General features: G+C 64.7%; 50 protein-coding genes and 1 tRNA gene (2 of these 51 cut by a window edge). 24 read left to right on the top strand and 27 right to left on the bottom strand.

Annotated features, from left to right (window positions below; genetic code table 11):
- The 6 genes in view from EAH68_RS00495 to EAH68_RS00470 are tightly spaced (at most 12 nt apart) and all read left to right on the top strand, a layout consistent with a single transcriptional unit that may run on beyond the window.
- Positions 1–64: the 3' portion of a DAK2 domain-containing protein gene (locus EAH68_RS00495; protein WP_126119358.1), read on the top strand. 1,373 nt of this gene lie to the left of the window's left edge; 64 of the gene's 1,437 nt are visible here — the last part of the coding sequence; the start codon falls outside the window, past its left edge; it ends in the stop codon at positions 62–64.
- Between the two features lie 2 nt (positions 65–66).
- Positions 67–2,163, top strand: a complete 2,097-nt coding sequence (locus EAH68_RS00490; protein ID WP_126119357.1) for an ATP-dependent DNA helicase RecG — start codon at positions 67–69, stop codon at positions 2,161–2,163.
- A gap of 10 nt (positions 2,164–2,173) precedes the next feature.
- A complete protein-coding gene (locus EAH68_RS00485) occupies positions 2,174–2,383 on the top strand; it encodes an acyl-CoA carboxylase biotin carboxyl carrier protein subunit (protein WP_126119356.1) in 210 nt (69 codons plus the stop codon).
- Positions 2,380–2,955, top strand: coding sequence for a 16S rRNA (guanine(966)-N(2))-methyltransferase RsmD (rsmD, locus tag EAH68_RS00480; RefSeq protein WP_126119355.1), 576 nt, complete (start codon positions 2,380–2,382; stop codon positions 2,953–2,955). Before EAH68_RS00485 ends, rsmD begins: the two co-directional genes overlap by 4 nt.
- Positions 2,952–3,437, top strand: a complete 486-nt coding sequence (gene coaD, locus EAH68_RS00475) for a pantetheine-phosphate adenylyltransferase (RefSeq protein WP_126119354.1) — start codon at positions 2,952–2,954, stop codon at positions 3,435–3,437. Before rsmD ends, coaD begins: the two co-directional genes overlap by 4 nt.
- Positions 3,438–3,449: 12 nt before the next feature.
- A complete protein-coding gene (locus EAH68_RS00470) occupies positions 3,450–4,193 on the top strand; it encodes a sulfite exporter TauE/SafE family protein (protein WP_126119506.1) in 744 nt (247 codons plus the stop codon).
- 1,310 nt (positions 4,194–5,503) lie between these two features.
- On the opposite strand, the gene EAH68_RS00460 is transcribed toward EAH68_RS00470, so the two are convergent.
- Positions 5,504–6,265 (bottom strand): SDR family oxidoreductase, encoded by a 762-nt coding sequence (locus EAH68_RS00460; protein WP_241228220.1) that lies wholly within the window; start codon positions 6,263–6,265, stop codon positions 5,504–5,506.
- Here EAH68_RS00460 and EAH68_RS00455 point away from each other — a divergent pair.
- Both EAH68_RS00455 and EAH68_RS00450 read left to right on the top strand, forming a co-directional pair.
- Positions 6,240–6,914 carry a TIM barrel protein gene (locus EAH68_RS00455; protein ID WP_126119353.1) on the top strand — a complete coding sequence of 225 codons (675 nt, stop codon included), beginning with the start codon at positions 6,240–6,242 and terminating at the stop codon, positions 6,912–6,914. The two genes, EAH68_RS00460 and EAH68_RS00455, sit on opposite strands and share 26 nt — an antisense overlap.
- Positions 6,911–7,441, top strand: coding sequence for an NUDIX hydrolase (locus EAH68_RS00450; protein WP_206436323.1), 531 nt, complete (start codon positions 6,911–6,913; stop codon positions 7,439–7,441). The genes EAH68_RS00455 and EAH68_RS00450 overlap by 4 nt, the downstream gene beginning before the upstream one ends.
- A 1-nt stretch (position 7,442) precedes the next feature.
- Here EAH68_RS00450 and EAH68_RS00445 read toward each other — a convergent pair whose 3' ends face one another.
- From EAH68_RS00445 to EAH68_RS00425, 5 genes are read right to left on the bottom strand one after another with little or no spacing between them, the layout of a single operon-like run.
- Positions 7,443–8,207, bottom strand: a complete 765-nt coding sequence (locus EAH68_RS00445; RefSeq protein WP_126119352.1) for an amino acid ABC transporter ATP-binding protein — start codon at positions 8,205–8,207, stop codon at positions 7,443–7,445.
- The gene (locus tag EAH68_RS00440) at positions 8,208–9,110 is read right to left on the bottom strand and encodes an amino acid ABC transporter permease (RefSeq protein ID WP_126119351.1); all 903 of its coding nucleotides are present in this window, start codon (positions 9,108–9,110) and stop codon (positions 8,208–8,210) included.
- Positions 9,107–10,003, bottom strand: coding sequence for an ABC transporter substrate-binding protein (locus tag EAH68_RS00435; protein ID WP_126119350.1), 897 nt, complete (start codon positions 10,001–10,003; stop codon positions 9,107–9,109). The genes EAH68_RS00440 and EAH68_RS00435 overlap by 4 nt, the downstream gene beginning before the upstream one ends.
- Entirely contained in the window at positions 10,000–10,947 is a 948-nt protein-coding gene (locus EAH68_RS00430; RefSeq protein ID WP_439647598.1) for a DUF368 domain-containing protein, read from the bottom strand. The genes EAH68_RS00435 and EAH68_RS00430 overlap by 4 nt, the downstream gene beginning before the upstream one ends.
- A 40-nt stretch (positions 10,948–10,987) precedes the next feature.
- A complete protein-coding gene (locus tag EAH68_RS00425; RefSeq protein WP_126119348.1) occupies positions 10,988–11,281 on the bottom strand; it encodes a hypothetical protein in 294 nt (97 codons plus the stop codon).
- 52 nt (positions 11,282–11,333) lie between these two features.
- Between EAH68_RS00425 and EAH68_RS00420 the strand changes: the two genes are divergently transcribed.
- Positions 11,334–13,358, top strand: a complete 2,025-nt coding sequence (locus EAH68_RS00420) for a glycoside hydrolase family 3 protein (RefSeq protein WP_126119347.1) — start codon at positions 11,334–11,336, stop codon at positions 13,356–13,358.
- A gap of 39 nt (positions 13,359–13,397) precedes the next feature.
- On the opposite strand, the gene EAH68_RS00415 is transcribed toward EAH68_RS00420, so the two are convergent.
- Together EAH68_RS00415 and EAH68_RS00410 are read right to left on the bottom strand one after the other, a co-directional pair.
- Positions 13,398–13,874, bottom strand: coding sequence for a hypothetical protein (locus tag EAH68_RS00415; protein ID WP_126119346.1), 477 nt, complete (start codon positions 13,872–13,874; stop codon positions 13,398–13,400).
- Positions 13,875–14,153: 279 nt separating this feature from the next.
- Positions 14,154–14,227, bottom strand: a tRNA-Leu gene (locus EAH68_RS00410).
- Between the two features lie 96 nt (positions 14,228–14,323).
- Here EAH68_RS00410 and polA point away from each other — a divergent pair.
- Both polA and EAH68_RS00400 read left to right on the top strand, forming a co-directional pair.
- Complete coding sequence (gene polA, locus EAH68_RS00405; protein ID WP_126119503.1) at positions 14,324–16,945, top strand: DNA polymerase I; 2,622 nt, start codon at positions 14,324–14,326, stop codon at positions 16,943–16,945.
- A gap of 83 nt (positions 16,946–17,028) precedes the next feature.
- Complete coding sequence (locus tag EAH68_RS00400; protein WP_126119345.1) at positions 17,029–17,580, top strand: GNAT family protein; 552 nt, start codon at positions 17,029–17,031, stop codon at positions 17,578–17,580.
- Here the strand turns inward: EAH68_RS00400 and EAH68_RS00395 are convergent.
- Positions 17,521–18,273, bottom strand: coding sequence for a class I SAM-dependent methyltransferase (locus EAH68_RS00395; protein ID WP_126119344.1), 753 nt, complete (start codon positions 18,271–18,273; stop codon positions 17,521–17,523). The genes EAH68_RS00400 and EAH68_RS00395 overlap by 60 nt on opposite strands.
- 204 nt (positions 18,274–18,477) lie before the next feature.
- On the opposite strand from EAH68_RS00395, the gene rpsA reads away from it, so the two are divergent.
- The gene (gene rpsA, locus EAH68_RS00390) at positions 18,478–19,938 is read left to right on the top strand and encodes a 30S ribosomal protein S1 (RefSeq protein WP_126119343.1); all 1,461 of its coding nucleotides are present in this window, start codon (positions 18,478–18,480) and stop codon (positions 19,936–19,938) included.
- A gap of 407 nt (positions 19,939–20,345) precedes the next feature.
- Here the strand turns inward: rpsA and EAH68_RS00385 are convergent, their stop codons facing one another.
- A complete protein-coding gene (locus EAH68_RS00385) occupies positions 20,346–21,686 on the bottom strand; it encodes a glycoside hydrolase family 183 protein (protein WP_241228219.1) in 1,341 nt (446 codons plus the stop codon).
- Positions 21,687–22,020: 334 nt separating this feature from the next.
- Here EAH68_RS00385 and EAH68_RS00380 point away from each other — a divergent pair, with 334 nt between their 5' ends.
- Positions 22,021–23,997 carry a glucose PTS transporter subunit IIA gene (locus EAH68_RS00380; RefSeq protein WP_126119342.1) on the top strand — a complete coding sequence of 659 codons (1,977 nt, stop codon included), beginning with the start codon at positions 22,021–22,023 and terminating at the stop codon, positions 23,995–23,997.
- On the opposite strand, the gene EAH68_RS00375 is transcribed toward EAH68_RS00380, so the two are convergent.
- The gene (locus EAH68_RS00375) at positions 23,994–24,689 is read right to left on the bottom strand and encodes a hypothetical protein (RefSeq protein WP_126119341.1); all 696 of its coding nucleotides are present in this window, start codon (positions 24,687–24,689) and stop codon (positions 23,994–23,996) included. The genes EAH68_RS00380 and EAH68_RS00375 overlap by 4 nt on opposite strands.
- A gap of 44 nt (positions 24,690–24,733) precedes the next feature.
- On the opposite strand from EAH68_RS00375, the gene coaE reads away from it, so the two are divergent.
- The gene (gene coaE / locus EAH68_RS00370) at positions 24,734–25,339 is read left to right on the top strand and encodes a dephospho-CoA kinase (RefSeq protein ID WP_126119340.1); all 606 of its coding nucleotides are present in this window, start codon (positions 24,734–24,736) and stop codon (positions 25,337–25,339) included.
- A 46-nt stretch (positions 25,340–25,385) separates the two neighbouring features.
- On the opposite strand, the gene EAH68_RS00365 is transcribed toward coaE, so the two are convergent.
- Both EAH68_RS00365 and cmtR read right to left on the bottom strand, forming a co-directional pair.
- Positions 25,386–27,296: a heavy metal translocating P-type ATPase gene (locus EAH68_RS00365; protein ID WP_206436322.1), complete on the bottom strand. Its 1,911-nt coding sequence runs from the start codon at positions 27,294–27,296 to the stop codon at positions 25,386–25,388.
- A 2-nt stretch (positions 27,297–27,298) separates the two neighbouring features.
- Complete coding sequence (cmtR, locus tag EAH68_RS00360) at positions 27,299–27,658, bottom strand: Cd(II)/Pb(II)-sensing metalloregulatory transcriptional regulator CmtR (RefSeq protein WP_126119339.1); 360 nt, start codon at positions 27,656–27,658, stop codon at positions 27,299–27,301.
- A 155-nt stretch (positions 27,659–27,813) separates the two neighbouring features.
- Here cmtR and EAH68_RS00355 point away from each other — a divergent pair, with 155 nt between their 5' ends.
- The 3 genes from EAH68_RS00355 to EAH68_RS00345 all read left to right on the top strand — a co-directional run bounded on the left by EAH68_RS00355 (position 27,814) and on the right by EAH68_RS00345 (position 31,683).
- A complete protein-coding gene (locus tag EAH68_RS00355; protein ID WP_241228218.1) occupies positions 27,814–28,782 on the top strand; it encodes an LLM class flavin-dependent oxidoreductase in 969 nt (322 codons plus the stop codon).
- Positions 28,783–28,967: 185 nt separating this feature from the next.
- Positions 28,968–30,989 carry a potassium transporter Kup gene (locus tag EAH68_RS00350; RefSeq protein WP_241228217.1) on the top strand — a complete coding sequence of 674 codons (2,022 nt, stop codon included), beginning with the start codon at positions 28,968–28,970 and terminating at the stop codon, positions 30,987–30,989.
- Between the two features lie 292 nt (positions 30,990–31,281).
- On the top strand, positions 31,282–31,683 hold the full coding sequence (locus EAH68_RS00345; protein ID WP_126119337.1) for a spore germination protein GerW family protein: 402 nt from the start codon (positions 31,282–31,284) through the stop codon (positions 31,681–31,683).
- A gap of 316 nt (positions 31,684–31,999) precedes the next feature.
- Here the strand turns inward: EAH68_RS00345 and uriH are convergent, their stop codons facing one another.
- The 7 genes from uriH to EAH68_RS00310 form a co-directional block, all read right to left on the bottom strand.
- Entirely contained in the window at positions 32,000–32,938 is a 939-nt protein-coding gene (gene uriH / locus EAH68_RS00340; RefSeq protein ID WP_126119336.1) for a uridine-preferring nucleoside hydrolase UriH, read from the bottom strand.
- A 27-nt stretch (positions 32,939–32,965) separates the two neighbouring features.
- Positions 32,966–34,417, bottom strand: coding sequence for a uridine transporter UriT (gene uriT / locus EAH68_RS00335; RefSeq protein ID WP_126119335.1), 1,452 nt, complete (start codon positions 34,415–34,417; stop codon positions 32,966–32,968).
- 27 nt (positions 34,418–34,444) lie between these two features.
- Positions 34,445–35,353 (bottom strand): ribokinase RbsK1, encoded by a 909-nt coding sequence (rbsK1, locus tag EAH68_RS00330; protein ID WP_126119334.1) that lies wholly within the window; start codon positions 35,351–35,353, stop codon positions 34,445–34,447.
- Positions 35,350–36,357 carry a transcriptional regulator UriR gene (uriR, locus tag EAH68_RS00325; RefSeq protein ID WP_126119333.1) on the bottom strand — a complete coding sequence of 336 codons (1,008 nt, stop codon included), beginning with the start codon at positions 36,355–36,357 and terminating at the stop codon, positions 35,350–35,352. Before uriR ends, rbsK1 begins: the two co-directional genes overlap by 4 nt.
- 138 nt (positions 36,358–36,495) lie before the next feature.
- Positions 36,496–36,768, bottom strand: coding sequence for a DUF1801 domain-containing protein (locus EAH68_RS00320; RefSeq protein ID WP_126119332.1), 273 nt, complete (start codon positions 36,766–36,768; stop codon positions 36,496–36,498).
- Positions 36,769–36,974: 206 nt separating this feature from the next.
- Complete coding sequence (locus EAH68_RS00315; protein ID WP_126119331.1) at positions 36,975–38,480, bottom strand: sugar porter family MFS transporter; 1,506 nt, start codon at positions 38,478–38,480, stop codon at positions 36,975–36,977.
- Positions 38,481–38,606: 126 nt separating this feature from the next.
- Positions 38,607–39,872 carry a YbiU family protein gene (locus tag EAH68_RS00310; RefSeq protein WP_126119330.1) on the bottom strand — a complete coding sequence of 422 codons (1,266 nt, stop codon included), beginning with the start codon at positions 39,870–39,872 and terminating at the stop codon, positions 38,607–38,609.
- Positions 39,873–40,287: 415 nt separating this feature from the next.
- Between EAH68_RS00310 and EAH68_RS00305 the strand changes: the two genes are divergently transcribed.
- Both EAH68_RS00305 and EAH68_RS00300 read left to right on the top strand, forming a co-directional pair.
- Positions 40,288–41,193, top strand: coding sequence for an ROK family protein (locus EAH68_RS00305; RefSeq protein ID WP_241228216.1), 906 nt, complete (start codon positions 40,288–40,290; stop codon positions 41,191–41,193).
- Positions 41,194–41,254: 61 nt separating this feature from the next.
- Positions 41,255–42,385, top strand: coding sequence for a Gfo/Idh/MocA family protein (locus tag EAH68_RS00300; RefSeq protein ID WP_126119328.1), 1,131 nt, complete (start codon positions 41,255–41,257; stop codon positions 42,383–42,385).
- Positions 42,386–42,402: 17 nt separating this feature from the next.
- Here EAH68_RS00300 and ppgK read toward each other — a convergent pair whose 3' ends face one another.
- Positions 42,403–43,155, bottom strand: coding sequence for a polyphosphate--glucose phosphotransferase (gene ppgK / locus EAH68_RS00295; RefSeq protein WP_126119327.1), 753 nt, complete (start codon positions 43,153–43,155; stop codon positions 42,403–42,405).
- A gap of 356 nt (positions 43,156–43,511) precedes the next feature.
- Complete coding sequence (locus tag EAH68_RS00290; RefSeq protein ID WP_126119326.1) at positions 43,512–44,360, bottom strand: YdcF family protein; 849 nt, start codon at positions 44,358–44,360, stop codon at positions 43,512–43,514.
- Between the two features lie 73 nt (positions 44,361–44,433).
- Between EAH68_RS00290 and EAH68_RS00285 the strand changes: the two genes are divergently transcribed.
- The 3 genes from EAH68_RS00285 (at position 44,434) to EAH68_RS00275 (ending at position 46,026) form a co-directional block, all read left to right on the top strand.
- Entirely contained in the window at positions 44,434–44,796 is a 363-nt protein-coding gene (locus EAH68_RS00285; protein WP_126119325.1) for a DUF4259 domain-containing protein, read from the top strand.
- 20 nt (positions 44,797–44,816) lie between these two features.
- Positions 44,817–45,425: a sugar O-acetyltransferase gene (locus EAH68_RS00280; protein WP_126119324.1), complete on the top strand. Its 609-nt coding sequence runs from the start codon at positions 44,817–44,819 to the stop codon at positions 45,423–45,425.
- A gap of 118 nt (positions 45,426–45,543) precedes the next feature.
- Complete coding sequence (locus tag EAH68_RS00275; RefSeq protein ID WP_126119323.1) at positions 45,544–46,026, top strand: heme-binding beta-barrel domain-containing protein; 483 nt, start codon at positions 45,544–45,546, stop codon at positions 46,024–46,026.
- 6 nt (positions 46,027–46,032) lie between these two features.
- Here EAH68_RS00275 and EAH68_RS00270 read toward each other — a convergent pair whose 3' ends face one another.
- The gene (locus EAH68_RS00270; RefSeq protein ID WP_126119322.1) at positions 46,033–46,623 is read right to left on the bottom strand and encodes a hypothetical protein; all 591 of its coding nucleotides are present in this window, start codon (positions 46,621–46,623) and stop codon (positions 46,033–46,035) included.
- A 200-nt stretch (positions 46,624–46,823) separates the two neighbouring features.
- Between EAH68_RS00270 and EAH68_RS00265 the strand changes: the two genes are divergently transcribed.
- Entirely contained in the window at positions 46,824–47,957 is a 1,134-nt protein-coding gene (locus EAH68_RS00265; RefSeq protein ID WP_164546357.1) for an LppP/LprE family lipoprotein, read from the top strand.
- 385 nt (positions 47,958–48,342) lie between these two features.
- A complete protein-coding gene (locus EAH68_RS00260) occupies positions 48,343–53,727 on the top strand; it encodes a PDDEXK-like endonuclease domain-containing protein (protein ID WP_126119320.1) in 5,385 nt (1,794 codons plus the stop codon).
- A 73-nt stretch (positions 53,728–53,800) separates the two neighbouring features.
- Here EAH68_RS00260 and EAH68_RS00255 read toward each other — a convergent pair whose 3' ends face one another.
- From EAH68_RS00255 to EAH68_RS00240, 4 genes are all read right to left on the bottom strand, one after another.
- Positions 53,801–55,660 carry a heavy metal translocating P-type ATPase gene (locus tag EAH68_RS00255; protein WP_126119319.1) on the bottom strand — a complete coding sequence of 620 codons (1,860 nt, stop codon included), beginning with the start codon at positions 55,658–55,660 and terminating at the stop codon, positions 53,801–53,803.
- A gap of 158 nt (positions 55,661–55,818) precedes the next feature.
- The gene (locus EAH68_RS00250; protein ID WP_126119318.1) at positions 55,819–56,055 is read right to left on the bottom strand and encodes a heavy-metal-associated domain-containing protein; all 237 of its coding nucleotides are present in this window, start codon (positions 56,053–56,055) and stop codon (positions 55,819–55,821) included.
- A gap of 114 nt (positions 56,056–56,169) precedes the next feature.
- The gene (locus EAH68_RS00245; RefSeq protein WP_126119317.1) at positions 56,170–56,910 is read right to left on the bottom strand and encodes a Crp/Fnr family transcriptional regulator; all 741 of its coding nucleotides are present in this window, start codon (positions 56,908–56,910) and stop codon (positions 56,170–56,172) included.
- A gap of 10 nt (positions 56,911–56,920) precedes the next feature.
- On the bottom strand, positions 56,921–57,671 hold the final stretch of the coding sequence (locus EAH68_RS00240; protein ID WP_126119316.1) for a heavy metal translocating P-type ATPase. Its footprint extends 1,376 nt past the window's final position; only the last 751 of its 2,127 coding nucleotides appear in the window; the start codon falls outside the window, past its right edge — the gene reads right to left on this strand; the stop codon is at positions 56,921–56,923.

Here is a 57,671-nt window from a genome sequence, read left to right as displayed (position 1 = left end):
CGTCGACGTTATGGCCTACCCCGCCGACGGGCTGGGGCATCTGCTGGAGATCGGGGTCGAGTAGCCGTGCTGGGCTGGACCGACGACCGGCTGCTGGCCGATGTTCTCCCGAAGAAGGAGGCCACGGCCCTGACCAAGGCCTTCGGCTACACCACCTGCCAGGACCTGCTCGAACACACTCCGCGCGCCTGGTCCCGCCACGGTTCCGGCGTGCTCGCCGAGGACGCCCAGGAGGGCGACATGATCACCTGCGTCGGTGAGATCATGGGCGTGCGCCACTTCAACACCCGCGACGGCAAGGGTGTCATCCGCGTGGCCATCAACGACGGCCGCACCGTCTTCACCGCCTCCTTCTTCAACTCCTCCTACGTGGGCCGGGTCCTGCGCGAGGGATCCAGGGCGATGTTCGCCGGAAAACTCAAGTTCTACCGGGGTGAGCCGCAGCTGCAGCACCCCGATTTCCTCATCCTGCCGCGGCCGGGGGAGCGGGCCGCCGGCAGCGCCTCCCTGAAGACGCTCTCCCTCTACGGCGATCCCGATGAGCTGCTGCGCGGCCTCGACCACGTGCCCATCTATCCGGCGACCAGCCGGGTGGCCTCCTGGCGGATCATGGCCGCCATCCGCCACATCCTGACCACCCTGCCCCCGGTACCGGAACCGCTCGGGGAGGTGCCCGCCGGTCTGATCAGCTTCGACGAGGCTGTCCGCGGCATCCACTTCCCCGGCCCCGAGGGCCCGGAACCGCACCTGGAGCGGCTCAAATACAACGAGGCGCTCACCCTCGGTCTGGTCATGGCGCTGCGCCGGCTGGAGACGCTGCGTCGCCACGCACCCGCACTCGCCCCGGTGGCGGAGGGCCACCGTGCCCGCCTGCTCGGGGACCTGCCCTATGAACTGACCGCGGGGCAGCGTACCGTCATCGGCGAGATCGCCGGGGACCTCAGCCAGGGTGAGCCGATGAGTCGGCTGCTGCAGGGCGAGGTCGGCTCCGGAAAGACGGTCGTCTCCCTGGTGGCGATGCTCCAGGCCGTTGATGCGGGCCGCCAGTGCGCCATGCTCGCCCCCACCGAAGTGCTCGCGGTCCAGCACGCCCGTACGCTGACGGCCCTGCTCGCCGACGCCGGGGTGCCGGTCTCGGTGGTGCCGCTGACCGGTTCCATGCCGGTGGCCGTCAAACGCCAGGCACTGCTCGACATCGTCTCCGGGCAGGCGGACATCGTGGTGGGCACCCACGCGATCATCGAGGACACCGTCGAGTTCTTCGACCTCGGCCTCGTCGTCGTCGATGAGCAGCACCGCTTCGGTGTGGAGCAGCGCGCCCGCCTGCGTGCGAAGGGGAGGGAGGGGCAGACCCCGCACCTGCTGGTCATGACGGCCACCCCCATCCCACGCACCATCGCCATGACTGTTTTCGGCGACCTGGAGGTCTCCACGCTGCGGGAGTTGCCCGGGGGCCGCAAACCCATCACCTCCTATGTCATCCCCGAGTCGAAGCCGGACGGCATACGGTGGGCCATCAACCGCATCGGCCGGGAGGTGGAGGCCGGCCGGCAGGCCTACGTGGTGTGCCCGCGTATCGACGGCGACGGCGGCGTCCACCAGGTCTATGAGCTCCTCGGCCACGGCCCCTTCCGCCACTTCGTCGTCGGTTACCTCCACGGCCGGATGAGCAGCGAGGACAAGGACCACATCATGGGCCGCTTCGCCGCCGGGGAGATCCAGATCCTCGTGGCCACCACCGTCATCGAGGTCGGCGTCGACGTGCCCAACGCCACCGTCATGCTCATCCGCGAGGCCGAGAACTTCGGTGTCTCCCAGCTCCACCAGCTCCGCGGCCGGGTGGGGCGTGGCGGGCACGCCTCGACGTGCATCTTCCACACCCTCCACGACAACGACGGCCGGATCGCCGGCGTGGCCGCCACCACCGACGGCTTTCAGCTGGCGGAACTCGACCTCATCCACCGCCAGGAGGGTGACGTGCTGGGCACCAGTCAGTCGGGTACAGCGCGCACCGTCAAGCTGCTCAACCTCATCGAGGACTACGCCCTCATCGAACGCGCCACCCACGACGCCACGGAGCTGGTTGCCCGGCATCCGCTGCTCGCCCAGCGCGTCGTCCTGGAGATCGACCGTACTGACCGGGAGTTCCTGGAGAAGAGTTAGGGTGTAGGGCATGGATATCTGTGCCCCTTTCGCCGGCATCGTGCGCTACCACGTCGCAGCCGGCGACACCGTCGCCACCGGTGACGCCCTGGCCACCGTCGAGGCCGTCAAGCTCGAGGCCCCGGTGCTCGCCCCCGGTCCCGGCACCGTCGGCAAGCTGGCCCGGGAGGACTTCTCCGATGTTCTCGGCGGCCAGCTGCTGCTGGAGGTCAACGAATGACCCGCATCATCTCCGGTGAGGCCCGCGGGCGGAGGATCAAGGTCCCGCCCGCCGGCACCCGCCCCACCTCCGACCGGGCCCGCGAGGGACTGTTCTCCTCCCTGCAGGTGCGTTTCGGCTTCATCGACGCCCGCGTCCTCGACCTTTTCGCCGGCTCCGGGGCCCTCGGCCTCGAGGCTGCCTCGCGTGGCGCGGCGGAGGTCGTGCTCGTGGAGAATGACCGCGCGGCGGTGGAGATCATCCGGCATAACGCGGGTGTGGTCAAGCACCCGGCCGTGCGGATCGAGGAGATGAAGGCGTCGACCTACCTGGCGAACGCCCCGCGCGACTACTTCGACATGGTGCTCGCCGACCCGCCCTATGAACTCGCCGACGAATCCGTCCGCGAGATGCTCGAGGCCCTCGCCCCCGCGCTTGTCGACGGTGCCGCCGTCGTCGTCGAGCGCCACAGCTCCTCGCCCGAGACCGACTGGCCGGAAGGCTACGAGCCCACCACCCAGAAACTGAAGAAGCGCACCTACGGCATGGCGCGCATGGACATGGCCGTCTACCACCGAAAGGACCCCCAGTGAGAGCAGTCTGCCCCGGTTCGTTCGATCCCGTGACCATGGGTCACCTGGACATTTTCCGCCGGGCCGCGGCCCACTTCGAGGAACTCACCGTCCTGGTCACCGGCAACCCGAACAAGCGGACGGGCCTGTTCACCATCGACGAACGCATGGAACTGATCAGGTCAGTGACCCGGGACATCCCCAACGTCCGGGTCGACTGGTGGGGTGGGCTGCTCGTGGAGTACACCACCAAGCACGGGATCACCGCCCTGGTCAAGGGCCTGCGCACCGCGCTGGACTACGAGTATGAACTGCCCATGGCGCAGATGAACCGCCGGCTGACCGGCGTGGACACCTTCTTCCTGCTCACCGACGAGAAATACGGCTACATCTCCTCCTCCCTGCTCAAGGAGGTGGCCAAATACGGCGGCGATGTCCGCGGCCTGCTTCCCGACGCCGTCGTCGAGGCAGTCGAAGCGAAATATCGTAGCACCAACGGGTAATCTGTTCGGGTGATCGCCGAACTTCTCCTCATCTTCCTCATCGTCGCGGTGGGCTCCGCCATGCAGCGCATCTCCGGCATGGGGCTCGGCCTCATCGCCGGCCCCGTGCTCGCCGTGATCATGGGGCCTGTCGAGGGCATCCTCGTGGTCAATGTGCTGGCCTTCTTCAACGCGGCCGCCACGACGGCCACCGTCCGCGAATACGTCGACTGGCGCAAATTCGCCATCATCGGTTCGGTGCTCATCGTCGGCTCCGTCCCCGCGGCCCTGCTGGTGCGCGAGGTCTCCGGCTCCCTCCTGCAGGCCCTCGTCGGCGCGCTGCTGCTCATCGCCCTGGCGGTGACCACCTTCGGAAAGAGTCTCATTCCGCGTGCCGAGGGCACCGCCCCAGCTGTCGTGGCCGGTATCGCGGGTGGTTTCATGAACACCCTCGCCGGTATCGCCGGGCCGGCGATCACCGTCTACGCGCAGGCCTCCCGCTGGCAGCAGCAGTCCTTCGCCGCCACCCTGCAGCCGATCTTCATGGTGGCCGGTGCACTGTCGTTCATCACGAAGATCCTCTCCGGCGCGGGTTCACTGACCGACACCAACTGGCTGATCTGGCCGGTCGGCCTCCTCGGCATGGCCCTCGGCCTGTGGATCGGCGTCCGACTCAGCGAGAAGGTCAGCCGACCACGGGCACGCAACATCGCCCTCGTCCTGGCCACCGCCGGTGGCGTCACCGCCCTGGTCCGGGGTGTCTCGGGTCTTCTCTGACAGCTCATCCCGCGCCTGCTTCCTGGCCTGGGCCCGTGCGCGGGCCCGCTCATTTCGGGCGTCGCGGCGCTGCACGAAGGTCTGCACCCAGCGGCGCGAATCCGGGCTCAGCGGCCCCTCGGGCTCGTCCTCCAGCCACTGGCCATGGGGCAGCAGCCAGATCACATGTCCGGTGACGGTGTCCAGGACGTAGCGGAGGTGCCCGCTGGTCTTGAGGTTGTGGTGGTGGCGGCACAGCTTGGCCAGGTTGTCCGCCTCCGTTCGGCCCCCGTCGGCGTGGTTGCGGATGTGGTCGTTGTCGCAGAACTCGGCCGGCACCGTACAACCGGGATAGCGGCAGACGCCGTCGCGGCCCTCGATCAGGGCCTCCAGCCGCTCCGGGGTGCGGTAGGCGTCGGTGGAGAATTCTGCGACCCCATCGAGGTCCCGGACGGTGGCGGATTTCGTCAGCCACTCCTGCGCACGGACGGGGTTGAGCCAACCGGCGCGGGGGAAGTAGACGGGGGCGTCCGGGACATCGTGGGCCCGGTAGAGGTTCAGGTTCACCTTGATGCCCTTGTCCTCACCGGTGACCAGCAGCGCGTGGGCAGCGGCGAAGCCGATCTTCCGCTCGCGGGCCAGGGCGCGGACACGGGCGTCGATGGCCGCGGCGGTGGGGGCGTCGAAACGCGCGAAGAGGTCAGCGGTGCCGTCATCGTTGATCCGCATCGAGTAGGTGGCGCTGGGCAGCTCCGGCTCCTCCTCGTCCGTGGCGATGGACGCGTCGAGCTCGTCAAGCAGGGCCTTGATCCGCTTGGCGATGGCCCGCGCCGTGGGCAGCGGCTGGCCGGGGCGGGTGGCAGTGAGGTAGCTGGTCAGCCGCTCATCCAGCTCGTGGAAGTACCCGCGGTCGGCCATCGCCAGGGCGGAGTCGATCGCCCGGAGACGGTGCATGTCCAGCAGATGCAGCTGCTGCTGGTGGGCGCGTAGCGAGGGCAGTTCATCGAGGGTGGTCATGGCCATGAGATTGCGTTCGATCTCGCGACGGCTGAGGCCGGTGCTGCGGACGAGAGCGGCGTAGTTGACGTCGCAGTCGACCTCCGCGTTGACGTGGTTGGCGAGCCTCCGCCAGAGGTTGAATACGGCGCGGTTGGCCTCGATGGTGGCCACGGCGTAGGGGTCGTCGGGGTCGTTGATGGAGTGGAGTGGGTCGATCGGGCTCACGTCCTCACGTGGCTTGCAGGAGTTCGATCTGACGTTCGACATTCACGCTAGACCACGACCCCGACATGACACCCCCTTCCGGGGGATTTGGGCCCGCTGAACTGCAGTTATCCTCGCCCCAGGTAGGGCATGCCCGCAGCCGTCACCGTCACCTGATCCACACTGACATCCGCCGGCATCGCGGCCACCGCGACGAGCAGACGGGCGGCCTCGGCGGCGTCGAACATCGGCTCGGCACCGGTGAAGGAACCCAGCAGTGCGGTGCGCACGTTCCCGATGTCCAGCTCGGTCGCCGTGATGCCGTAGGGGCGCCCGTCGAGGGAGGTCGACACCGTCAGGCTGGCCACCGCCGCCTTCGAGGCGGCGTAGGCACCGACCCCGGCGCGCGGGGAGTGGGCGGCGATGGAACCGTTGTTGATGATCCGTCCGCCCCCGTGCGCCGCCATCCAGGCGAAGGCCTGCCGGCTGCACAGGAAGGTGCCGGTGATGTTGGTGTCGAGGGTCGCGCGCCACTCGGCAGGGGAGATGGTGTGGATCTCACCGGTGGGGCCGGGGATGCCGGCGTTGTTGACCAGCAGATTGAGGCGTCCGTAGTGGCCGGTGATCTCCTGGAAGGCGACCGCGACGCTCGCCTCGTCGGAGATGTCGCAGGGGACGACCAGCGCGTCGGCGAGTCCCTCGGCGGTCTCCTCGAGGGTGCGGCGGGTGCGCCCCAGAAGGGCCACGGCCCAGCCCTCCTCGGCGAGCGCGGTGGCGAAGGTCCGGCCGAGGCCCCCGCCGGCACCGGTGACCACGGCAACTTTCCTGTCCATCTTGTCCATGATCTCATCGTAGAGTGGGACCATGATCACCGCGATGAACTGCTCCATCGGCCGCTCCAGCCTCACCCAGGGGCTGGATGCGGCCGCCACCACCGATGTGGAACTGTGGTGGCCGTTCCCGGTCCCGGATCCCACGGACGCGGAGATCAACGCCGTGGTGGGGGAGCTGCGCAGCCGCGGGTTGAATCTGGTGGCGCTGAACATGTTCGGCGGTGACCTGGCAGCCGGGGACCGCGGGATCCTGCATGAGCAGGACATGCCGGCCGCGCACCTTGATGCGATCGAGCGTTTCCATGAGCTGACCGGGGTTGAGCGTTTCAACCTGCTCGTCGGCCGCGGCGGGGCGCAGCTGACGGGGCGGCAGGTGGAGCGCTTCGCGGCGGTGGCGGGGGACGTCGATAAGCGCTTCGGGGGAGTGGCGATGATCGAGCCGATCTCCGGTGCGCCGGATTATCCCGTCAGGACGCTTATCGACGCCGCCCCGCTCCTCAGCCACGGCGGCCTCCTGCTCGACCTCTACCACCTCGCCGTCAACGACGCCGTGGAGCTCGAGGGGGTGGTGCCCGAACATGTGCAGGTCGCCGATCTACCCGGGCGCGGGGCGCCGGGGACGGGGGAGCTGCCGCTGGAGCAGTGGGTGGCGCAGCTGCGCGCCAACGGCTACCGCGGGCACATCGCCGGGGAGTGGCTGCCGTGATCGAACTGTGGGACCTCTTCGACGCCGACCGCCTGCCCACGGGACGTACCGGAGTGCGTCAGGATGGCCAGGTGGACGGGCAGCTGCACGTGGTGGTGCACGTGTGCCTGTTCAACGGAGCGGGGCAGATGCTCATCCAGAAGCGGACGCTGAGCAAGAAGGACTGGCCGGGGCTGTGGGACTTCACCGTCGGCGGCAGCGTGCACGCCGGGGAGAACAGCCGGCAGGGCGCGATGCGGGAGGTACGCGAGGAACTGGGCCTGGACATCGACCTGGAGGGTGCCCGCCCGAGCTTCACCTTCAACTTCGAGTACGGCTTCGACGATTTCTACCTGCTGCACCGGGAGGTGGACCTGGCACAGCTGGCCGTGCCCAACGAGGAGGTCGATGAAGTGCGGTGGGCGGACCTCGATGAGGTGCTCCACCTGGTGCGCACGGGCCAGTTCCTCAACTACCGGGAATCGGCCGTGCGCTTCATCTTCGATTTCGTGGGCCACCGCAACATCTTCGACCCGCGGGGATTGTGAGTCAGAACAGCGAGGAGAGGAAGGCGCGGGTGCGGCCCTCCTGCGGGTTGTCCAGGACCTGCTCCGGGGAGCCGGCCTCGACGACCTTGCCGCCGTCCATGAAGACGACGGTGTCGGCGACCTCGCGGGCGAAACCCATCTCGTGGGTGACCACCATCATGGACATACCGTCCGCGGCGAGCTGGCGCATGACACGTAGCACCTCGCCGACCAGTTCCGGGTCAAGCGCGGAAGTGGGTTCGTCGAAGAGCATGAGCTTCGGTTCCATGGCCACGGCGCGGGCGATGGCCACGCGCTGCTGCTGGCCACCGGAGAGTTGCACCGGGTAGGCACCGGCCTTGTGCGCCAGGCCGACCTGCTCGAGCAGCTCCAGGGCACGCTTCTTCGCTGCAGCCGCAGACTGGCCCTTGACGTGGATCGGTGCCTCGATGATGTTCTCCAGGACCGTGCGGTGGGGGAAGAGGTTGAACTGCTGGAAGACCATGCCGATTCCCGAGCGTTGGCGGGCGGCCTCCTTCTCGGAGATCTCATGGAGGACACCGTTGCGCTCCCGGTAGCCGATGAGCTCGCCGTCGACGTAGAGGCGGCCCGCGGTGACCTTCTCCAGGTGATTCACACACCGCAGGAAAGTGGACTTTCCGGAGCCGGAGGGGCCGATGAGACAGGTCACCGTGCCCGTGGGCACCTGCAGGTCGATGCCTTTGAGCACCTCCAGCTGGCCGAAGGACTTGCACACCTGCTGGGCGTCGATCATCAGGTCGGTCACTTAGGACTCCTTCACGGTGATGTTGCCGGGGATGGTGCCCTCGGCGTCGGCGAGGGCGGCGAGCTGGCGGGCGGTCAGTTCGCGGCGTGCGCCCTTCTCGAAGTGCTTCTCCAGGTAGTACTGGCCGACCATGAGCAGGGAGGTCACGGCCAGGTACCAGGTGGCGGCGACCAGCAGCATGGGCACCGGGTCGAAGAGGGCGGCGGCGATGTCCATGGAACGGCCGTAGAGCTCGAGGGTGTAGGGGATGGCCACGACCAGCGACGTGGTCTTGAGCATGGAGATCAGCTCGTTGCCGGTCGGCGGGATGATGATGCGCATCGCCTGCGGCAGGACGGTACGCCGCATGGTCAGCGTCCAGCTCATGCCCAGTGCCTTGGAGGCCTCCATCTGGCCCTCGGGCACAGACGAGATGCCGGAACGGACGATCTCGGCCATGTAGGCGGCCTCGTTGAGCCCCAGGCCCAGCACGGCCAGGAGGAAGGCGTTGCGCAGCAGCGGTTCGAGTTCGATCTCGGTGAAGCCGACGTTGATGGACTGGTAGAGGGAGCCGAGCAGGCCCCAGAAGACCAGCTGCACGTAGACCGGGGTGCCGCGGAAGATCCACAGGTAGACCCAGGCCACGCCGCGCAGCACCGGGTTGGGGGACATCCGCATGACGGCCAGCGTCGCACCGAGCACCACACCGAGGATCATCGCCAGGACGGTCAGCGCCAGCGTGTGCAGGGCGGCGGTGGCGATGCGGGTATCGAGGAGGTAGGCGCGGTAGATGTCCCAGCCGTAGGCCTCGTTGTTCAGGGCGCCGATGACGAACCAGGCGGCCAGGCCCAGGACGATGGCGGCCAGAATCCAGCGGCCGGGATGGCGCAGGGGTTTCGCCTGGATGGGGGCGGGGGTGCTCATGCGTCAATCTCCTTCTCATTGATCATGGCCTGTTCCACCAGTCCGGTCTCCACGCCCCACTGGGCGAGGATGCGCTGGTAGTCGCCGGTGTCGATCAGGTGCTGCAGGGCGGTGGCCATCGCCGGGCCCAGTTCGGAATCCTTGGGTACGGCCCAGCCGTAGGGGGCGGCGGCGAACATGTCGCCGGTCAGCTCAAGACCCTCGTCGGAACGGGCGACGGCCCAGGCGGTGACGGGGGAGTCGGCGGACAGGGCGTCGGCACGCCCGAGCAGCGCGGAGAGCGCGGCGTTGTCGGAGGTGTCGTAGGACAGGATGGTGATGGGCTCCTTGCCCGCCTCCTCGCAGGCCTGCGATTTCGGTCGTACGTCATCGGTCTCGGAGACGGTGGTGCGCTGCACCGCGATGGTTAAACCGCAGGCGTTCTCCGGGTCGACGTCGGTGCCGGTGGGCCGGGCCCACTGGATGCCGGCGTAGAGGAAGTTGATGAAGTCAACCGACCGGCGGCGTTCCTCATTATCGGTGAATCCGGAGGTGCCCACGTCGAGGGTGCCTGCCTGCACGGCGGGGATGATCAGGGCGAAGTCCTGCTCGACGGGGCGGAACTCCAGGCCCATCACCGCGGCGGTGGCACGCGCAAGGTCCATCTCCATACCCACGATCGCGCCGTCGGAGTCCTTGAGTTCAAAGGGTGCGAAGGGCGGGTTGGTGCCGCCGCTGAGCACGCCGTCAGCGGCCACGGATTCCGGCACCATCGCGGCGATCTCCGGCACGGCCTCCGGGATGATGGGGGTCCAGCCCTCGGGGTGGACCTCCTCGACGTTGGTCACGCACGCGCTCATGCTCATCGACGCCGCCGCGATCACCGCCAGCGCACTCCACCGGCGTCTGCTCATGCCGGCACGGACTCCGCGACGACCGTGGACTCGCGGGCCCGGGAGGTGGTGGCGATGCGGTCGGCGATGATGAAGGCGGCGACGATGACCGCACCGATGACGGCCACGCCGACGACCGTCCACACGTTTTCACCCGGTGCCAGCAGCTCCGCGTCCTCGGACTGCCAGGGCCACAGGGCGCGCAGGGAACCGAGCATGAGGCCGGACATCAATGCCAGGGTCAGGGTGCGGTGGTTCTCCAGCACCCAGGTCAGGCCGCGGATGAACAGTGCGATGCCGACGAGGGCACCAGCCATGAACGTGAGGATGACAGCCCAGTCCCGGTCGGACAGGGAGGCCATGATCGGGTTGTACAGGCCGAAGGCCAGCAGCAGGAAGGAACCCGACAGGCCCGGCATAGCCAGGGCACACACGGCGACGGCCGCGGCCAGGAAGATGATCACCAGCGAGGGGTTCTCCTGCGGGGCAGAGGTGAAGCTGGTGCCCAGGAAGGCCAGCACCGCGCCCACGATGAACAACGGGACGGCCACCGGCAGGCGGCGGCGCAGGTCCTGCGGGTCCATCATGCCCACCGGCACGAGGATGGACACGGCGACCATGCCCAGGAACAGGCCGCGGGCCACCTCGGGGTAGCCCTCCACGAAGGTGACCAGCACCGTCGACATGGAGAACACGGCCGTGACCATGCCCACGCCCACGGCGATGAGGAACAACCAGTCCACCTGCGAGAACTGACGGCGCAGGAGCTGGTTGCCGGTGTTGAGTGCGCGCTCGTAGACACCGATGATCAGCGCGACGGTGCCGCCGGAGATACCCGGCACAAGCTCGGCCATGCCGATGAGGGCGCCGCGGATGAGATTGGCCACGACGTGCAGCGGGGTGCGCGGAGTCTTGGCTGGATAATGATGGGGGGTGGTCATGGCTTCTCGGCGCACGCCTTCCATGGTCAGGGGGCTCGAAATTTCAGCCCCTCAGTGTACGGGACTAACGTACATGCACCGAGACGGCCTGGATGACACCACCGATGACCGCCACGCCCACGAAACCGATGAGCCAGTCCCGGCCGAGCAGGATGGCGGCCTCGCGCTGCTGTTCCGGGGACGGGTTCGAGGAGAGGAGCTCCGCACCGGAGGAACCCGGACGCAGCTCAGCGGGCACCTCCTGCACCTTCGAGTTCACCTCGGGAGGAAGCAGGGAGGACGGGCCGGCCTGCGCAGCAGGTGCGAAACCCAGGATGAGGGTGGCGGCGGTGGTCAGGGAAATCAGTGTGCGGCGCATACGGCTGAATCCTACCGGGGCGGGGTGACCTCCGTGGCGATACGCTGGGGATATGACTGCCATCGTGCCCCTCCAGCCGGCCCTGGGCAGCCGGACCGGCCGCCTGATCACCCGGGACAACCTTGAGTTCCGCGACCTCAACGGCGACGGGGAACTCAACCCCTACGAGGACTGGCGGCTGAACCCCGGGGAACGCGCCGCCGACCTCGTCCAGCGCATGACCCCGGAGGAGAAGGCGGGCCTGATGATCATCGGCTCCCACCATCCCGGCTACTCCCGGTTCCTGCCCCATGCGGAGGAAGGGCGCGTCCTCAACCACAGGGATGTCTGGCGTGACGCCAACCCCATCACCTCCCAGCCCTATCCGGAGCCGGTCCTGGTGACCTCCTCCACAGACAACGCCGTCAACGTCCGCCACCAGCGCTTCCTCATCTGCCGCGACAACCTCGGGCCTGCGGACCTGGCCACCTGGACCAACACCGTCCAGGAGGTCGCGGAGAACTCCCGCCTGGGCATCCCCGCGGTATTCGCCTCCAACCCGCGCAACCACGTCGCCCTGGTCGCCCAGTTCGGCGTCAACGAATCCGCCGGTGTCTTCTCCGAATGGCCCAACGAACTCGGCCTCGCCGCCCTCGACGACGCGGACCTCATGGAGGTCTTCGGTGCGGAGATCGCGAAGGAATGGCGCGCCGGGGGACTGCACAAGCTCTACGGTTATATGGCTGACGTCGCCTCCGAGCCGCGCTGGTCGCGTTTCAACGGCACCTTCGGTGAGGATGTCGAGCTGGTCACGGCCTACATCGGCAACATCGTGCGCGGCATGCAGGGCCGGGAACTGTCCGCGACGTCGGTGGCCACCACCATCAAGCACTTCCCGGGTGGTGGCGTGCGTCTCGACGGCCACGACCCCCATTTCGAGTGGGGCCAGACCAACGAGTACCCCACCGAGGGGGCTCTGGAGAAGTACCACCTGCCGCCCTTCCAGGCGGCGTGCGTGGCCGGGGCCAGCTCGATCATGCCGTACTACGCCAGGCCGGTGAACACCTCCGCCATCCAGCTCGACGAACAGTTCTGGGCCGGGCCCACCACCCAGTTCGCGGAGGTCGCCTTCGCCTATAACGCTGTCTTCCTCGAGCGGCTGCTGCGCCGCCGCATGGGCCACCGCGGCTACGTCAACTCCGATTCCGGCGTCATCGACGCCATGGTCTGGGGCGTCGAGGAACTGAGCAAATCCGAGCGCTTCGCCGCGGCCGTCAAAGCCGGCACGGACATCTTCTCCGACATGGCCGACCCCACCGAGCTGATCAGAGCCATCGAGCAGGGGCTGCTTGCCGACGCCGACCTCAACCAGGCCTGCACCCGCCTGCTCACCGAGATCTTCGCGCTCGGTCTCTTCGAGAACCCCTACGTCGATGTTGAGGCTGCCGGAGAGATCATCGGCGGCGCCGAGGTCGCCGCGCTGGGGGAGAAGGCCCAGCGCCAGTCAGTCACCCTCCTGCGTTCCGACGGGCTGCTGCCCCTGGACCTGACCAGGCCGGTCAAGGTGCACCCGTTCGTCACCGGCCGCACCCTCATCGACGACGTGCAGGCCACACTCGTCGACTCCATCGGGCGCGTGTGGGCGGGCGCCGAGATCGTCGACGACCCCGCGGACGCCGAGATCGCCCTGGTCTGGGCCCGCCCCGAGATCGCGCTTTTCGAGGACGACCGCGAGGGCGTGGCCCTGTCCGTCGACCCCCGCGCCAACGGTGTCGACATCGACCGGGTCCGGGAGATCGAGCAGACCGTCCCCACCCTCCTGGTGGTCAACTTCACCAACCCCTGGCTGCTGGGTGAGATCGAGCCCGATGCAGCGGCCGTCATCGGCACCTTCGAGATCCACCCCGACCACCTGCTGCGCTCCCTGGCCGGTGAGGACGGCGGCCCGGCCGGCCGCCTGCCGATGAGCCTGCCGGCTGACGTCGCGGCCCTCGAGAACTCACCCCGTGACGTCCCCGGCAAATACTGCGGTGAGGACTACCCCTACCGCGACCGGGACGGCAACACCTATGCACAAGGTCACGGCCTGCAGTTCTGAACCCCCACCGGTGTGGTGGGGGCTTGGGTTGGATGGGGGTCAGCGCTGGAAGGCGACGGTCACGTAGACGTGGTTGCCCTGGGTCCGGGCGTGGACGCCGTACTTGCCGTTCCGGAAGCCGTCCAGGGGGCCGGAGCCCTTGAAGTCCCGGACCATGTTCCGGTACTTGTTCCGTTCCACCTTGTAGAAGCGGTAGTGGACGCCGCCCCAGTTGGAGTTGTGGACCTGGGTGCCGTCAACGCTTGACCAGCGCCACTCGTTTTCCCTGGGCAGGTGAGCATCCCGGGCTTGGTTGTTGAGGCTGTCACGGTGGTTGTTGGTGGTGCGCCGTGCCCAGTCGACGGCAGCATCGCGAAGCTCGCGCTCCGCATGGGCGTTGTTGTCGGGTTCGCCGATCCAGGAGGAGAGCCTCTCAAGATCGCTGATGCTGGACTGTGCGGAGGCGACGCCCATTCCGGAGAAGGTCAGGGCGGCGCTGGAGGCGAGGACCGCGAAGGTGCGCGTGAACTTCTTCATGGCAATCATATTAATACTTCGGCATGTGTCGCAGGTCACGAAAAAGGTTCTTATCGGAATCGATTTCCCCAGGGACCCGGGGATATGTTGTGGGATAGGTCCCGACCGATAGCTCCCGAAACATATCTCGCGGGTGACTGGGCCAGTCCGGCAGTACGCATCCCGGGAGATACGTGTCCGGACCGTCCATGACGGGACCTAACCTACGGCCCAGCCAGGGCCAGGGAGACGAAAATCCCGCGCCACCACGGGAGCGGTGTCGCGGGATCCTGCACAGAGTGCCCCCGGTGGGACTCGAACCCACACTGCACGGGTTTTGAATCCGTTGCCTCTGCCAATTGGGCTACGGGGGCAGCAAGGGAAGATCTTAGTGCACGGGCCTGCCGGTGGTGCAATGGGCCTGGCTACACTTGGACAGCGTGACTGAGACGACCGAGAACAACCGCCTTCTGCTCATTGACGGGCACTCGATGGCCTTCCGTGCCTTCTATGCCCTGCCTGCCGAGAACTTCTCCACCACAGGTGGTCAGCACACCAATGCGGTGTACGGATTCCTGTCGATGCTGGCGAACATCCTCGCCGAGGAGAAGCCGGGGCATGTGGCCGTCGCCTTCGATGTGGGGCGCAAGACCTTCCGCACGGAGATGTTCCCCGAGTACAAGGCGCAGCGTGAGGCCTCGCCACCGGAGTTCAAGGGGCAGGTGGACATCCTGCAGGAGGTCCTGGGCACGCTCGGTATCCAGACGTTGAGCAAGGCGAACTATGAGGCCGACGATATCCTCGCCACGCTGGCCACCGCCGCGGAGCCCCTGGGCTATGAGACGCTGATCATCACCGGCGACCGGGATTACCTCCAGCTGGTCAATGAGAACGTCACGGTGCTCTACCCGATGCGCGGGGTGTCCAACCTGCACCGCTTCACCCCGGCGGCTGTGGAGGAGAAGTACGGGCTGACCCCGGAGCAGTACCCGGATTTCGCGGCCCTGCGCGGCGACCCGTCCGATAACCTGCCCAACATCCCCGGTGTGGGCGAGAAGACCGCCACGAAGTGGATCCTGCAGTACGGCACCCTGGACAACCTTCTCGAGCATGCCGATGAGATCAAGGGCAGGGCCGGCGAGAACTTCCGCGAGCGCCTCGAGCAGGTACGTCTCAACCGTCGTCTCACGCACATGCTCACCGACATGGAGCTGCCGGTCGGCCCGGACCAGCTGACACTCAGGCCGGCGGATGTCGCGGAGGTGGCAAAGCGTTTCGACGACCTCGAGTTCGGCGCCAACCTGCGCGAGCGTGTCCTGGCCGCCGTACCGACCGAAGGCACCGTCGAGGCCGGCGTCGAGCTTGCCGACGTCGTCGTCGACGACACCCCGCTCGCCACCTGGCTCTCCGAGCGTCAAGGCCAGGGACTTGCCCTGTACGTGAAGGGCGTGGGCACGCCGAACCAGGGGGAGGTGACGGCGGTGGCGGTTGTCGATAAGCAGCGCCACGCCGTCAGCGCCGAACTCGCCGAGCTCGCGCCCGCGGACGAAAAGGTCCTGGCGGACTGGCTGGCCTCCGATTCCCCGAAGTACCTGCACGAGTCGAAGGCGGCCTTCCACATGTTCGCCGGCCGCAGCATGGAGCTGAACGGCGTCGTCCACGACACCGCCATCGCCGCCTACCTGCTGCGCCCCGGCCAGCGCACCTACGACCTCAGGGACATCTACCAGCGCCACCTGCAGCGCCAGCTCGCCGAACCAGAGGACCAGCTCTCCCTGCTCGGCGACACCTCGCTCGTCGACTCGGCGGCCGCCATCCTCGAACTGGCTGAGGAGCTGACCCGCCAGCTCCAGGAGATCCAGGCCTTCGAGCTCTACCACGACATGGAGATCCCGCTCGCCGGCATTCTCGCCCGCATGGAGGCCACGGGTATCGCGGTGGACGTCGCCACACTCGAGGAACAGCTGGCCACCTTCGTCGAGCAGGTCGCCGAGGAGGAGTCCGCCGCACGCGAGCTTGCCGACGACCCCGCCCTCAACCTGTCCAGCCCCAAACAGCTGCAGGTCGTCCTCTTCGAGACCTTCGGCATGCCCAAGACGAAGAAGACGAAGACCGGCTGGTCCACCGCCGCCAAGGAGATCGAGCAGCTCGCCCTCAAACACCCCCACCCCTTCCTCGACCACCTGCTCGCGCACCGCGAATACCAGAAGATGAAGACCACCCTGGAGGGGCTGATCAAGACCGTCCAGCACGACGGCCGCATCCACACCACCTTCAACCAGACCGTCGCCTCCACGGGACGCCTCAGCTCCACCGAGCCGAACCTGCAGAACATCCCCGTGCGCACCCCCGCCGGCCGGAAGATCCGCTCCGCCTTCGTCGTCGGCGCGGGCTACGAATGTCTGCTCACGGCCGACTACTCGCAGATCGAGATGCGCGTCATGGCGCACCTCTCCCAGGACCCCGGCCTCATCGAGGCCTATAAGGAAGGCGAGGACCTGCACAACTACGTCGGCTCCCGCGTCTTCGAGGTCCCCATCGACCAGGTCACCCCCGAACTGCGACGCCGCGTCAAGGCCATGAGTTACGGCCTGGTCTACGGCCTGTCCGCCTTCGGACTCTCCCAGCAGCTCAACATCCCCGCCGGGGAGGCCAAGGGCATCATGGACAACTACTTCCAGCGCTTCGGCGGCGTCCAGCGCTACCTCGCCGAGGTCGTCGACCAGGCCCGCAAGGACGGCTACACCTCCACCCTCTTCGGCCGCCGCCGCTACCTGCCGGAACTCAACTCCGACAACCGCGTCGCCCGCGACAACGCCGAACGCGCCGCACTCAACGCCCCGATCCAGGGCACGGCCGCCGACATCATCAAGGTGGCCATGATCCGAGTCGACCGCGAACTGCGCGCCGCCGGGGTGAAGTCCCGGGTGCTGCTGCAGGTCCATGACGAACTCGTCGTCGAGATCGCGCCGGGCGAGCTCGAGCAGGTCCGCGGCATCCTGGAACGCGAGATGGACTCCGCCATCACCCTGCGCGTGCCCCTGGAGGTCTCCGCCGGGGCCGGCGCCGACTGGGATGAGGCTGCGCACTGATCCGCGTTGCGACGCCCGCGGACATCGACGCCGCGGCCGAGGTACTTGCCGGCGCCTTCCGTGATGAGGCTCTGTTCCGCGCGTTGTCGCCCGACGCGGAGCTCCGCGCCCGGGTGCTGCCGATCTTCTTCCGCGGTGAAGTGCGCGCGGCTGCCGCTGCCGGTGACGCCTGGCTGCACCTGACCACGGACGGTGAGGTCGCCGGGGTCGGCCTGTGGCGGAGCGGCCGGGGCTGGTCAGCCTCCCTCCGCGACCAGCTGGCCCTCGGTTGGGCGGTGCTGCAGCATGCCGGCCCGGTGGAGGGCATACGTATCGCACGCCGCTCCGCACGGCTCATGTGGGCCACCTCCCGTTCAGGGACATACTCCTACCTGCGGTGGCTCGGCGTCGGCCCCGCCCGCCAGGGCTCAGGTAGCGGCCGGGCACTGGTGGAGCACGGCTACCGCACCTATCCGGGGCCGTTTCTCCTGGAATGTGTGGACACCCTGGTCGGCTATTACTCGGACCTGGGCTTCGGGGAGACCGGGGTCATCGACCTCGACTGGGACGGGCCGGTGCTCCATGTCATGGAGAGCTCAGGCCAGCTCCGCGACGAAGATCGCGGTGCCCGGGAAGATCCGCCCGCGCTCAGGTGACCACTGTCCCCAGGTCCGGGTCAGGCCCTCCGGCCATTCCGGCTCCACGATGTCCAGGAGCCGGAAACCGGTGGCGACCAGGGCGCGGACCCAGTCGCCGATGGTCCGGTGGAACTCCGCGTAGGTGACGGTGCCGTCCTCGTCCGTCTCCACGTACTCGCGCTCGAAATAGCTGATCTGCGCCTCGAATTCCGTCGGGTCATCGGGGAAGATCCAGCGCATGGGGTGGGTGACGGAGAATGCCAGGCGGCCGGAAGGGCTCAGGACGCGGGCGACGTCGGCAAGCACGGGTGTGACGTCGGGGACGAAAGGCAGCGCACCGAAGGCGGAGAAGACGACGTCGAAGGAGCCGTCCCGGTAGGGGAGTGCCTGCGCATCGGCCTGGGTCAGGGGGACGGTGCCGTCCGCGTGGGAGAGCATTTCCCGGGAGATGTCGAAACCCGTGACGAAGCCGACGCCGTCGCGGGCCAGCCATGCGGCACAGGGGGCGGAACCGCAGCCGAGTTCGAGAACATTCAGCCCGCGGACATCGCCGAGCAGGCGCGCCTGCTCCTCGGTGAGCATCTCCGGGGACCAGTGGAAACCCTCGAGGTAGGCGTCGTGACGGGCGTGGTAATCGGCGGCATCCTGGTCCCACCAGGAACGGTTGGCCGAGGCCGCTGCGTCAGGTGTGGTCGGTGAGGTCAGTCGCATGAAATCCTTTTCCGTGGTAGTTGCTCCCACGCGGGTGAGGAGGTAGGGTTCTAGGCGCGTGTCTGTGCTTTGCGGTGCTACGGGCTGTAATAGGAGGGCCTGGGCAGTTGTGGGGTGAGATCGACCCGTCGGACAACGGCGGATACCGAGAGACACGTTCCTGCCCACTTTCTATCTCCTATCCAACTCGGAGCAACTCAACACATGTCCAACACCACTACCCCTCAGGTTGCCATCAACGACATTGGCACCGCTGAGGATTTCCTCGCCGCAGTCGACGCGACCATCAAGTACTTCAACGATGGCGACATCGTTGAAGGCACCGTCGTCAAGGTCGACCGCGACGAGGTCCTGCTTGACATCGGATACAAGACCGAGGGCGTCATCCCGTCCCGCGAGCTGTCCATCAAGCACGACGTCGACCCGGACGAGGTCGTCGAGGTCGGCGATCAGATCGACGCACTGGTCCTCACCAAGGAGGACAAGGAGGGTCGTCTGATCCTCTCCAAGAAGCGCGCACAGTACGAGCGCGCCTGGGGTGCGATCGAGGAGCTGCAGGAGAAGGACGAGCCGGTCACCGGTACCGTCATCGAGGTCGTCAAGGGCGGCCTCATCCTGGACATCGGTCTCCGCGGCTTCCTGCCGGCCTCCCTCGTCGAGATGCGTCGCGTCCGCGACCTGGACCCGTACATCGGCCAGGAGCTCGAGGCGAAGATCATCGAGCTGGACAAGCACCGCAACAACGTGGTCCTGTCCCGCCGCGCATGGCTCGAGCAGACCCAGTCCGAGGTCCGCTCCGAGTTCCTGCACCAGCTGCAGAAGGGCCAGGTCCGCAAGGGCGTTGTCTCCTCCATCGTCAACTTCGGCGCCTTCGTCGATCTCGGCGGTGTCGACGGCCTGGTTCACGTTTCCGAGCTGTCCTGGAAGCACATCGACCACCCGTCTGAGGTCGTCACCGTCGGCGACGAGGTCACCGTCGAGGTTCTCGACGTCGATCTCGACCGCGAGCGTGTCTCCCTGTCGCTGAAGGCGACCCAGGAGGACCCGTGGCGCGTCTTCGCCCGCACCCACGCTGTGGGCCAGATCGTCCCGGGCAAGGTCACCAAGCTCGTCCCGTTCGGCGCCTTCGTCCGCGTCGAGGAGGGCATCGAGGGCCTGGTCCACATCTCCGAGCTGGCTCAGCGCCACGTCGAGGTCCCGGACCAGGTTGTCACCGTCGGCCAGGAGGCCATGGTCAAGGTCATCGACATCGACCTCGAGCGTCGCCGCATCTCCCTGTCCCTCAAGCAGGCTGACGAGGACTACACCGAGGAGTTCGACCCGTCCAAGTACGGCATGGCCGACTCCTACGACGAGCAGGGCAACTACATCTTCCCCGAGGGCTTCGACCCGGAGACCAACGAGTGGCTGCCCGAGTTCGACGAGCAGCGTCAGGCATGGGAGGCCCGCTACGCAGAGGCCGACCGTCGCCACCAGCTGCACACCGCTCAGATCGAGCGTCACCGTGTCGCCGCCGAGCAGGCTGCCGAGCAGGCTGCCACCAACTACTCCTCCGAGTCCGAGGATGCAGCTCCGGCATCCGAGGACGCTCCGGAGACCACCGGTGGTTCCCTGGCTTCCGACGAGCAGCTCGCTGCTCTGCGCGAGAAGCTGGCCGGCAACTAAGGGCTAGTTAGCTCCAGTACCAGTTGACCCCGTCCCCGCCGCATGGTGGGGGCGGGGTTTCCTGCTGGGTGGGGCTTGGTCGGGGCGGTGCTCAGAGTGGGCGCGCAGGGTTTATCTCTGCAACTCTTGTCTGAAATATTGAATTTCTGGTCAGAGTTGCAGAGATAAATTCCTGTCTTCTGACAGAAATCGACGAAATAGTCCCCGGGAGGACCTATCTACTACAACGAGCCAGACGATGACGAACTCTTCGTCCGCAGGCACGGCATGAATGTCCCGAACTTCGGCAACCGATCCCTGTGGATCCTGGTGGGCGTCCTTGCTGGCACGACTCTGCTGATCACCTTGCTCGCCGCGCTGGCGGGGTAGGCAGCCCAGGCGTATATCTACCCGCTCCGCGGTTTCCCCTATTCCACCGCCGGGAGCCCAGGCTCCTCCACCAGGGTCGGCTCCGCCGGGTCGCTGAAGTCGAGGGTGCCGACGACCTCGACCTGGTCGTCAAGCGCCGTGGTCTGCTCACCCAGGTCCGTGCGCATGAGCATCACGTTGTAGGAGGACCAGGTGGTGGCCACATAGTAGAGGTGGCGGTCGTCGTTGTAGGGGAGGACGAAACCGCCGTAAAGGTCGGGGATGGTGCCGGTGTTGACCAGCATGCGTTTCTCGGACCAGGGGCCGGTCAACTCGTCGGCCGTGCGCAGGACCATGCCGTTGCCGTCGATGTACATGGCCACCCACTGGCCGAGGTGGTCGTTGTAGGTCAGGGAGAGCTCGGAGACCTTCCCGTCGAGAACCGGGACGGCTACGGCGGGGTCGTCCTGCCAGCTGGTGCCGTCGAAGTAGGTGAAGGCGGATTCGTCGGGGAAGTCCTCCGGTGCGATGCGGGCGAGGACCGCCTGTTCCTGGCGGCCGGAGGGGGTGGACATGCGGTAGATCCAGCCGTCCCCGCCGTGGACGAGTGCACTCATCTGCAGCTGCTCGTTATCCATGCCGTAGCCCGCGGGCAGCTCAGGAAGCGCAGCGAGCACGTCGGCGTGGCCGGTGCTGTTGATCCGGAGGGATTCGGGCACGAGCTGCCAGGTCACGCCGCCGTCGGTGGATTTCACGGTGGCGGCGTAGTTGGTCACCCATTCGCCCGGGGCACCCCAGGAGCGCACCGACATGTAGTCGATGAAGAGGACATCACCCACGGCGATGCCGGCGGTGGGAATGGTGGTGTGCTCGACGCCGGGGATCTTCAGCGAGGGGATGAACTCCACGGCCTTGCCTTCGTCGCGGAATCCGGTGGCGGTCAGTGCCTGGTCGATGTGCAGTCCGTCGGTGTAGTTGCGGTCGGTGGTGCGCACGAGGGTGTTGGAGCGCCAGTCGGTGGGGGTGCCGTCGCAGGCGACGGTGTCACCGAAGGCGAGGATAGTCTCTCCGGTTTCGTCGGTGAAGGCGATGCCGAGGTCGGTGCCGGCCAGGGCCCAGCGCTGGTCGGTGCGCTGCGGGGAGCCGGCACCGGTGACCAGGTGCATGGCCTGGGTGGGGCCCTTGAGCACGGGCAGGGTCGTTCCGGGGGTGCCCCGGAGCATCGGGGCGGAGGAACCAGCCAGAGAGGAACCGCCGAATGAGGACAGGCCGGGGGAGCAGGGGGCTGCGGGCCCGACGGTCGTCGAAGATGACTGCGCAGCAGCGGGGGCGGCGGTGATGATCAGGGCGGCGAGGCCGGTGATGGCTGCGGCCAGCACCGACGGGCGAATTCTCGGCATGGTTGCACATGGTATCGGTGGCAGGTGACCCGCGTGGAACGAGGCGGTGGTTATGTCCTGATCCCGCCCACAGGCCGGCCTGTGCGGCGGAGTGGCCTGAATCTCAGGAACTCTTCCAAACGGGCCTGCTCCCGCCTAAAGTTGAGGTCAGTCGAGCTTGTTTCGGCTCAGGTGCCACGGGCGAGGTCTCGGTAGGAAGTTGCACGAGGAGACTGGTTTCGTGGTTGCCGGTTATAACCGGGGCGATTTCTTCCGGCCCGGACGACACAGATTCACGGTGTGCCGGGAGCAGTCCTGTCGCGGTCGCACCTGAACCGACGAAAGGTCTGAACAGATGGCGTCGACGACAACCACCTCCCAACACATCCTCCGCGAGATCGGCGGGGCGGAGAACGTCACCAACCTCACCTACTGCGCGACCCGCCTGCGTTTCCAGTTGCGGGACCAGGGCAAGGTGGACGTGGAGAAGCTGGAGTCCGATCCGGCGGTGCTCGGTGTGGTCAAGCAGGGCACCACCGGCATGCAGGTGGTGATGGGCGGCGGCGTGGCGGAGTACTACAACGCGCTGGTCAAGGAACCGGGGATGGGCAAGCTCGATGAGGAGGCCGCGCCCTCGAAGAAGGAGTACGAGGGGGTGCGCGGGAAGTACTCCTGGGTGGACTACGGTTTCGAGTTCCTCTCCGATACGTTCCGCCCGATCCTGTGGGCCCTGCTGGGTGCGTCGCTGATCATCACGCTGCTGGTGCTGGCCGACACCTTCGGCTGGCAGGATTTCCGCGCGCCGATGGAGGAGCAGCCGGACACCTACGTGTTCATGCACGCGATGTGGCGTTCGGTGTTCTACTTCCTGCCGATCATGGTGGGTGCGACCGCCGCCCGGAAGCTGGGGGCGAATGAGTGGGTGGGTGCGGCGATCCCGGCGGCGCTGCTGACCCCGGAGTTCCTGGCGCTGGGTGTGGCGGGTGACACGGTCAACATCTTCGGCCTGCCGATGGTGCTCAATGACTATTCGGGCCAGGTATTCCCGCCGTTGATCGCGGCGATCGGACTGTTCTGGGTGGAGAAGGGACTGAAGAAGCTGATCCCGAGTGCGGTGCAGATGGTCTTCGTGCCGTTCTTCTCGCTGCTGATCATGATCCCGGCGACGGCCTTCCTGCTCGGCCCCTTCGGCATTGGCGTGGGTAACGGCATCGCCAGCCTGCTGGAGACGGTCAACGCGTTCTCGCCGTTCATCCTGGCGATCATCATCCCGATGCTCTACCCGTTCCTCGTGCCGTTGGGGCTGCACTGGCCGCTGAATGCGATCATGATCCAGAACATCGCGACGCTGGGCTACGACTTCATCCAGGGCCCCATGGGTGCGTGGAACTTCGCCTGCTTCGGTGTGGTCACGGGCGTGATGATCATCTCCATCAAGGAACACAACAGGTCGATGCGCCAGGTCTCCCTGGGCGGCATGATGGCCGGCCTGCTGGGTGGTATCTCCGAGCCTTCGCTCTACGGTGTGCTGCTGCGCTTCAAGAAGACGTATCTACGCCTGTTGCCGGGTTGTTTCCTCGGTGGTGTGGTGATGGGCTTCTTCGATGTCCGCGCCTACGCCTTCGTGTTCACCTCCCTGCTGACCATCCCGGCGATGGACCCGATCTACGGTTACGCCATCGGCCTGGCGGTCGCGTTCTTCACCTCCATGCTGCTGGTGGTCTTCCTCGACTACCGCGGCAAGGAGGAGAAGGCGGAGGCACTGGCCCGGATCGCCGCGGAGCGGGAGGAGGCCAACCGTGCGGAGGACGAGCGTATCGACGCCGCCGTCGCCCCCGCCGCAACCACCCCGGGCGACACCTTCCAGATCCGTTCCCCGCTGGCCGGGCGCGTTGTCCCGCTCAACGAGGTGCCGGACGAGGCCTTCGCCGCGGGCGCGGTGGGCAAGGGCATCGCCATCGACCCCTCGGGTGACACCGTCGTCGCCCCAGCCGATGGTTCGGTGATGGTGGCCTTCCCGACCGGGCACGCCGTCGGCCTGAAGCTCGACGGTGGGGTGCAGCTGCTGGTGCACATCGGCATCGACACCGTGAACATGGAGGGCAAGGGCTTTGAGCTGCTGGTGGCCAAGGGTGACCGGGTCACCGCCGGCCAACCCCTGGTGCGTTTTGACCGCGCCGCCATCGAGGAGGCTGGTTACAGCGCCATCACCCCGGTGGTGGTGACCAACCACCGCAAGCTCGCCGACGTCGTGGCGCTGACCGCCACGGGTGAAGTTGCTGTCGGTGACCCGGTCATCGATGCCACCGCGAAGGTGACGGAGACGGTTTAGATCGGCAGGTCGGTGGGGAATTCCACCGGCTCGTTGACCGAGGCGGTCTCCTGGAGGAAGGCGGTGCCGTCGCCGTAGTCGATAAACGACTCGACAACGCGCATCTGATCGTCCAGGGTGACCTCCGCGGCGTAGGTCTCCGCGTCGTCCCGGTACTCCTGGTTGATCCGGAATACCCGGGCGTCGAGGTCGATGATCTCGACGGAGGTGGTCAGCGGGTCCTCCCAGTATTCCTCGGTCTCTGCGTCGGTCTCCTCCTCGGTGAGGTCGTCCTCGGTGGCCTCTTCCATGGCGGATTCCCACGCGCCGCCGTCGACACGCGTCCACATCTCCTCGGCCGTCTCGAAGGTCTCGTAGGTGATGCCGTCGATGACCTCGACGCGCAGGAGCTGCTCAGCCTCGTGGTCGATGTAGGAGGTGTCGGAATCCCCGTCGATAGGTTCGCGGGTGGCCGGGTCGACGAGGCGGGAGGTGAAGACCTCCGTGGTGACGGTCTCCTCCGCGCGGGACATGAGCTCGAAGAAGAGGGTTTCGTCGACGGTGCCGTCGGCGTTCAGCGGGATGGCGATCGGCCCGTCGGCCTCGGTGGTGACGGTGGTCTCGGTGGTGGGGGAGCTGTCGCTGCCGCAGGCGCTCAACGCGAGGCCGCAGGCCAGGGCCCCGGCGAGGGCGGTCATCTTGAAGTGTCGCATTCGACTGATCCTAGTTCGCTGTGTCCGGCGCTACCATGTGGGTCATGATCAAAGTCGGACTCACAGGTGGCATCGGCAGTGGAAAATCAACAGTGACGGGACTGCTTCTCGCACACGGCATCCCGGTGGTGGACGCGGACCAGATCGCCCGCGACATCGTTGAACCCGGGCAACCAGCCCTGCAGGAACTGGCGGAGGCCTTCGGGCCGGACATCATTCGGGCGGACGGTTCACTGGACCGGGCGGGGCTGGCGGCGAAGGCCTTCGTCGATGCCGAGCACACCGCCCTGCTCAACTCCATCACCCACCCGCGCATCGCGGAGGAGACGGCCCGGCGATTCGCCGCAGCAGAGGAGGCTGGGGAGACGGCCATCGTCTACGACATGCCCCTGCTGGTGGACAAGGGGCTGGACCGGCAGATGGACCTGGTCGTGGTGATTGACGTGGACGCAGAGGAGCGGGTGCGGAGGCTCGTCGATAAGCGGGGCCTGGCGGAGATGGATGTCCGCCGGCGTATTGACGCCCAGGTGCCCGACGACATCCGACGCGTCGCCGCGGACGTGCTCATCGACAACAACGGCCCCCTCGAAGCCCTGGCCCCGCAGGTCGACGAACTGGTGGAGGAGATCCGGCGTCGGTCACAGGCCTGAGCCATCAACCGGAGTGGAAGGTGCCGGGCTTCCCCCGCGCTCCTGCTCAGTGAGCGGTGGCTGTGGTGCGGGCGGCGCGTAGTCCGTTGGCGATGACGATGACCTCAGCGACCTCGTGGATGAGCACGACAGCAGCCAGCCCCAGGACACCGGTGATCGCCAGCGGCAGGAGGGTGATGATGATGGCCAGTGACAGGACAATGTTCTGGTTGATGATGGCCCGTCCCCTGCGGGCATGGTGCAGGGCCCGGGTAATCAGACGCAGGTCATCGCCGGTGAAGGCCACATCGGCGGATTCGATGGCGGCATCCGAACCTCTGGCTCCCATGGCGATGCCGATATCGGCGCGGGCCAGGGCGGGGGCGTCGTTGATGCCGTCGCCGATCATCGCCACCGGACCCCGGTCGGTCAGCCCGGCCACCGCCTGTGCCTTATCCTCCGGGCGTAGCTGTGCACGCACATCGTGAATGCCGGCCTGGCGGGCCAGGGCGGTGGCGGTGCGGGTGTTGTCGCCGGTGAGCATGGTGAGCCCCACCCCCTCGGCCGTCAGTGACGCGATGACCTCGGCAGCCTCGGGACGGAGTTCATCACGCACCCCGATGGCCCCCACCGGCTGGTGGTTGCGGTGGACGATGACGACGGTCATGCCCTGGTTCTCCAGGGCCGCTACCTCATCGGCCAGGGGGCCGGCGGGCAACCAGCGGGGGCTGCCGACCGCGACCTGCGCACCGGCGATGAGACCGGTGATCCCGTGGCCGACGGCCTCGTCGATCTGCCGGGCGGAAGGACCATGGTCAGCGGCGGCCGTGATGGCAGCTGCCAGCGGGTGGGTGGAGTCGGACTCGAGGGCGCCCGCCCAGCGGAGGACCTCGGCCCGGTCCGTGCCCTCCGTGGTCAGCACGGCCGTGACGGTGGGCTGGTTGCGGGTCAAGGTTCCCGTCTTGTCCAGGGCCAGGTGGCGGATGCCGCCGAGGCGTTCAAACGCCGCCCCGGATTTGATGATCACACCGAATTTACTGGCCGCTCCAATCGCCGAGACCACCGTGACCGGCACCGAGATGGCCAACGCGCACGGCGAGGCTGCGACCAGCACGACCAGGGCACGTTCCATCCACACCTCCGGATCCCCCAGCAGGGAGCCGACCACGGCGACGAGGACGGCGAGGATGAGCACTCCGGGCACCAGGGGGCGGGCCAGGCGGTCGGCGATCCGCGCCCGCTGCCCCTTGTCGTTCTGGGCCTGTTCGACCAGGGCGACGACAGTGGTCAAGGAGTTGTCCGTCCCGGCGGCGGTGGCCTCGACCTCGAGGGTGCCGGAGGTGTTGATCGAACCGGCCAGCACCGCATCTCCGGGGCCGACCTCGACAGGGATGGATTCCCCGGTGATCGCCGAGGTGTCCAGGCTGCTGTGCCCGGCGCGGACCACCCCGTCGGTGGCCAGTCGTTCCCCGGCGGCCAGGCGCAGCACATCACCGACGACGAGCTCCTCGACGGGTATCGTCCGGGCGGCCCCGTGAGCGGCGACAATCGTCGCGGTCGAGGGGATCAGGGCCAGCAGGGCACGCAGGCCCGAGCGGGCCTTATCCATCGCCCTGTCCTCCAGGGCCTCAGCAATGGAATAGAGGAAGGCCAGGGCAGCGGCTTCTTCAATGAAACCGAGGAGTACCGCGCCCACGGCGCTAATGGTCATCAACAACCCGATACCGAGCTTGCCCTTGGTCAACAACCCCCGCAGGGACCCGGGAACGAACTGGGAGGCACCCAGCAGCAGTGACAGCCAGAACAGGACGAGGGCCACTGGCCCGGATCCGGGAATGAACCACTCGAGGACCAGACCGGTCAGCAGGGCCACGCCGGAGGCCACCGGGAGGAGAACGGCACGGTCACGCCACCATGGGCTGGACTCCCCAGGCTCAACCCTCGGCCCAGCCGGTTCGCAGCCACATGCGGAACTCACTGCTACGCACCTCCCCTGGTGCTGCAGCATCCCTCGACCGGGCAGGCGGGATCCAGACAAGGGACATCCTCATCGACGGCGAGAGTGGTCTCCACCAGGGCGGTCAGCGCCCGGGAGAGATGGGCATCAGCCATCTCATAACGGGTGCGTCGGCCCTCCGGCTCGGAGACCACGATTCCGCACCCACGCAGACACGCCAGGTGGTTTGAGACATTTGTCCGCGACAGACCCAGATCACGGGCCAGCTGGGCCGGGTACCCCGGCCTCTCCAGCAGGGACAACAGTATCCGGGACCGGGTGGGGTCAGCCATCGCACGGCCCAGTCGGTTCATGACATCCACACGGGAAGCTATGGTCAGCATGCACTGACCATACATCATTCACTGACCTATCGGGTGCCTGCTGGCTTCTGTGCAACCCGCCGCCGCTCCCGACCGGAATGGAAGCGGCACCGGGCGGGTTGCACCTGGTGGACGTATTCCCGCTTGAGCAACCTGAAGGATCTTCTGTTTTGTCTGTGCCGTTGAGCATTCTTGACCTGGTCTCCATCTCCGAGGGCGCCACCGCAGCTGATGCGATCGCGGCCTCCATGGACTCCGCCCGCCTCGCTGACCAGCTGGGCTATGAGCGTCTGTGGTTCGCGGAGCACCACAACACCGCGAACCTCGCCTCGAGTGCGACCTCGCTGCTGATTTCCCAGGCGGCCTCCGTGACCGACAGGATCCGGGTGGGCTCCGGTGGGGTGATGCTGCCCAACCACGCACCACTCATGGTCGCTGAGCAATACGGCACCCTGGCCAACATCCACGGCGACCGCATCGACCTCGGCCTGGGCCGGGCGCCGGGCACCGACCAGATGACCGCCCGGGCGCTCAGCCGCTCTTCTGCGGAACCGCAGGCCTTCGCCCAGCACATCTACGACCTGCAGGGCTGGTTCGGCGAGGACGGCACCGCACACAGCATGCCGATCGTCTCCGCGGCCTCCACCGGGACGAAGGTGCCGGTGTGGGTGCTGGGGTCGACGGTGAACGGGGCGTCAATAGCCGGGCAGCTGGGCCTGCCGTTCTCCCTGGCCTCGCATTTCGCGCCCGACCAGATCGACGACGCCATCGAGGTCTACCGCAGCTCCTTCAGCACGGAGGCACCCACCGCGCAGCTCGAGAAGCCCTACGTCATGGCGGGGATCAACGTCATGGTCGCCGACACCGACGAGGAGGCACAGCGGCAGTTCACCACCGTGGAGCAGATGTTCCTGGACATCCGCAGTGGCCAGTCCCGCCCCATCCAGCCGCCGGTGGATCCGGATTCGATCCCGCGACAGGACGGCCTGCGGATCCAGGCGGTCGGCTCCCCGGAGACCGCGAAGGAGCAGCTGGCGGACTTCCAGGAACGCACCGGCGCGGACGAGCTGATCACCGTCACCTACGCCTTCGACCCCGCCGTGCGCAACCGCTCCCTGGAACTGCTGGCACAGGCCTGGTTCTAGTGTCCTGCACAGCTCATCCAGGACGGCGGCCTCACCTCACCGACCGCAGGATGGCTTCACGGGGGGAAAATATCCGTGGTTGTGGTTATGCCACGCCCACGCCCTCAGCGGTGAGGACAACATATTTTTCGGGGAGAGCTGGAAAACCGTAGCCAAGGTACCCGCTGAGGAGCACACTATGTCTCATGGACAACTCCCAGTTCCACGGGCCGAGTGAATCCCCGAAACAGCCCCCGCAGGGTAAGGGCCCCGCATCCCCCTCATCAGACCACACCGGTTCCACCGCCGTCTCCTCAATGAAAGTTGACGGGCACTCAAAGAGCACGTTTCGACCACCGTCCTGGCCGCTTGCCCTCGGTGCCCTCGGTGTGGTTTTCGGCGACATCGGCACCAGTCCGCTCTATGCACTGCACACCGCCTTCAGCATGGAGCACAACGCCATCACCGTCGCCCCGGAGAATGTCTACGGCATCATCTCCATGGTCCTGTGGACGATCACCATCATCGTCACCGTCAAGTACGTACTGCTGGTCACCCGCGCCGACAACGACGGGGAGGGCGGGATTCTCGCCCTGGTCGCCTTGCTGCGCCGCCACCTCACCGCCCGGAAATGGCTCGGCACGGCCGTCACCATCCTCGGCATGTTCGGCGCCGCCCTGTTCTACGGTGACGCGGTCATCACCCCCGCCATCTCCGTGCTCAGCGCAGTCGAAGGTCTGACGGTGGTCAACCCGAACCTGGAACGACTGGTCGTGCCGGTGGCGGTGGTCATCCTCGCCGGACTATTCGCCGTTCAGCCTTTCGGCACCGGTCAGGTTGCGCGTGCTTTCGGGCCCATCATGCTGGCCTGGTTCGCCACCATGGCGCTGCTGGGGATTCCGCAGATCATTGCCCACCCTGAGATCCTGTTGAGCCTGTCGCCGCACTGGGCACTCGAACTGGTGGTGCGCCACCCGTTCCAGGCATTCGTGTTACTCGGGGCTGTGGTGCTGACGGTCACCGGCGCGGAGGCTCTCTACGCAGATCTGGGGCATTTCGGGGCCCGGGCGGTGCGCCTGGCCTGGCTCGCTGTCGCCATGCCCGCCCTCATCCTCGTCTACCTGGGCCAGGGGGCACTGGTTATCTCCACCCCGGCAGCGGTGGCCAACCCCATGTTCTACCTTGCCCCATCGGCCCTGCAGATACCTCTGGTCATTTTCGCCACCATCGCGACGATCATCGCGTCGCAGGCGGTGATCTCCGGGGCTTTCTCGGTGACCCGCCAGGCCATCCGACTCGGTCTGTTGCCGAGGTTGGCGGTCAAACACACCTCCCGGAGGGAGGAAGGCCAGATTTATCTGTCCATGGTCAACTGGGGTCTGTTCCTGGCGGTCATGGCATTGGTTCTCCTTTTCTCCTCCTCCGCCAAGCTGGCGAATGCCTATGGTCTCGCGGTGACGGGCACCCTGGTGCTGGTGTCCCTCCTCTTCCTGTTGTTCGCCGCCACGGTGTGGCGCTGGAGCTGGTGGAAGTTGGTCGCTTTTGCCACGGTGATCGGTTCATTGGAGTTGCTGCTCCTGGGTGCCAGCCTCACCAAACTCTTCGCCGGCGGTTGGCTGCCCCTGTTGATCGCAGCGCTGGTTGTGCTCGTCATGGTGACCTGGCGCACCGGCAGCGATCGTGTCGCCAGTGCTCGCGGTGAGCTGGAGGGACCGCTGCCGCAGTTCGTGGCGTCCCTGCGGGATGCGCGGGTCCGCCGGGTTCCGGGTGTGGCGGTGTTCCCGCATGCCAGTGCGGATGCCACTCCGTTGGCCCTTGTCAAGTTCGTCACTGACTTCCACATGCTCCATGACCACGTCGTCATCGTGCGGATCGTCCACATGAACATCCCGCACGTGCGCCCTGCGGACCGGGTCTCAGTCGATGACGTCGGTTCGCCGGCGGACGGCATCGTGCACGTGAGCATCCGGGTCGGGTTCACCGATGATCAGGACATTCCCCGCAATCTTGCCCTGGCCGTGGATCAGAGCCCCGAGCTTCACATCGACCTTAACCAGGCGCTCTATTTCCTCTCGGTGCTCACGTTGCGTCCACCCCGCACGCACCGCCTGCGGGACTGGCGGGAGAAGCTGTTTCTCAGCCTGGAGAAAAATCAGGCCAACCGTACCGAAATCTTCCATCTCCCACCCACCCGAACCATCGTTCTGGGCACCGAACTGCACCTGTGAGGACCCGTGACTGGCACCCAAGGCGGGTCGGGCTCGCCCGCTCGCTGGGAGGGCCCGTACCGATCTGGCGTTGGGTAGAGACAGCACTACCTATCGGGAGCCAAAAACGTGTGGTCGATTCCCAGGGGCGATTTAGACGGAAGCCGGTTCGGTGGCCTGTCGCTCCTGAACCCGGGATGGGCCGGGAGAATCCCGGGCATTGAGCTTCCCGCTGTATTCTGGTCCGCCTATAGTGACAGTGATGGCAATCACAAATGAAACTGGGTCATTCCCATCAACAAGGAAGGTCATCATGGCTACTTTTCAAGTCCCCGACTTGGGCCGGCTAACGGAGGCGGTCAAGGACATACTCACTGTCCGACGGGTGTTCGGGGAACCCGTGGAAACCGATGGAGCGCTGGTCATTCCAGTCGCGCGAGTGTCCGGCGGATCAGGAGTCGGTTTCGGTTCCGGCTCCTCCGACCGGCCAGACAGCGACAAGCCGGATGACAACGACGGATCCGGAGGCAGACCCGGTTCCGAGGAGGGAGGCGGGGGTGGTTTCGGGGTCAACGTGAAAGCCGACGGTATCTACCTCATCCGTGACGGAGAAGCCCAGTGGGTGCCCGCCCTTGACTTCAACCGCCTCGCCGCCAGCGGCATGATGCTCGGACTGGCGGCGATCGTGGCCTGGGTTGTGACCTCCCGAAACTAAGGCTGTTGAACAGGGGTGATGCCCCGGGAGATGATTCCCGTCCCCGAAACCCGCAAGAACCGGCTACGCCGATCCTGTGTGTCAGCGACGCTTGAAAAGTGGCTCGCACTGCACAGATCGCCGACGGTTGGACGGGCCGCCCCTGACCCCCGCCTCGGTGGACACCACCGGACAACCGTGATCATGGTGATCCGCGTGGGTGGATTCGGACCCTGTTCCCCCACCATGGGCGCCGGGATACCGGCCGCAAGGTGGACGAGACAAGGGCGTGCCCGCACCATCATTGGTGGGGGCACGCCCTGTCGAAGAAGCAGAGCTAACCGATGCGCTTCACGGCGTCCACGACCAGACCCCAGAACCGGTCGAAGTCCAGGTCGACGGCGACCTGGGTGGTGCAGTCCTGGGCTGCCGGGGCCCGGAAATCAGCCACGGTCATGCCCGTGGTCAGCGTGCCGTGCAGCTCCACATCCAGCGGTGCCTTACGGGTGGTGAACACGGTAGGGTCGATGAGGTAGGCCACCGCGCAGGGATCGTGGACCGGCGGGTCATCGAAGCCCTGGGCGTCCTTGTAGTTCTTGCGGAAGGCGTCGAAAAGCGCGACCACGAAATCGGCGACGTCGGTGCCCAGCGCGGTCAGTTTCTCCTCGACCTCCGGGGTGGCCAGTGCCTGGTGGGTCAGGTCGAGGCCGACCATGGTCAGGGGCCAGGACTCGTTGAACACGATGTGGGCGGCCTCCGGGTCGATCTTGATGTTGAACTCCGCCACGGCGGTCCAGTTGCCCACGTGGTAGCCGCCGCCCATGAGCACGACCTCCTTGACGCGCTCGGCGATGCGCGGTTCCTTGCGCACGGCCAGGGCGATGTTGGTCAGCGGCCCGGTCGGAACCAGGGCGATGGTGCCGGGCTCGTTGTTCATGACGGTGTCGATGATGAAGTCCACGGCGTGGGTGTCCTCCACCGCGACGGTGGGCTCCGGTAGCTCGTAGTTGTGGATCTCCATGCCGGTGTCACCGTGGATGTCCTCGGCCACCTCGACGGGGCGGACCAGGGGGCGGGTGACGCCGGGGTAGATGGGTGCGTCGATGCCGGCGATGGTGGCCACCACCTGCGCGTTGTGGGTGACTTTGTCCAGGGTGTGGTTACCACCCACGGTGGTGATGCCGAGCAGTTCGATCTCCGGGTTGCCGGCGGCCAGCAGCATGGCCACGGCGTCATCGTGGCCGGGATCGCAGTCGAGGATGATCTTGGTGGTCATAGTGGAACTCCTAATAATTCAGAGGTGTCAGTTGGTCACGGGGGCGGATGTCTCAGCCAGGTTCCTGGCCGCCACCGTATCCGTGATGGATTCCGGACGGGGAATGAGCAGGGAGCACAGGAAGGCCAGGGCCAGGATGATCACACCCGCCCACATGCCTGCGGCATAACCGCCGCCGGTGTCGCCGAAGCTGGTGGCCACGGCGAAGAGGATGGCGAACGAGATACCGGCACCGAGGTTGAAGGCGCCGGCGTTCATGCCCGGCAGGTAGCCCTGGTTGTCGGCGGGGGAGAGCACCACGCCGAGGCCGTTGAGCATGATGTTGGCGATACCCGCGTAGGTGATGCCGACGAAGATGGAGATACCCAGGTAGGCCAGCGATGAGGTGCTGCCCACCAGGAGGGTGGCTCCGGCGACACCGGCGATGGTCAGTGCGATGCCGACCTGCAGGACGATCTTGTAGCCGAATTTTCCGGCCAGCAGACCGGCGATCGGGCCGAAGACCAGACCGGCCAGGGCATAGGGGGTCAGGGTCCACCAGGACACCACACCGGCGGACATGCCCGCGCCGTGGATGTCGTCCTGCGCCAGGTTCGGCAGCAGACCGTTCATCACGGCGAACACGCCCGTCATGGTCAGCAGGGTGGTCAGCAGCAGCGCCCAGGTGCGGCGCTGGCCGAGGTATTCCACGCTGACCAACGGGTGTTTCACGCGCTTCTCAATGTTGTAGAAGACGACGATGCCGGCGATGCCGACCACGAACAGCACGGCGACGAGGATCCAGTTGGCGTCGACAAGCTTCCCGGCCTCGTTGAAGGCCATGAGCAGAGAGCCGATGGACACCGCCAGCGGCAGCACACCGAGCCAGTCCATCTTCGGGGTCTGCTCGGCGGTGGATTCCCTCACCCCGAGGGGCAGCGCGACGATGGCGACCGCACAGAACACGGCCATGACCCAGAAGATGGAGCGGAAACCGAGGTGCTCGGCCAGCCAACCACCGGCGATCGCATCCACACCGCCGATGCCACCGTTGACGGAGGTCACGATACCCAGCAGCAGGGCATACTGCTTCTCATTGGGCACCTGCTGGCGCAGGATGATCAGGCATAGGGGCACCGTCGGGCCGGCGGCACCCTGGATCAGACGGCCGAGGAACAGGACGGCAACATTCGGGGCCAGCGCAGCGACGACACAGCCGATGCCGGTGACGATCATCATGCCGATCAGCACTTTGCGGCGACCGATCAGGTCACCCCAGCGGGGCAGGAACAGGGAGAACAGGGCGGCCGCGGTGAAGAACGCGGTCTGGGTCATGCCGATCTGGGCCGGGGTCGCGCTGAGCTCGACCTCCATCGTGGCCAGGGCGGGGGCGAGCATGGAGGCATTGAGCTGGAAGGCGAACACCGCGACCAGCAGGGCGATCATCAACGGGACGATCGTGGCAGCCGAGGCTCTTCTCGGCTCGACGGTTATGGACATGGTCCCTCTCGATTCGGTGGGTGTGATTCAGTTGTGGACGGCGGGGAGGGTGTCAGCGAGCGTGGGGTAGGAGGCCTGCGCGCCGGGCCGGGTGGCGGCGAAAGCGCCGACGCGGGCGGCGAATTCTGCCGCTTCAATCAGAGTCGCGCCCGCAGCGAGCTTTGCGACGAGCGCGCCCGCGAAGGCGTCACCACTGCCCGTCGTGTCCACGGCCGTGATCTGCGGGGTGGGGATGTCGGTGAGGCCTTCCGTATCGCCGACGATGGCGCCGGCGGCACCGAGTGTCATCACCACGGAGACAAAACCCTGGGCCAGCAGGGCGCTGACCAGGGTGGCGGGGTCGCTCTCCGCGAAGGGCACGCCGAGCAGGTCCAGCACGAGGGCGCCCTCGTGCTCGTTGACCAGCAGGGGATCGGAGCGCAGCAGCTGCTTGATTCCGACCGGGACGACCGGGGCGAGGTTGACCACCACCCGCCCTTTCGCGAGGTCCACCGCGCGGTCGAAACCGTCAGCCGGAATCTCGCCCTGGAGCAGCAGGATCCCGGCCTCGGCCACGGTCTGCGCGTGGGTGTCCACGTAAGTCCCGTCCACGCTGGCGTTGGCGCCGGGGACGACGATGATGGTGTTCTCGCCGTCCTCGGCGACCGTGATCACCGCCAGTCCGGTGGGGCCGGCCACGGTGGTGATGGCGGAGGTGTCCGCGCCGGAGGTGCGCAGGTGTTCCAGGGCGGCCGCGGCCATGGAATCGGAGCCGACGGCACCGATCATGGTCACGTCCGCGCCCAGCTGCGCCGCGGCCACAGCCTGGTTGGCTCCCTTGCCGCCGGCGCTGATGTCACCACCGCTGCCCAACAGGGTTTCCCCGGGGCTGGGGTGGCGGTGGACGTGGGTGGTCAGGTCGGCGTTGATGGAACCGACCACGGCGATGGCTGTCATGATGTGGTCCTTATGGATTCGCGTTCGATGAGGGTGGTGGGGATACGCAGGTACCGGTCCTGCGGTTGCTTCCCCTCAATGAGTTCGTGGAGTACGTCGAAGGCCCGGTGGGCCATGATCTCCACCTGCTGGTCGATCAGGGTCAGCGGGCGGGGCTGCAGGTCGAACAGTGGTTGGCTGTCGAAGCCGATCACGCTGATGTCCTCGCCGATGCGCAGGCCCGCCCGGTGGCAGGCCTCGAGGACACCGATGGTCATCATGGAATCCCCGGCGAACAGTGTTTTCACACCCTGGCCGATGAGGTGGTTCGCGCCCTCGAAACCCTGGTGTTGTTCATAACCGCCGAGAAAGACAGGTTGCTCGGGGAGTCCGGCCTCGGCGCAGGCCTGCCGGAAGGTGTCCAGGCGGTGGCGTCCCGTGGAGGTGCCCGTCGGCCCGGAGAGGTAACCGAGCGGCAGTGCGTTGTGCCGTGCCAGCAGGGCAACGGCCTCCCTGATGCCGGGTTCCGGGTCGGAGACGACGGTGGGGATGGTGCTGGCGGGGAGTTCGCGGTCCACCAGCACCAGGGGCAGGGACCGGCGGTGCAGTTCCTCGAGTTGATCCGCGCACCCCTCGTCCGGGACGCAGATGATGCCGTCCACCCCGTGGCTGGCCAGGAAATCCAGTGAGGAGGCCAGCACCGTGGGATTTTCGTTGCTGTTGGTGATGATCACCGCCATGTCCACGGCCTCGGCGGCATCCTGCAGTGCGGTGACCATGGCGGCGAAGTAGTGGTTGATCAGGCTGGGCACGACCACGCCGATGGTGTTGGTCCGGGAACTCTGCAGTGCACGCGCCTGGGCATTGGGCAGGTAACCCAGCTCAGCGGCCAGTGCCTGGATCCGTTCGCGGGTCTGCTGCATCACCGCCGGGTTATCCGCGAGCGCCCGGGAGACGGTGGCGATGGAGACTCCGGCCTGCAGGGCGATGTCCTTCAGGGTGGGCCGGGGTTTCTCCGGGACCATGTGCTCACCTCGGTCGGCGTCGACGGAATGTAAACGTTTACTGTAAACGTTTACATTCTAAGCCGGAAGAGGCCCTGTTGGCCAGCCCAGTTTTCCGCAGCCTGGTGACTACCGTCATACGCCCCCTCAGGGCACTGCTCAGACACCGGCTTCGCTTCTCGACGCCCGCACCAACCGCTCCACCAGCTCATCGGGCAGCGGCTTGCGCGGCGTGAAGGTGATGCCCGTCTTGGTCGCCTTCAGGTCGGCAGCCGCGATCTCCTCGGAGTGGTCCACGGTCGCGCCGGGGAGCAGGTACAGCCCGCACTGCCTGCTGAAGGCGGCGTAGCTGGCGATGACCTTGTCTGCCTCCGGGAGGGTGCGGGCTGGGGCTGCGGCGATGTAGGCGTCGTGGTCGGTGGGCGTCGTCATGATGGCCAGTTTAGGGGCGCTTCACGTTTCGGAGTGCGGAGCTGACCACAGGGCGGGGTTCGGGGTCCCCGCACCGCGAGGTGTCGCCGGGTCGGTGTTGGTCGAGTAGCTTGTCGAGGTCGGAGCCGAGTTAAATATGGTGCAAAAGCCCGAATGTCGGAAACCCTGGCAGGGTTTCCGACATTGAGGCATGGGGCGGAGGGCTGTTATACGGGGTCAGGCACCGAGGTCTGGGGGGAGCTGACCTCACTGGGAATGACCGGTTTCTTGATCTGCGGGGCAGGTTCCTCCGGGGAGTCCTCACCCATTGCCTCCAGCTGTTTGCCGTTGGTCTCCGGGACCAGGAAGAACACGAAGACGAAGGACGCCAGGGCGAAGAAGCCGTAGAGGCCGTAGGCCAGCTGTAGTCCGGCATCCGCCAAGGAGGGGAAGGTTGCGCTGACCACGAAGTTCGCCAGCCACTGCGCTGCTCCTCCCACGCCGAGGGCGTAGGCGCGGATGTGGTTGGGGAACATCTCCCCCAGCAGCACCCAGACCGTCGGACCCCAGCTCATTCCGAAGCCGATGACGAACAGGTTGGCAGCCACCAGGGCGATCGGACCCCAGGAACCCGGTAGCACCGGGGCACCGTCAATGACGTTTGCCTGGGCGAAGGCCAGGGCCATCGTTCCCAGCGAGACGGTCATGATCGCGGAACCGATCAGCAGAAGTCGTCGTCGGCCGACACGGTCGATCAACAGGATCGCGATGATGGTGGCGACAATGTTGGTCACCGCGGTGATCACCGAGATGATGAAGGAGTCGGATTCCTGGAAACCCACGGCCTGCCAGAGCGTGGTGGAGTAGTAGAAGATGACGTTGATACCCACGAACTGCTGGAAGACAGAGAGAAGAATGCCGATCCAGACCAGTGGCAGCAGGCCGAAACGGCCGCCGAGCAGGTCACTGAACTTCTGTCGGCTCTCCAGCTTGACCGTGCTGAGCATCGAGTCAATTGCGCGGTCGATGCTGGCCTCTGTGCGCATGCCAACCACCTCACGCAGCACCTGACGGGCCTCAGCTGTCCGGCCTCGAGAAGTCAGGAACCTGGGCGATTCCGGCAACCGGACGGCCAACACGCCGTAGACCAGGGAGGGGAGGGCAGCGGAGATGAGCATCCAGCGCCAGGCGGGCAACCCGAGCCACAATTCTGAGGAGGCGCTGCCGGCCACCCAGGCCAACACGGCGCTGGTGAGCAGTGCCATGAAGATACCGGTCACCAGGGCCAGCTGTTGCATGGTGGCCAGGGTGCCACGGTGCTTGGCCGGACTGACCTCCGCGATGTATCCCGGGGCGATCACCGAGGCGAAGCCAATTCCGACACCACCGAGGAAGCGCCAGATGATCAGGTCGATGACACCGAAGGCCAGTCCCGCACCGACGGAGGAGACGAACAAAATGGTTGCCGCGATGACCATGGTTTTCACCCGGCCGATACGGTCGGCGCAGATTCCGGCGGTCCAGGCGCCGACGCCGGCACCCAGCAGCGCAACGGAGACCACGAAGCCCAGGACCGCCGTGTTCAGGGAGAACTGCTCGCGAATGGCTTCCACCGTGCCGTTGATGATGGAGCTGTCGAAGCCGAACAGGAAGCCACCGAGGGCTGCGGTGGCCACGACGCCGATGAGCCGGGAGTTCACCCGCTCGTCGGCGGTATATGTTGTGTCTGTCATGACGGGCATCAATTCTTCTCGTCCCCGCAGGGCGTGCACGGGGTGGTTTTCAGTTACCTATGGACATGAAATGGGCAGGCCCGTCCATTGCCTGACGGGCCGCGACCATCTCCGCGATCTGGGGGACTACAGGCCTAGACCGCGTCGGCCGATGTCATTGAGGTCGTCGGCGGTGAAACGGTCTTTCCACCCGACCTCGTAATCCTCGGCCGGAAAATCATCCGGGGAGGTGCCCCGGAGGAAGTGCTGGCCCACCGCACGGGAGTAGGCCTGGTTCTTGTCGCACATGGGGGCGGCCGGGATGTACATGACGTTGCCCCAGCCCTGCTGGTCTTCGACGGGATCGACGGCGTGGACGACGTCGGCGTGCCACCACACGCTGTCCCCGGCCTGCAGGTCCGGGATATTGGTCAGTCCGCGCATGAGCAGCGGATGCCACTTCTCGTTGACGGCGAGCACCCGGCTGGGAGCAGCGCCACAGAGGTCATCGTCGGCGACATCGTCGAGCAGGGCGCGCAGCAGGATGTAGGCCATCGCCTCCGGGATCGGCACGGTGGCCAGCACTCCCTGGTCACGCTGCTGATCGGACAGGGCGGTCCAGCCCTGGAAGGTGCGGAAGGCCGAGCACATGGTGGACCCACCCTCATACTCGTTGGCCTCGGTGCGGTGTGCCGCGTCCCAGGGGTCGTAGTCGGCGAAGTTGCCGGTGAAGATGTTGTGGAAGACCTTCTGGTAGGCGGGCAGCAGCCAGCGCTCCACCGCGCCTGAGTCGGTGTGGGCACCCAGTCCGGAGGAGTTGGTGCCCGGCGGGCGGCGGCGGATGCGGTCCGGGTACATGCTGTCCTGATCCGGGTCGAACCACTGCACGCCTTCGGACTCGAACTTCCACCGGTGGTTGAGGAAGGCCTGGACATTGGCGGTGCGCTCGGACTGTCGCGCCTGCATCTGCGGCCTGGACCAGTAGATGGGGAAGATCTCCGGGCGGGAGGCGGCCAGGGTACCGAAGAAGTCATCGCCGGGGCCACGGTACTGGGAGTCAAAGTCATTGACATCGAGGTAGTCGACCAGCTCACGGTCGAATTCCAGGGCCTGCTCGCGCGGGAAGTGCTCCCGCACGACGAGAACACCGTAGCGGCGGACCTTCTCCTTGAACTCCTCGGAGATGTTGCCGGCTTCGATGTCCGCGTAGTTGATTTCGGGCCAGATCGACTCGCCGCGGGCATTATGCTCCTCGATCTCGATCACGCGTTCTTCGATGAAGGCCTCCACCTCGCGGAAGGCGGCGTCCACGTCCCCGATCTGGGCGCGCAGTTTCGCCTTGGTCTCGCGGATGGCGGCGGGCAGATCGTCGGGCAGGGGGGTTGCGGTGTGCTGGGGGCTGGCGATGGTCATGAGGTTTCTCCTCGCTCCTCAAATCATTTGGTTAAATTGATTTACTAGAAGATAGCGTGAGTGCCATCACATGTAAAGGGCTTCGCTTGGGCAGGGCACAAAAGACAAGCCCGCGCCATCCGACCGGGGGTGCTCCCTTTTTTCTAAAGTCGCTGATAGGAGGACATTTATGACTACACTTGCTGCAATGCCACCCCTGTTTTCCCCGCAACCGGTCCCCAGCAGCCTGATGGGGATGACGGACCAGACATTTTTGGGGTACCTGTTCTCCCATGGCACCGGGACCCGGGCAGAGATTGCCAGGATCACCGGGATCTCCAAGCCCACCATTTCGGACTCCGCGAACCGCCTGCAGTCCGCTGGGCTCATTGTTGAAGCAGGTGAAACCCCGCCCCGCGGTCGGGGTCGACGCGCCATGACCTACCAGCCCAATCCTGACCACGGACATGTCAGCGCGGTGGTGCTGGAGCGGCGCCATAACGTGGTTCGGGCCCTGGATTTCTGCGGTGACCTGCGTTGGGAAGAACGCTCCGAAACGGATATGACGTTCTCGGAGGGGATCGCGTGGGCGAGGGAACACCTGGCGGCGGCCGCAGCCCACATGGCGACCCCCTGTCGGGCGGCCACCATTTCTGTTGCTGCCCCGGTCAATCCCGGGACCGGAGCGGTTCAACCCATGGCCGGAGCTCCCCTCGGCGGCGTCGTCCCCGACATCACAGCCGCCCTGGGGCTGGCGGATGTCCCCAGGGTCCGGGTGGACAATGACGTGAACTGGGCGGCACGGGCTGAGGCAACCGATCCAGCCAAGGAACCGGAACGGTCATTTCTCTACGTCTACCTGGGTGCCGGCGTCGGCGGCGCCCTCGTCGCCGAGGGCAGCGTCATCCGGGGAGCCAATGGTGCCGCCGGTGAGATCAGTTTTCTGCGCACCCCGAAGGGCACCACCCTGCACGCCGAGCTCTCTTCCTTGAGCTTCGGCAGCCCAGATCATTCCTCCATCGACATTGATCTGGCACTTGCCGCGCTCCAGGACCCGGACAATGGAGAGGCCCGTTACGCTACGGATCTGCTGGCTCAGGCGGTCCTGGATGCTGCGACAGTTTTTGACCCGGGCACAGTCGTGCTCAGTGGCCCCTTGAGTGCCGCCGACCTGCTTATCGAACGCCTCCGTACCAGGGTAGCGGCGGGTCGCATCGCACCGGTTGCCCTCATCCGGGGCCGGGCTGATGATGAGCTTCTCGTCGCGGGCGTATCGCGGCATGCCGTGCACGACGCCTGGGACGCAGCTATGACGTCGGCTCTGACCATCGCCCAGGATTAACTCCCTGCAGGCACCTGATGCGGTAGACCACAGACCGGACAGAAAATTTTAGGGGAAACACATGGCGGCTCAACCCAGAATTGCTCTCATCGGCACCGGAATGATCGCCGGAGCCCATCTTCGCGCTGCCCGCAGTCTGGGCGCGGAGATCACAGGAATATTGGGCTCCCGGCCCGAGCGTTCCGCTCAGGTCGCCCGGGAATGGCGTATCCCCACCGGGTATGCGGATCTGGCGGCCCTGATCGCTGAGCGGCCGGATGTGGTGCATGTGTGCACCCCGAATAAGTCACATGCCTTTTATGCTGAAGCCCTGATCCGGGCAGGCATTCACACTGTGGTGGAAAAACCGGTGGCCACGACCCTGGCGGACGCCGAACTGCTGGCTGATCTGGCCGCGAAAAACGACGTGGTGGTCACTGTCCCTTACGTCTACCGTTACCACCCGCTGGTCCGGGAGATCCGGGCCCGTCGGATCGCCGGTGAATTCGGCGATATCGCCCTGGTCCATGGCTCATATCTGCAGGACTGGCTGCTTTCTCCCGACGCCGCTACGTGGCGGGTCAACCCGGTGGAAGGCGGTCCCTCGCGGGCCTTCGCCGATATCGGCACCCACTGGTGTGACCTGGCCGAATTTGTCTCCGGGGAGAAGTTTCTACGGTTGTCTGCCATCACCTCGATCACTCACCCCACCCGCCCCCGACACTCCACCGCATCGTTTGGCGGCGCTGTCTCCTCCGGTAATCAGCAGGCAGAGTATGTACCTGTCCACACGGAGGACATCGCGGTGGTCACTTTTGAGACCGCCAGGAATATCCCCGCCACTACCGTGATCTCACAGGTCTCCGCGGGCCGTAAGAACCGGCTCTGGCTTGAGATTGACGGTACCGCCGGTTCCGCGGTATTCGACCAGGAGAACCCGGAGACCATCTGGCTGGGCCGGGAAAATGAATCCGTCCTGCTCCACCGCGGCGAGGCCGGCGCCCAACCCGAGCAGGCCAGGTTCAACCAGGTCCCCGCCGGGCATCCGCAGGGGTGGACCGACGCCTTCACCGCCTTCATCCACGACACTTATCGCGCCGTCAGTGGTGACGTGCCGGACGGCCTGCCCACCATCGAGGATGGCCTGCGTTCAGTCCGGCTTATCGACGCCGTCCTTTCCTCCGCCGGGAGCAGAGAGTGGGTCTCCATCTGAGGGGTGTCCGGGAGGGGCTACGGTGCCAGATGCGTCGTCACGGCCATGGCGGCCCCCACGATGCCCGCACGGTTGAGCAGCTTGGCCGGAATCACCGGAGTCTCGACGGTCAGAAGAGGAATCCAACGCTCGTGGTCGCCGGAGATGCCGCCACCGACAATGAACAGCCTCGGAGAGAATAACCGCTCATACTCGGCGAGGACCTTCGAGACCCGCTTCGACCATTTCTTGAAGCTGAGTTCCTCACGATCCTTGACCGCGGAGGACGCCTGGTGCTCGGCCTTCTTCCGACCGACGAGCAGGTGGCCGATCTCCGTGTTGGGAAACAGGTGGGCATCGATGAGGAAGGCGGAACCGATGCCGGTGCCGAAAGTGAGGAAGATGACCGCACCGGTGGCGGCTGCCGGGTCACCGAAGGAGACCTCCGCCAGGCCTGCGGCGTCGGCGTCATTGAGCACGCTGATTTCCCGGTCCCCGAGGTGGCGGCGGAACAGCTCGTTGACGTTCGTGCCGATCCACGAGGGATCGATATTCGCTGCGGACCGTGCGACCTGGTCCTTGACCACCGAGGGCAGGGTGATCCCCACAGGCCCGTCCCACTTCTCCTGCCGGAGAATTTCGGCCACGGTCTCTGCCACCGCGTCCGGGGTGGCCGGTTTCGGCGTCGCGATCTTGACCTGCTCTCCGACGAACTCGCCGTCGTCGAGATTGACGCGTGCGCCCTTGATGCCTGAGCCGCCGATGTCAATGCCGAAGCTGATGTTATTCATGGCGACAACAGTACATGTGCTGTTAAGCGGTCATAAGGAAAATCCGGCCCCATCCCACTGTGGACCTGAACTCTGTTCGGTGGACACGACGTTGGTGTCGACAAGGAGCTGGCGGGCCAGCGCAATATCTCCCGAGGTACGTCTCAGCGGAGAGATTGACCTGGGTGGATTCGCAGCAGACCAGGGAGATATTTAATGGCTGCCGGTGTCCTGCGCCGCTAATTCGTTTCAGATATCTGACGATGGATTCGAGAATCTCCTCGGCTGTCTTAGTTGGTCCAGCTAACCGGTCTGGGGTTCTCGTTGCGCCACATATTCATCCCATAAAAAGCTACGAACGAATTAACGGCGCAACACTAGCCCAGGAACCAGTTGACCGCGTCGCGGTAGGTCCAGATGTTGCTGGGCATGCCCTCCGGCGGATCAGTCGGTGTGCCCACCCCCGCGACCGTCGCGTCCGCACCAAAGGCCAGCGTGAAGTCGACCACCGCACGGCGCAGGTGGTTCTCGGAGGTCACGACGATGACGGATGTCGCGCCGGGAAGCAGCTGGCGGGCATAGCGGGCGTTGGTGACCGTGGAGTTCGCGCGGTCCTCGACGATGATTCGGCTGGCAGGTACTCCGTTGGCGATCAGCCACTCGCGCATGGCATGGGCCTCGATGTGGCCGTCCGGCGTCAGCCCGCCAGAGACAACGATCGGCGTGGTGGGGCGGGTGATGGCCAGCGCGTGGGCGGCTTCGAGCCGGTGGGCCAGGTTGGGGTGTACCGAGCCGTCGGTGTTCAGCCCGTTGCCCAGCACAATGATCGGGGCGTCAGCTGGGGCCGCGGATGCGGGCGTGATGTCTGAGTGCAGCGCCTGGAGCGCGGCGGTGACCAGTGTGCGACGCTCGGGGCCCAGTGCCTGCAGCGCAGCTTCCCGGGCCGCGGTATTGGATTCGTAGCCGGCGGAGAAGACCGCCGCGGTGAGCAGGTCCTCCTGACTGGCGGCCGCCAGATCAAGCCCACCACCCTGGACCTCCTGGGAGAGCAGGTAGGGGCCGTGGCCGGGAATGTCCACCAGGACGATCTTCTCCAGACCCGGCAGCGGGACTGTGAGGGGCACGGAGGACAACGATGAGGTCAGCGCATGCGCCGGTGCCACCAGACCAGGCAGCAGAATGAGGGCGGTGGCGGCCAGCAGCGGGCGGGTGGCACGAAAACGCATGACATCTCCTTATGGGCGGGAAAATTAACCCGTTCTCAGCATCAGACTTCCGGCCGACGGTAAGGTGTCCCACATGCAGAACTGGAACACCGGACCATTCGATAACGACGACGCCGTCGAGGTGCTCGAGGACGTCCGCAGCGGTGAACTCTACCTGGAGGAACTGCTGCCCGGGGTGGGAAACCGCTATATCGAGGCGGACCAGGGTGCGATCATCGTCGCCCTCGCCCACCTTGCCGGCGGTGACCTGCCCGAGGGCATCACGCCTGAGCAGGTCACTGAGCTGCAGACCCCGGAGGTCAAGGAACGTCTCCGCGAGTGCCTGGGCGCGGTGCTCTCCGACGGAACCGTCTCCGAGCTCGCCGCCCAGTGGGCCGAGGAAGGCACCGAACAGCTCTACGAGTGGAAGGCGAAGGCCTTCATCAGCCTGGGCTGAGGAGGGCTTAGAGGATCTCGATGACCTTCGAGGACCAGCGCAGCCACATGCTCACCGGCGCCATGTACAACGACCTCACCGCTGAGCTGGTGGCAGCCCGCGAGCAGGCGGTACTGGCAACCGACGCCTACAATGCCAGCTTCGGGGTTCCCGCCGCCGAACGGGAAGCCCTCCTGACGAAAGTCCTGGGATCGATCGGGGACAACGTCCACTTTGAGCCCACATTTCGCTGGGAGTTCGGCTGCAACATCACCATCGGCGATAATTTCTACGCCAACTTCGACTGCATCATGCTCGACGGTGGCGGTATAACCATCGGCGACAACGTCCTGCTCGGCCCGCGGGTATCGATCTACACCTCCAATCACGCGCTGGATCCGGCGGAGCGGGCCGCCGGTGCCTGCTACGCCCGAGAAGTGGTGATCGGTGACAATGTGTGGATCGGCGGTGGCGTGACCATCAACCCGGGTGTTACCATCGGCGACAACGCCGTGATCGGTTCCGGAAGTGTCGTCACCAGGGACATCCCCGTCGACAGCCTGGCCCTCGGTGTGCCGGCTGCAGTTCACCGGAGCATCACCACGGCAGACCGGTCGGGATACCCTGCCACCCGGGGTCTCTCCTCCTGACACAGGGCCGTGGTGTCCCAGCAAAGGCCGTTGCCGCTGAATTTATGCACTGTCTCCGGTGCCACGAGGGTCAACGCTTGCCGGGTCTTCGTTACTTTTCTCACCTACGATCGAGGTCATGGACCTCCACCCGAATCTGCAGCCTTATGCATTTCTCCTCGGCACCTGGAAAGGTGAGGGCCGGGGCTTCTATCCCACGATCGATGACTTCCACTTCACGGAGACCCTGAGCTTCTCGACGATCCCCGGCAAGCCCTTCTTCCGCTACGAGCAGAAGACAATGGGCCCGGACGGTCCGATGCACACGGAGCTGGGTTTTCTGCGCCCGACAGGGGAGGGGCGACTGGAGTTCATCCTCGCCCAGCCGATGGGGCAGACGGAACTGCTGACCGGACATGCACGCGAAGAGGAATACTTCCTCGTCCTGGACTTCGCCGAGTCCACGATCGTGAACTCCGGCAGCGCGAAGAAGGTGGACACGACGATGCGCAGTTACACCTTCAACGGTGACCGCACCTCCCTGATCGCACGCTTCTACATGGGGGCTGTGCGCCAGCCCCTGCAGGAGCACCTGGTCAGCGAACTGACCAAGGTGGAATGAGCCGGATCAGCTCAGCTCCACCCCGTCGCGGCTGACAGCGAAGCTGTAGAAGTCGATGGCACACATCACCTTCACCTCACCCTCCGCGACAGCACAGCTGACCGGACCCTCCACGAGACGGTTACCGGGCTCGAGCACCACGGTCTGCTCACCGGGGACGAATATCCGGTTGACGTGGTGGGTCGTGGCCGGCTCGCCCTCGCGCACGGAGACCGCGTTGATGTCTCCCTCCCCGTCGTGGGTGCACATGGCCACCGGTTCGCCGTCCGAATACATCTCGCAGTAGGTGCCGTCCGGCCCCTGGAACTGCAGACCGGGCTGCTCGGGGAAGATCAGCGCCGAAGCGTAGGGGGTCGGGTCGGTCTCGGGGACATCCGCGATCAGCTCGACGAACCGGCTGCCGGGGATTCCGATGTAGGAGGGCTCACCGGTGGGTGTCTCCTTGATCGTGGTCGTGGTCTCTGTATCAGTGGTTGTGGCCGTTGTGGCAGTGGTGACGGTGGTGGGGGTTTCCTCTACAGGCTCGTCGGAGGCGCAGCCGCTCAGGACCACCAGGCCGGCGACAGCAACGGGGAGGATGCGGATCCAGTACTTCATAGATGGCAGAGTATCGGCCCGCCAGTGTCCCGCGTCACAACTCTTCGTTACTGATGCCGATCCGGTACCCGCAACGTCACGAGCCGGTTACCATCCGGCCACATCTGGATATCAGCAGTTCTGGAGCGTTCACAAACTTAACTCCGGACACGATGTATGAAGTAAGTTGCATTGCCATCTACCTGCTGAAGGAGCCCCCGATGAGACTGCGCAGACTGTTGCCTGTGGGCTTCGCTGCCGCCCTCACACTGGGCCTGGCCTCCTGTTCTTCCAGCGGCACTGGAGGAGCCGTCCTCTCCAACACGAGCAGCACAGCAGGGGAGAGCGACACTGAGACCGGCACACCCGATCCGCATCCCGGTCCCGCCACCACCTTCGAGATCAGCGAACCACCGGTCACCTGTGAAAACCAGACCATGGACCTGATGTCCACCGCCTTCGGAGCCTGGCTCGGCTCGCAGATCGTCCCCACCGACCAGCCCGACACCTCCTACTACTTCACAGTCAAGGACAACCAGTTCAACCCCTGCGCGGAACTGAGCTGGGTGACCCTCGAAGGCCCCACCGGCAACCTCGCACACGATCCCGGCAACGGCAACGACTTCGTCGACACCGTCGTCTTCTTCAACGGCGAGAACCTCATCCGCGACCCCGCACCCCTCCAGTTCGAGGACGTCACCTCCGTGGAGCGTGTCGACGCCCACCAGCTCACCCTCACCTACCGTGGCGAGTGGGAGCACTCCGTCACCTACAGCTTCGCGGATGGCCGACTCCACGGCGAGGAGCAGCTTCCCGCCGAGGTGAGCGACAACCACCGCCTGGACCTCTACCGCGCCGGGCCGCCGGCTGCCGGGGCGCCGCGACCCTTCGGCAACGCCAACTACCGGCCCTGGGACCACGAGAAGTCAGTGGGCCGGCAGTACTCACTGATGATGGGCGGGGAGCTGATCACCTGCGACTTCGCCAACTTCAATGGCGTGCAGGTGGTCTGCTACTCCGAGACCTCCCTGCCCTGGCCCCTGATGCCGAAGGACCCGCAGTCCAAGCCACAGGAAATGGCCAATATCGCCTTCATGAATTTCCAGGCTGACGGCAACCTGACCACCGATGTCGGCGCCTTCTCCAAGCCGAGTGCGAAATTCGAGATGCTGCCGGCTGATTCGGTCACCCGCATCGGCGACATCTTCATCGACACCCGCAGCGAGGTGGTCAAGATCCACGACGTGAACCTCGCCTACCTGCTCGGTAACGGCGTCGCCGAGCCCGTCGAGGTCCCCACCTTCCAGCTCGACACTTCGCGGCACCCGCGGGATCTCGCACCCTGGGAGGGGTAGGGGAGCCCTACTCTTTGCGGTCTGGAGATCATCTAGCGCCCCATCCACCGGAAACGTTGCCAACCAAACAGGAGAAGCTTGGGGCTGGGTGGACCAGAGGTCTGAAACTAGTGGCAGGAGCATGTTCCGGAGAAAAAGTGACGGTCTATGATTGTTCGATGTGCACGTAATCGTGAACCGCGCCAGGAAGATCCTCATCGCTTAAGTAGCGGGAGGAGGATCAAGTGTCCTGACTGGTGTCTGAGCCCTGCTTCGCCCCTTTGCACTGATCGGACTCAAGTAAGAGTTTCAGAGCCGGTGAAGACTCGTGTATCGAGACGCCCAAGTTGATGTCCTTGGATTCGTCTTTCAGCTTGTCTGAAAACGATGTTCAAGATTTCCCGCAATGAGCAAACCCTCGGAGAGAAAATTGCAGTCCAACGCCAATAAAGCTTCGCGCCTATTCCAGTTTTTATCGGAAGTGCAGAAGCTGAACGAGAAACAGATTCTCACGGTCAGTGAATACGCTAAAGAAGGTGCCGTTCTTTGGTTGCCAGAATTCCTAGATTTTGCTGAAAGAGATGAATCTAATCTTCATTTTGGCCCTGCACTTTCCACGGCGCTTGGATTGGGAGAGGCAGCACACTTTGACGATCCAAATGTGCTGGTTGTAGTTCCACGACCTAACGCGATCGAGTTCCCCGACATGGAGGATTCCCTCAAGCCTTGTCTCTCAAATGATGGGACCGACTTTAACCGACGACCACAGATGCTGTCGGAAGATCAGTTAAGTGCTGATGGTGTCCCACCGGTTCAAGAAACATCAGCCCCAGATCCCGAGGAATGGCTGCTTCGTTGGGATCGCTGGGCAGAGAGCGAACGCTACAAGCGTCTTTACGAGAAGATGTTTGAGCTCCAAACTAAAACGAATCAGCAGGCAGATGAGTATGAGCTGGTCATTGGGCTGGGAAGCCTCTACTGGGAGGTGCCCAGCTCAGGGAAAATTGACCGGCCGCTTTTCACCTCGCCTCTTACTGTCCAGATGGACAAGCACACGGGTCAGATTGAGGTCCGGACCCAAATTGAAGTCCTCAACGCTGAATTGGAGGTAGTGCCACCTGAGCAGTTAGCTGATGCCAGGTTCATTACCGATCTCAAGGCGGAGCTGGAGTCCTTGGAGGGAAATATTCTTGACCCGGCGACATTCTCGGATCTTGGTCAGCTGACCGCGAATAGTTTGAGCACTGATGCGGTCTACTCGGAGACCTTTGAGAAGCCAAAACGGACCCCATATCCGTGCGTGGCATGGTCTCCCACCATCATTTTGCGGCGCCGTCGCCGAACAGGTTTGGCGGCAAGTTTTGCTCGTATCGCACAAGAGATCTCCGAAACAGGAGCTATCCCACCGGGTCTCGCGGCCCTGATCGATCCTAACCAGACTTCCGAGGTATCAAGCACCACAGATTCTGGGGGTCTGTACACGAATGATGAAGATATCTTCAGCCCTCTTCCACTCAATGAACGCCAGCAGGCTGTAATCGAGCGGGTAGACCGCAACGCGCAGACTATTGTTCAGGGCCCACCCGGAACGGGCAAAACCCATATGGCTGCGGCATTGCTTTCCCATCTGCTGGCTCAAGGAAAACGTGTTCTCGTGACAGCGGAAACTGACCGAGCGCTATATGAACTCCGCGACAAAATGCCGAAAGAAATACAGGAACTCGCGGTATCTGTGATCGGTAGCGGGACTTCTGACATGGCAGATCTGCGTGTGGCCATTGATACAATTGCACGCCGATCAGTTGAGTTTGATGAGTCCCGATCCAGCTCTCGAATGAAACAGCTTTCTGATGAACTAGACCGTCTTGGTGAGCATAGAGTTCGCCTCGTGCGGGAGTGGACTGATCAAATGCGGGAAGAAAATGAGCCTATAGGAATCGAAGGATACGATCTTCCTATGGGGAAAGCTGTCGAGAAATGGTTGGGAGAATCCGATCGACACAAATGGATTAAACAGATAGAGATTCCACGACTTAATGATCCCTTTCCTCTTTCTGGTAATGAGATCCAGAAGTGGCTGGAACTATCGAGAGATTCCCGTCTGGCCTCACCAGAGTCAATAAGCGAAGCAGATTCGATCGACCTCTCAGCTATTCCGTCAGCAGAAGAATTTCACGAGTTATCTACCCGAGTTCGGGAGGCAGAAGCAGAGTACCGATCGGCTACAGACGGTCTGGATCCAACGGAATTTTCGTCTTGGGCCTCATTAAACTCAAGCGACAGGGCATCTATTCAGGATGCGTTGGCCCGAGCGATCGGCCTTGTAGCAGGTCTTCGTCAGGAAAATCGACCCTGGTCTTCTCTTCTCCATCTAGGCACGGAAACCTTTGAGATCACTTCACTCAAGGCTCAAATAGAGAACCTCCGATCTAAAACAGAGGAAGCACTCCGTGTGGGAGACGCCCTTAGGGGAATGAAACGTATCCAGGTCAGTGAAGGCGTTCTGGAAGACTATATTCCCATCGCGCGGAGTCTTCAGAACTTCTTGGCAGGTGGTGGCCAAGTGAAGCCGCGCCATGATGGTTCCGTGAAAGCGTCGTTGTTCAGCAAACCCATCATTCGGGATGCTATGCCGTTCTTTGAAGCGGTAAGAATCGACGGTCTTCCCGCCACAACTCTGACCCAGGTGGAACAGTTCCTCGCATACGTGAATGTTTCCTGGATCATGCAGGACCTCCATCAGAACTGGCCGTACTTTGCTTCGGGTGACGGAGCCGATCCCCTTAGCGAGATTGAGGCTTGCGGGGCACAACTTGCTGAATTCGAAAAGACCTTAGATAAGCACTCAGAACTAACAGTTGCTATCGACCGCTTACGGAAACACGGGTTCAAGGCTGACTTTAGTCAGCTCGAAGATATCTCTGTAACAATACGAGAACTTAACCAGGCGGTTGATTGTGAGAAGGCTCTCGGTAACGCATTATCCCAATACGATTCCATGCAGCGGAGCGTCTACGCTCTTAAGACGGCAGTAGCCGACCTCCGCTGGGTTGATAACCTTGTCTCCGCAGTTGATAAAAAAGATAGTCGCCTCTATTCAGAGGCGCTGGAAAAGGCGGAAGAAACGTCGAATCTCGCGACGGATGCACGTGATTTCATTAGTCTATCGAAGCATTTCGAAAATTGGTCGCCAGCGCTGTACAGGGTTATGTCGTCCGACACCTCTAACCAGGAGTGGAAGTCGCGGTTGCAGCATGTCGAAGAGGCTCGGCAGTGGGAGGTTGCAGGCCAGAGAATCAATGAGCGAAGTGAAGAAGGCCTGACGAATCTCCAAGGTGAGATTGCCAGTATTGAAGGGAAAATCACCTCAACCGTGACCCAGCTGGCTGCCGAACGCGCATGGGCAAATGCAGTGGGATCCTCCCGAATTAACCCGGCGATGAGATCCAACCTTGTCGCCTATACCCAGGCGGTGGGACGGTTAGGGAAGGGGACAGGCAAGTACGCCGATTCCCATCGACGTGACGTGAGAAAGCATCTGGAGAGCTGCCGGGCAGCAGTCCCCGTCTGGATCATGCCCATTTTCAGGGTTGTTGATCAGTTCAGCCTCGAAGAGAATATGTTTGACGTTGTTATCGTGGACGAAGCCTCACAGGCGGGTATCGACGCAGTCTTCCTTCAGTATCTTGCTCCTCGTATTGTCGTGATTGGAGATGACAAGCAGGTTTCTCCAGCCGGTGTGGGCATCGATCAGCAACCGATCCGGCATCTGGCAAACCAGTATCTCTATGACTTCGACCATATTGATTCCTGGACTGATCCTAAACGATCACTGTTCCAGGACGCGGAAATGCGCTATGGCGGCCGAATCATCCTGAGTGAACATCGGCGGTGTGTCCCAGAGATCATTGAGTTTTCGAACCAGATCGCCTATCGACCGAACATGATTGAGCTTAAACCTGTTCGCGAGGTGCTTCCGGACAGACTGGCACCCTTCAAGATCACAAGAACCCCGAATGCAGCTCAACCCGTGACGAAGAAGAAGGTTCTGAACGTCGATGAGGCAGAGGCTCTTATCGAGAGGCTGATCTCTTGCCTTGAAGACCCAGACTATGATGATAAATCCTTTGGAGTTATTTCATTACTCAGCACTTCAGGGCAGGCAGACTACATTCGGAACCGCTTGCTGGAGAGACTGTCCCCCGAGGTGTGGGAGGAGCGAGATCTCAAGGTGGGGACGCCAGCAGAGTTCCAGGGTGCGGAACGAGACGTGATGTTCTTGTCAATGGTCACGATGGTCCCCCCTGCTGAATCACCGCGCCTATCGACTCTTGCCACCGACGCCTATATTCAGCGATACAACGTGGCGGTGAGTCGTGCCAAGGATCAAGTATGGTTGTTCCATTCCGTGGGGCTTGAGAACCTCGATGGTCGCGATATCCGAGCGAAGCTGCTGCAGTATGCCTACGATGTTGCGGAAGCAGCCCCTGAGCTCAAGACGGCTGTTCCTGTCCCTGATGACCGAGCAGTGGAACCATTCGACTCGTTATTTGAGCAGCGTGTCTACAATGAAATTGTGGCTCGCGGCTATTACGTAGTCCCGCAGTTTGATGCTTTCGGCTATCGACTTGATCTGGTTGTTAAAGGAGCGGATGGTCGGCTTGCCGTGGAGTGCGATGGAGATTATTGGCACAATGAATCTCATGCCCGCGCGGACCGTGCGCGCCAGCGCAACCTGGAACGCCTAGGATGGCAGTTCGTCCGGATTTTTGAATCGGATTTCTATCTTGATAAGAATGAACAGATGCAGCGAGTATTCGATGCGCTCGATGAAAAGGGAATCCTTCCATTCTCTTTATCTCAGGAGAGTGTTGAAATTCCGTCAAATGTTGAGGTTATAGAATCTCGTCACAGCGACAAGCGCAACTATGTTTCCGACTTAGAGTTAGAATCAGATTTTGAGGACGGAAACTCGGTGGATGTAGATTACGGAATTGATCAAATCAATCTGTGTGTAGACGAAGGTTCATCCGGCGTAGAAGCCGTCGACAGCGGCGGATCAGATAAGTTTGATGGTCCCAGAGCTGATGAAGTAGAAGATTTTTTTGCGCGCCCGAATAACGAGCAAGATTTGGTGGATCTGCAATCAAAGAGATCTTCCGTTATCACTCTTGAGAAGCCCACTGATTCCGATTTCAATGGCGATACACAAGTTGCTGAGGATTACCCGTCTGCCGATGAGTGGGTGGAAACCCTACCGATCGGTGAAACTCAACTGTATAAGTTCGAAGACGATTACCGTGTGTTCACTGGGAAATGCGTTTCAGTGCACTCAGCGACTGACACTCAGATCATCGAAGGATTGCTAGCGATTCTGGACGTTGAAGGACCAATGTTAGGACAGGTTCTGATGTCTCGCTACGTGACATCCGGGGGAGATCAGCGGCTGACCCGACCTGTCAAGAAGACGTTGAACAGTCTCATTAGTCGTCTGGTTAATCAGAAAAAAATTCTGTACGATAACCCGACGAGTGTAGCTGGCAACGTTGGAAAAACATTCTACCTTCCGGGCCAATCAAAGGTGAGAGTTCGTACTCGCGGTGAGCGTGACCTCGGAGATATTCCATTTGGTGAACTTCTGGCAGTAATGGAGCATGTCGTTTCGCAGTTTGGTCTGGATAACCCAGAGTTGGTCAAGCGCGAGACACTCAAGGCATTTGATTTGGTCCGACTCACTGATAAGGCAAAGGATATTCTGGAAGTCCCCCTACAGACTTTGGCGGAGGCTTAAGGACAGCAGGAGTGCGAGAACCTCGCCGGGAAGGTCTCTGACCACCGGCGAGGCAGGCTGCTCAGGCACTCTTTTATCGGGTGAACATCTCCTCCACAGGCTGCGTCGCTATCGCAGCAGCCCGGTCCTCCCGGAGGGTCGGGCGCAGCAGGAGCATGGCGATGGCGATGACCAGCAGCACCGAGGCCTCGTGGACGAGCATGCCGATTGACATGGTCACCCCGCCCAGCAGCACACCGGCGAACAGGACGGCGACGGTGGCCAGGGCGATGGCGATGTTGAGCCGCATGGTGCGTACCGTGCGCTGGGCCAGGCGCAGCGCGTAGGGCAGGCGGGGGAGTCGGTCGGCCATGAGCGCGATGTCGGCGGTCTCGATGGCGGCGGGGGAGCCGGCAGCTCCCATGGCCACCCCGATGTCGGCGGTGGCCAGGGCGGGGGTGTCGTTGACGCCGTCGCCGATCATGGCCACGGTGCGCCCCTGCGCCTGCAGTTCCTTGACCAGGGTGAGCTTGTCCTCGGGAAGCATCTCCGCGTGCACCTCGTCGACTCCGAGCTCGGCGGCGACGTTGCGGGCGACGCGTTCGGCGTCACCGGTGGCCATGACGACCTCCACACCTTGAGCATGCAGGGCGGCGATGGCGGTGGGGGCGTCGTCACGGATGGTGTCGGCGACGGCAACCAGGCCGATCGCGCGGCCGTCGACGCCGACGTACATGGCGGTCCGGCCCTGCTCGTTGAGCTGGAGCAGGCGGGTGTTGTCGGGGGCGTGGTCGAGGAGGTTCGCGGAGCCGACGGCGACGGTGTGCTCGTCGACGGTGGCGATGATGCCCTTGCCGGTGACGGGTTCGGCGTGGTCGATCATCTCCACGACCAGGCCCTCGTCGGTGGCGCCGCGGATGATGGCCTCGGCCAGGGGGTGTTCGGAGGCGGTCTCGGCACGCGCTGCCAGGGTCAGTACATCAGCGCGGGTGTAGGCGGGGTCGAGGACCTCGACGTCGGTGAGCTCAGGGCGTCCCAGGGTCAGGGTGCCGGTCTTGTCCACGACCACGGTGTCTACCTTCGCGGAGGTCTCCAGGTACTCACCGCCCTTGATCAGGACGCCATCCTTCGCGGCGCGGCCGATGCCGGCGACGATGGAGACCGGGATGGAGATCACCAGGGCGCCGGGGCAGGCGATGACCAGCAGGGTCAGGGCGAGCTCCACATTCCAGGTGATCAGGCCGATAGCGAGGGCGGCGACCATGACACCGGGGGTGTACCAGCGGGAGAACTTCTCCAGGAAGGTTTGGGTCCGGGCCTTGTCATCCTGGGCGTCCTCCACGCGGTGGATGATCTTGGCCAGGGTGGAATCGGAACCGATGCCCACGGCCTCGACCTGCAGCACGCCGCTGCGCAGCCAGGTGCCGGCGAAGACCTCGGATCCCTCGGCCTTCTCCGCGGGTACGGATTCGCCGGTGATGGTGGCTTCGTCGACTCCGCCGCGGCCGGTGATGACGCGGCCGTCGACAGGCACCTGCTCGCCGTTACGGACCAGGACGGTGTCACCCGGGACCAGTTCCCAGATCTCGACGGTCTCCGGCTGCCCGTCGCGCAGGACGGTGGCGGTCTCCGGGGCGGAATCGACAAGATCAGACAATGCCCTGCGGGTGCGGTTCATCGTCGCCCGCTCCAGCGCCTTGCCCAGAGCGAAGAGGAAGGTCACGGCCGCTGATTCCCAGTAGTTGTGGATGAACAGCGCACCGACGGCGGCAACGATGACCAGCAGGTCAATCGAGATCATCCGGATGCGCAGCGCCTGGACGGCGGAGACGGCGATCTGCCAGCCGGCGACCACGGCGGCGGCGATCATCAGCAGGTCTGAGCCTGTGATCCAGGACAGGACGATTAACAGGCCTGAGACGGCGACGACGCCCCAGGTTCTCCAGTTCTTCATGGTGGTTTCCTTTTCTCCGGTGGTTTTATTCTGGTGTCACCTTTTAAGTTATGGCCGTTGCGGAGAAACTTCCTTGACGCAGATCAAATAGTAGAAACCTGCTCTGAACTGCGAAAACCCCGCCAGCACCGGGGTGCAGGCGGGGTGTGCAGTCGAAGTCAGATGGCCGAGGGCCTGGCGGTGTAGCCGACATCGGCGACTGCGGCGACAAGATCGCGCACACTGACCTTCTGCGGATCGTGGGAGACGAGGATGCGGCCGGAGGAGAACTTCACTTCCGCCGATTCCACGCCGTCCAGGCCACCGAGCTTGTTCTCGATCTTGGCGATACACGACGGGCAGCTGAACTCATCGGAGCGCAGGGTGGTGTTCTTCAGCTGGGTGGGGGTGGTCATCTCAATCAGTCCTTGTCTTCTCGGTGTTCCTTGCTTGCACCTTTGACTCTAAGACCGGGAAAGGACAAGTTCCTTGACGTGGATCAAAGAACAGAAAACTATCTTCACCAGGGGTTATTCCTCCCCGATCAGTGATTCAAGGGCGTCCACATCGGCAATGGCCACCCACTCCCGGCCGGAGTCGATGACCCCGGACCGCTTCATCTTCGACATGGCCCGGGAGGCGGACTCGAGTGTGGTGCCGGCCATGCCCGCGATGTCGTCGCGACGCAAACGGACCTGCAGCAGGCTGGAGCCGTCCTCCTGCAGTTGCCCGAGTTTGCCGTTGAGCCGGCGCAGCACCTTGGCCACCCGCTGCTCCACGGTCTTTGTCGCCTGCGCAATATCGCGCTCCCGGGACTGGACGAGCCGTTCCTGCTGCATCCTGATGATCGCCAGGGCGAGTTTCGGATGCTCCTCCACCACCTCCGCCAGGGCCTGCGCGGGCAGGTGCAGCGCGCAGGTCGTCTCCATCGCCCAGGCGGAGTCGACAGCCTCGGAGGCGCGGATGTCCAGCGGGCCGATGACATCGCCCGGAGCGGCGATGTCCACGGTGATCTCCCTGCCGTCGATGGTGTCCCGGGTGATACGGACCCGCCCGGATACCACGAGGTAACTGCCCTCCACAGTCTCACCGGCGAGGAAGACCGGATCCCCCTCCGCCCATGACCACGCGGTGAGGTGCTGGTCCAGATCCAGGTGTTCCTCGGGGCTCAGGTCGCGGGTGAGCGGGGACCGGGACATCGCGCTCAGGCGCACATCCAGCGAGCAGGAGTGGGGGCGTGCACAGTTGCGGCGGACGGGATTAGTGGACATGGTCCCGATGCTAGGTCAGGTGGGCCGGGTCCAGGTCGATCCGGCGCAGCAGCTGGGCGTTGAGGGCGACCACGATCGTGGACAGGGACATCAGTACGGCGGCCGCGGCCGGAGGGAGAACGAACCCGATGGGGGCGAGGACACCGGCCGCCAGCGGCACGGCGATGATGTTGTAGCCGGAGGCCCAGATCAGGTTCTGGACCATCTTGCGGTAACTGGCCCGGGACAGGGTGATCATCGATAGCACCGCCCGGGGGTCATCGCCGGCCAGCACCACCCCGGCGGATTCCATGGCGACATCGGTTCCGGCGCCGATGGCGATGCCGACCTCCGCCCGGGCCAGGGCCGGGGCATCGTTGACGCCGTCGCCGACCATGGCCACCGTCAGTCCACGGGACTGCAGCTCAGTGACCTGGGTGTCCTTGTCCTGCGGCAGGACCTCGGCGAAGACCTCGTCGATGCCCAGATCCTCGCCGACCGCCCGGGCGACCTGGCTCGCGTCACCGGTGATCATCGCGACCTTGATGCCGCGGTCCTGCAGGGCGCGGACGGCCGCGCGGGATTCGGGGCGGACCTTGTCCTCGACTGCCACGGCGCCGATGATCTGACCGTCGCGCACGACGTGGAGGACGCCGGCTCCCCGGCGCTCCCAGGCACCGGCCTGTTCGTCGATCACCTTGGGGCTGGTCAGGCTGAATTCGCGCAGCATGTTCGGTCCGCCGACGATCACGTCGGAACCCGCCACCCGGGCCCGCACCCCC

The organism is Corynebacterium hylobatis (genome assembly GCF_003955685.1).
In the GTDB taxonomy this organism is placed as follows: Bacteria; Actinomycetota; Actinomycetes; order Mycobacteriales; family Mycobacteriaceae; genus Corynebacterium; species Corynebacterium hylobatis.
Note: the sequence above shows the minus strand (reverse complement) of the source record. Positions and strands in the feature narration are given on the sequence as shown.

Coding starts and splice junctions, on each gene's coding strand:
- uriR (WP_126119333.1), bottom strand. CDS start 36,357: ATGGTCCCGGAGAAACCCCGGCCCACCCTGAAGGACATCGCCCTGCAG.
- EAH68_RS00415 (WP_126119346.1), bottom strand. CDS start 13,874: ATGAAGAAGTTCACGCGCACCTTCGCGGTCCTCGCCTCCAGCGCCGCC.
- rbsK1 (WP_126119334.1), bottom strand. CDS start 35,353: ATGACAGCCATCGCCGTGGTCGGTTCCATCAACGCCGACCTGACCACC.
- EAH68_RS00425 (WP_126119348.1), bottom strand. CDS start 11,281: ATGCGCCGCACACTGATTTCCCTGACCACCGCCGCCACCCTCATCCTG.
- EAH68_RS00320 (WP_126119332.1), bottom strand. CDS start 36,768: ATGACGACGCCCACCGACCACGACGCCTACATCGCCGCAGCCCCAGCC.
- EAH68_RS00430 (WP_439647598.1), bottom strand. CDS start 10,947: ATGGAAGGCGTGCGCCGAGAAGCCATGACCACCCCCCATCATTATCCA.
- EAH68_RS00385 (WP_241228219.1), bottom strand. CDS start 21,686: ATGCCGAGAATTCGCCCGTCGGTGCTGGCCGCAGCCATCACCGGCCTC.
- rsmD (WP_126119355.1), top strand. CDS start 2,380: ATGACCCGCATCATCTCCGGTGAGGCCCGCGGGCGGAGGATCAAGGTC.
- EAH68_RS00255 (WP_126119319.1), bottom strand. CDS start 55,660: ATGAAGAACTGGAGAACCTGGGGCGTCGTCGCCGTCTCAGGCCTGTTA.
- EAH68_RS00300 (WP_126119328.1), top strand. CDS start 41,255: ATGGCGGCTCAACCCAGAATTGCTCTCATCGGCACCGGAATGATCGCC.
- EAH68_RS00245 (WP_126119317.1), bottom strand. CDS start 56,910: ATGTCCACTAATCCCGTCCGCCGCAACTGTGCACGCCCCCACTCCTGC.
- EAH68_RS00345 (WP_126119337.1), top strand. CDS start 31,282: ATGGCTACTTTTCAAGTCCCCGACTTGGGCCGGCTAACGGAGGCGGTC.
- rpsA (WP_126119343.1), top strand. CDS start 18,478: ATGTCCAACACCACTACCCCTCAGGTTGCCATCAACGACATTGGCACC.
- coaE (WP_126119340.1), top strand. CDS start 24,734: ATGATCAAAGTCGGACTCACAGGTGGCATCGGCAGTGGAAAATCAACA.
- EAH68_RS00455 (WP_126119353.1), top strand. CDS start 6,240: ATGATCACCGCGATGAACTGCTCCATCGGCCGCTCCAGCCTCACCCAG.
- uriH (WP_126119336.1), bottom strand. CDS start 32,938: ATGACCACCAAGATCATCCTCGACTGCGATCCCGGCCACGATGACGCC.
- EAH68_RS00350 (WP_241228217.1), top strand. CDS start 28,968: ATGGACAACTCCCAGTTCCACGGGCCGAGTGAATCCCCGAAACAGCCC.
- EAH68_RS00280 (WP_126119324.1), top strand. CDS start 44,817: ATGACCTTCGAGGACCAGCGCAGCCACATGCTCACCGGCGCCATGTAC.
- EAH68_RS00275 (WP_126119323.1), top strand. CDS start 45,544: ATGGACCTCCACCCGAATCTGCAGCCTTATGCATTTCTCCTCGGCACC.
- EAH68_RS00420 (WP_126119347.1), top strand. CDS start 11,334: ATGACTGCCATCGTGCCCCTCCAGCCGGCCCTGGGCAGCCGGACCGGC.
- EAH68_RS00315 (WP_126119331.1), bottom strand. CDS start 38,480: ATGACAGACACAACATATACCGCCGACGAGCGGGTGAACTCCCGGCTC.
- EAH68_RS00395 (WP_126119344.1), bottom strand. CDS start 18,273: ATGCGACTGACCTCACCGACCACACCTGACGCAGCGGCCTCGGCCAAC.
- EAH68_RS00305 (WP_241228216.1), top strand. CDS start 40,288: ATGACCTACCAGCCCAATCCTGACCACGGACATGTCAGCGCGGTGGTG.
- EAH68_RS00270 (WP_126119322.1), bottom strand. CDS start 46,623: ATGAAGTACTGGATCCGCATCCTCCCCGTTGCTGTCGCCGGCCTGGTG.
- EAH68_RS00435 (WP_126119350.1), bottom strand. CDS start 10,003: ATGAGCAGACGCCGGTGGAGTGCGCTGGCGGTGATCGCGGCGGCGTCG.
- uriT (WP_126119335.1), bottom strand. CDS start 34,417: ATGTCCATAACCGTCGAGCCGAGAAGAGCCTCGGCTGCCACGATCGTC.
- EAH68_RS00310 (WP_126119330.1), bottom strand. CDS start 39,872: ATGACCATCGCCAGCCCCCAGCACACCGCAACCCCCCTGCCCGACGAT.
- ppgK (WP_126119327.1), bottom strand. CDS start 43,155: ATGAATAACATCAGCTTCGGCATTGACATCGGCGGCTCAGGCATCAAG.
- EAH68_RS00250 (WP_126119318.1), bottom strand. CDS start 56,055: ATGACCACCCCCACCCAGCTGAAGAACACCACCCTGCGCTCCGATGAG.
- EAH68_RS00460 (WP_241228220.1), bottom strand. CDS start 6,265: ATGGAGCAGTTCATCGCGGTGATCATGGTCCCACTCTACGATGAGATC.
- EAH68_RS00440 (WP_126119351.1), bottom strand. CDS start 9,110: ATGAGCACCCCCGCCCCCATCCAGGCGAAACCCCTGCGCCATCCCGGC.
- EAH68_RS00485 (WP_126119356.1), top strand. CDS start 2,174: ATGGATATCTGTGCCCCTTTCGCCGGCATCGTGCGCTACCACGTCGCA.
- EAH68_RS00375 (WP_126119341.1), bottom strand. CDS start 24,689: ATGCGACACTTCAAGATGACCGCCCTCGCCGGGGCCCTGGCCTGCGGC.
- EAH68_RS00290 (WP_126119326.1), bottom strand. CDS start 44,360: ATGCGTTTTCGTGCCACCCGCCCGCTGCTGGCCGCCACCGCCCTCATT.
- cmtR (WP_126119339.1), bottom strand. CDS start 27,658: ATGCTGACCATAGCTTCCCGTGTGGATGTCATGAACCGACTGGGCCGT.
- EAH68_RS00260 (WP_126119320.1), top strand. CDS start 48,343: ATGAGCAAACCCTCGGAGAGAAAATTGCAGTCCAACGCCAATAAAGCT.
- EAH68_RS00265 (WP_164546357.1), top strand. CDS start 46,824: ATGAGACTGCGCAGACTGTTGCCTGTGGGCTTCGCTGCCGCCCTCACA.
- EAH68_RS00285 (WP_126119325.1), top strand. CDS start 44,434: ATGCAGAACTGGAACACCGGACCATTCGATAACGACGACGCCGTCGAG.
- EAH68_RS00380 (WP_126119342.1), top strand. CDS start 22,021: ATGGCGTCGACGACAACCACCTCCCAACACATCCTCCGCGAGATCGGC.